Genomic DNA, 47,854 nt, shown 5'->3' on the forward strand with positions numbered 1-47,854 from the left:
GAGGCTGGTATCGGCCGCCGTTGCAGCCCCGGCCGGCCTTGCCGACCCGGCGCCCGGGGCGGGGCGGGTGCCCGGGGGGGTGGGGCTGGCGGCCGTGCTGTCGGCGGCGGGTGACGTGGGCGGCCCGCTGGCCTGCTCGATGAGGGTGCCCATGAGGCCACCACGGCGGCTGTCGATCCATTGCTGGACCTTGCCGATGGCCTCAGGGAACTCCCGTTGCAGCTGCTTCCCCTGCTCCAGCAACGTGGGGGCGGTCAGGGACAGCACGCCAAAGATGCCGCCCAGGGTGGTGAGGACAATGAGCGCTGACGCGATGCCCCGGCGAATGCGAAAGCGCTCGAGATAGTCCACCCCGCGCCCAACGGCCAGTCCGAACAGGGTGGCCAGAAAGACGAGAATGACGAGGGACCGAACGGACCAGAAGAGCTGCATGCCGAACCAGACGGCCAACGCGATGGTGGCAGCGCGCACCAGGTCGCCCGATCGCCATCCGCGGCGCTCGGGGGGCAGGGGAGAGGGCAGCAGGGATTCGTCGAGTGGCGGCATGTGACCAAGGTAGCGTCAGGCAGCGTGTTGCGGGTGCCCTCCGCCCTGCCCTCTGGTGTACCTTATGTCACACATGTCCGCAACCGCCCCACTTTATCTCGATACGCCCGAATCGGTGGACCGCTTTCTCAGCGGCCTGTCGGGTGTGTCGGCCATCGCGCTCGACACCGAAGGGGCCAGCTTCCATCGCTTCGTCGACCGCATCTATCTGCTGCAGCTCTCCACGACGCATCACGAAGCCGTCATCGATCCGCTGCCCATCGGCACGCCGGCGAGGCTCGGTGCGCTGATTGAAGACCCGAAGGTGGAGGTCGTGCTGCACGACGCGGATTACGACCTGCGTTTGTTGCATCAGGACTATGGCTGGCAGGTGCGCAATCTGTTCGACACACGGGTCGCGGCGCAGTTGCTGGGCATCAAGGCCTTTGGTTTGGCGGCGTTGCTCGAGCAGTTCTTTGGCGTGAAGCTGGACAAGAAGCATCAGCGTGCCGACTGGAGCATGCGTCCACTCACCGCCGACATGCTGGACTACGCGGCGCAGGACACGCGGCATCTGCTCGGCTTGCGCGATCGCTTGCATCGGGACCTGGTGAAGAAGGGACGCTGGCACTGGGCGCAGGAAGAATTCACGCGCGCCGAAGGCACACGCTGGGAAAGCGACGGGTCAGAGCAGGCCTTCCTCAAGCTCAAAGGCGCGCGCGATCTCACGCGCCGTGAACTCGCCCGTTTGCGTGAGCTCGTGCAGTGGCGTGACGGCATTGCCGCCGAACTCGATCGGGCCACGTTCCGTGTGGCGAGCAACGAGGTGCTGCTCGATCTCGCGCGCTCGGCGCCCGGCACCCGCGAGGCGCTGTTTGCCACCAAGGGATTTCCGCGCGGCATGAATGACGCGCGAGTGCAGGACGCGCTGGCAGCGGTGGCGCGCGGCAATGCGGTGCCCGATCAGGAGCTGCCGCGCTTCCCCAAGTCACCCCGCTGGGACAAGGACCCCGAGTTCGACGAGCGGGTGGCCCGACTCAAGACCGTGCGGGACCGGGTGGCGGCCGAACTGGAGCTCGACCCGGGTGTGCTGTGTTCGCGCGATCGCATGGAGGCGGTGGCCCGTCGTCGGCCGCGCGATGTGGAGGAGTTCGAGGCCATTCCCGAACTGCGCCGCTGGCAGGTGGAAGTGCTGGGCGCTGCGTTCGTGAAGACCCTCGGGACTGGGGGCGGATCGGTCGTCGTTCCAGCACCGGCTCCTGCCGCCGCCGCGCCGCCACGCTCGTCGGACGACGACTCACCGTACAAGCCGGAGTGAACCTGACGGGCGTTGGCGGGTAGTGCGGCGCCGACGCCACGGTGGTGTAGGGCTGGCGGGGCATCACGATTGTGTTCGGGCAAAGTGTCGTTCCTGCTAGCGGAACAATCTCAACTGTGGCATACAGGTAAATCATTGCGATACAGCTGCTTATAGCAGTTCGTCGGGCACAAAGCCGAGGTGACTTGGCGCACATGGCTCCGGCACGGTCGGTGCAATGGTACTGGGCAGCAGACCTGACTCTTCAGCCCCCGGTCCCATGTCCGCTCCCACCGCAGTCCCGACCCCATCGACGTTCTGGCGCGATCGCCTCGTGCACCGCTTTGCTGCGGTGGCCGGTCTGGCGATGCTGGCCGACCTCGGTACCAAAGCGCTGGCTGTTCGCCTGCTGGGTACGTCGGGCTACGTCGACCTTACCGAGCGACTGGCGTTCTTCCTGGTGTGGAACACGGGGGTGACGGGCGGCGTGTCGGTGGGGCCGTTCACGGCCTCGATCAACGTCCTGGTCACGGTCCTGGCGCTGTGGCTGGTGCTGACCGTGGTGCGACCCATGGCGCAGGTGGATGCGCGCGCCACGCTGGCGCTTGGCATGGTGACGGGTGGGGCGCTGGGCAATCTGGCCAGCATCGTGGCGGGGCCGCCGGGCGTGGCCGACTTCATTGCGGTGCGTCTGTCGGCTGATTCCACCATGGTGGCCAACGTGGCCGACCTGTTCCTGTGGGGTGGCGCGCTGATGCTGGCCCCGGTGGCACTCACGCTGCTGCGCCTGGTGCGCGAAGAGCGCGCGGCGCAGCTGCGTGTGTTGCGTGCCAACCCCTCTCAGAATCCCATGTAGGCGCGCACGCGCGGCTCGATACGCTCGGGCGTCCAGGGCGGCGACCACACGAGGTTCATGACCACGTCGCTGACGCCCGGCAAGCCGCGCAACTGCTCCTCGGCCTCGGACATGATTTCGGGGCCCGATGGACAGCCGGGCGAGGTGAGGCTCATGTCCACGCGTACGGTTGAGCCGTCCACCGTGACCTCGTAAATGAGTCCAAGGTCGACGATGTTGAGGTTGAGCTCGGGGTCTTTGACCCGCCGGAGTGCGATGCGCGCCTGATCGGCGGACACGGCGCCGGTGCTGCTTTCCGCCGTGCTGTCGGCGGCGCCGGTATCGGTTGCGCTATCTGCGGTGCTGTCGGCGCTGCTGTCCGCGCCGTTGTCGGCCTGAATGTCCATGCCGAATAATAGCAGGACCGGGCCACAGAGGTTCGCTGGGCGGTACCACGTGAACACCGAGACCTTGAACCGCTAGATCGGCCGGATGCAGATCAGCCGGTCCTGAGAAGCCTGAACAATCCTAAGTGGTTGATCTTCCTGTGTTTGTCGCGATGATTCCTCGGCCTGCTTGCAGAGAGTTCCAGTAGGTACCGACAAGGCCCGATTGAGCTGCTGTCCATGTTTCTACATTGTCGGCGTCAGGGAGGTGAAGCGGCGACCATGGGTCGCCCGAACTCGACTCCTCACTCTCCCGAGCTTAGCTATGCATCGCTTCACGATGGTCGCCGCCCTCGTTGGTTTCGCCTGCATCACCGTTCCCCCGCAGCGTGTCCGGGCGCAAGGGCCGAGCGCTGGCACCGATTCTCCTGTCTCGCCCTTCGAGGCCCTTCCGCGCAACCAACGGCCGAAGGTCGTCGTACAGCCCTTTGAGTTCAATGTGGTGCCCACACAGGAACAGCTCGAGGAGATGAACTCCTTCGCGGCGCTCGCGATGGCGTTGCGCGGCGGTGACCCGAACGCCACCATGCAGGCGACCGGCGCCAACCTTGGGCGCGCTGCCGCCGACCTCCTCACCGAACAGCTGATGAACACGCAGCGCTTCCGGGTGCTTGAGCGCCGCGTGCTTGATCAAGTCAAGGCAGAGCAGCAGGTAAGCGCGGACGGCCCCCAAGCGGGTAAACTGGCCGGCGCACAGTTCATCGTGACCGGTGCGATCACCAAGTTCGGCGTGTCGAAGCAGAAGAGCCGGTGGGGCGCCATTGCTGGAGGCGTGGTCAGCGGCGCTACCAAGGGCGTGGTGACTAGTGTCGGGAGCGGCAAGACTGTCTACGAAATCGGCATGACATTGCGAGTGGTGGATGCCGAAACTGGCGAAGTTCTTGCCTCAGTTGCGACCGAAGGCGCCGTCGAGGGTGACAAGAGCAGGAGTGTCGCCGGCGTCGGTCTCGCTGGTGGTGTCTTCGGTGGCTTGTTGTCGAAGTCGACTACGGGAGAACGCGAGAAGCGGATTGCCGAGGCGCTCGCCATTAGCGCGGCCAACCTCACCGTAAAGCTGGTGGACCAGCAGCAGAAGGGCGCGCTCGACCCATGAGTGGTCTTCTGGAGCAGACGACCAGGCGCGGGGCAGTCTCACGCTGCCCCGATTCGTCAGGAGCGACCCTGTCGGTACGTCTGCACAGCGTGCCGGAATTGCTCCCGAAACTTTGTTCGGGCGCGATCCATGATGCGGCCCATACCACTTTCCTTGAGGCCGTGCTCAGCGGCAAGTTCGCGAGCCGAGGTTCCGTGCATGTACATCGCCTGCAACAAAGCCCGGTCGCGCTCCGGCAAAGTGTCCAGCACACGGTGAACCAGCTCAGCGTTGAGTGTGCGGGTCGTTGTGTGATGGAGCGTCGGCGGCCCGACGGCGGCAGCCGCTTCATCGACGGTGCCGAACTCCACCGGCGACCGCTCGCTGCTGCGGACATGGTCGAGCATGGCATTGTGAGCCACCCGCGCCAGCCACGCCTCCGGATGATCGGGCTTGGGGTCCTGCAAGCTGAACTTCACAAGAGCGTGCTGGACCGCATCCGGGGCATAGGCGGAGTATTGCGGGAATCGTGCCTCAATCTGGCGCGTCAGGGCATCCGCGACCTGAAGAATCACCGAGGAATTCGGCATGGCATCGGAAGTCATGGGCATGGTGATTCGACGTCGTTGGACCTGGTGCTGAGACAGTCTCCACTCGACGACGACAGAGGCGGCCGCAACGGTGGGTTGCTTCGTAGTTGGTGACCCATGGCCCCCGTGAGGAGTCTCGACCGGTGATGCCCAAATCCGTACTCTTCAATGCGAACGTCGCGGTTAAGGCCAGCCAGACTGATCCGCTATTCCTCTCGCTGCAGCAGGCACTGGCGGGTCGGTACTCACTGGACCGAGAACTTGGGCGTGGGGGTAACGGCGTCGTCTATCTCGCCCGGGAGGTGCGACTTGACCGGCAGGTTGCCATCAAGGTGCTGCCCCCCGACTTAGCCGCCGACCCGCAGACCCGGGAACGCTTTCTGCGAGAGGCCCGTACCTCCGCGCGTCTCGCCCATCCGCACATCATCCCCATCTATGCCGTTGATGTGGTCGAGGACCATGTTTTTTACGCCATGGGCTTCGTGGACGGTGAGTCATTGGCGCAGCGGGTCGCGGTGCGAGGTCCTCTGGCGCCACGTGAAGGGGCCCGCCTGCTTCGAGAGGTCGCGTGGGCACTCGCCCACGCGCATGCACAGGGGGTCGTGCACCGTGACATCAAGCCGGACAACATCCTGATCGAAATCGACAGCGGCCGCGCCATCGTGGCTGACTTCGGTATCGCCGCCGCTGTGGGGGCACGGTCCGATGGGGTCATCGGTACCCCGGCATTCATGAGCCCCGAGCAGGTGTTGGGTGGTGAGCTCGACGCCCGCAGCGATCTGTATGCACTTGGTGCCACCGCGTACTTCGCCTTTACCGCCCGGCCGCCGTTCGAGGGAAGCGATCTTGAGGTCCTCTCGAGGCATATTGCCGAACCGGCGCCGTCCATGGCAGCGGTTGGACTGCCGATGCCCCGCTACCTCGTACAGGTGGTGGCGCAATGCCTTGCGAAGGCGCGTGTGGATCGACCGCGCGATGCGCACCAAGTGGCCGAACTGTTGGGGAAGGTGTTGGCCGAACGACGAGAACTTCCCGCCGTGCTGCGCGCCTTTGTCAAACGGGACTCTCGTACCAACGGCATGGGTACGGTAGGCGTTCTGCTGGCGGCTTGTGTTCCGATGTGGGCCACCGCCAGCGCGCTCGGTATCTGGTCGATTGCGGTAGGATATGTATTCATCGTCATGGCGGCGGTGGTGTTCGTAATCCGTAATGCCCTCCGATTGCTGGGTGACGGGTTCAAACACGTTGACGTGGTCAGCGCTTTTGAGGCGGAGCTCGTCATGCTTCGCGAGGAGCGACGACTACGCCCGCGCCCCGCACTTGCCCGCCTCCAGCGCGTCAGTGCGGCAAGCCTGCGCATCATCGCGGGTGCCTCGCTTACCACGGCACTCGCGATAGCAATAGGCCCCGAAGGGTTCGTTTCCGACGCCGTGTACGCACTAATGGGTGTGCTGTTTGTTCTCGCCCTGTTCGCGCAGCTGGGCTGGGTGGCAGCACGCCTTGGCCAGAGCGAGGATACTCAGTTCTGGCGGAGCCTGTGGTCCGGGCGCGTGGGCGCGTGGAGCTTTGACATAGCCCGTCGCCTGCGCGGGGCCGCGCCGGTTTCGCTTTCGATGACGCACCGCGCCACGGAGCTGTCGCTGAGCCTGGCATCGGAGTCGTTGTTTACATCGCTCCCGGCAGACGTGCGCCGCTCTCTCCGTGACGTACCGGAAGTCCTCCAAGGTCTCCAGGAAGGCGCATCGCGATTGCGCGACCGAGGGAAGCGGCTCGACGAGTTGCTCATGTCCAGCATGAGCGGAGACGACGTCGCGGACATCGTTGCGGAGCAAGAGCATGTGGCGAGGCAGCTTGAGGAAACGGTCGGCGCGCTCGAGCGCATGAGGCTCGACCTCCTGCGGCTCCATGCCAACGTCGCGACGATTGAGGGAGTGACCACGAGCCTCCGAGGCGCGACCGAATTGCATCGGCACATTCAGCGACACCTTGAGGCGACCCGTGAGGTGGAAGATGTGTTTGAGACCGCTCAGGCTGGCGAAGTAAACGCGCCGCTTGACGAAGGGTGCACTGAACGCCGGCGGGTGGACTGATGCAGAACAGGTGGTTCTCCCCCAGCACGTTGCCGCAGAGTTCCGGCGAATTGCATGCTCCGCTGACCACGACTTCAAAGTCGCGCACCCTCCTCTGGCTACGCGATCTCGCCATTGGGGCGGGTCTCATGCTTGCCATACCGGTCGTCGTTGTGGCCTTTGTACCCGCTGATGCCGTTGCCATACGGACTGATTCGCCAATGAAGCGCGAGCGTATCGCGCGCGAACGGCACTTCACGCTGCCACGTGACCCGTCGGTGACCCCTGAGTCAGCTGGAGCTGCGCTCACGCGCGTGCTTCCGGTTCGTCCGAAGGACGGACGGGTGGCGGCTGGCCACTCGCAAGCGATCGCCGCGATCGCCACACTCACATCACCCGATGTACGCCTTTTCGACGTTCTATCTCGTAGCAAAGGGATGCCCGATCACACGGAGCTCCTGAAGACTGCCACGGGCGGACTGAACGAAGCACAGCTCGCCTGGCTCGAGCATGTTGCCACGCGTCCGCTCTGGCAGGATGTCGACCTCGTCGCCCGCGCCAAGTCGGTCGACGTGCTCGGCGCACGGTTCGGGGCAGCGTCATGGTCCAACACATCAATTGGGGCCCTGCCGAACAACGATGACCACGCCGTGTATCGGCTGGCTGTCGCCGGTGTTGTGCGGTCGGCGTGGTATGTATCCCGTGACGACTACGCCGCGGCCGAGTCGGCACTTCGGACAATCGTGTCCCTTGGCTTTGTTTTCCTGGACAACCCGAGCAGTCCGAAGGACCAGTTCGACGCTCGTCTGATGATCAATATCGGGCGGAATCAGTTGAGTCAGCTCTTGCGTCTGCGAGGGGCGCTGCCACGAAGTTCGTCGCAGGTGGACGCGTCACGCAATGCAATCGGAGAAAAGGAGGGGGCATTCGAGTCGCCCGCAACGACCGTCACTCAGTTTAGCGACGCCCTGCTCGACTCTGGCATGCCTCGAGGTGTACGCGCCATGAATCTCAGGTATCAGCCGCTGGTCTCGTGTTTGTCCAATTCTCGCAAGTTGTTCGGGCCAACGGCGGAGGATCGTGCCATACTTGCGCATGTACGTAGTCAATTGGCGCTCAGCGCAACTGAACAGCGCCTGCTCTCGTCAAGCCTGGAAGCGCAGGACGCGGGCGAACCGTCGTTCTCGAATCCCGCTCGGGGTTTGGTCTACGGCATGGCCAAAGTCGCGTCTGTGATTACAGGCAATCCTCGCCTCGCAATTTGTGCCACGCGCGGCGATTGGAGATGGTCCTGGCTCAAAGTGCTGTAGTGTCTTTGAACTCGACTGGCAGGGGGCCGAGCTCACCTCACCATACATACTCGCTGGCAATTGTCCTCTGGCATGATCAGTTTCTCGTTCAGAATTGAACGTTCCCAGAGGCGCCCCAAGAGCGTGTAGGGACTACTTCGTACCGGTCTGCCTACCTGGTGGACGCCTTCTTGGCGACCGGCTTCTTGGCGGTCGATTTCTTGGTCGTGCTGGCCTTCTTGGCTGTGCTCGACTTGGCGCTGCTCGACTTGGCGCTGCTCGACTTGGCGCTGCTCGACTTGGCGCTGCTCGACTTGGCGCTCCCGGACGTCTTGCTTCCGGACTTGGCGCTCCCGCTGTTGGCTTTTGCTTTCCTCGCTGCCGCCGCCCGCGCCGCTGCCGCCCGACGGCGAGCCGCCGCCGACGACGCGCGCGTGCGCACCGGACGATTCCAGTCCTTGGCTACGTCGGCACGGAAACTCACCGGCATCGCGCGGACCCCGTCGGGGTCGTCCATCACCGCCAGCACCGCCGCGTCAGCCAGGTCATTGCGCACGTCGGCAATGACCTGACTCGGGCGGCGCGCCTTGGCGGCGTGCACCCGGTTGGTCAGCAGGATGACAAACATGTTGCGATCGGGGTCGATCCAGAGCGACGTGCCGGTGAACCCCGTGTGCCCATAGGCCCGCGTGGACATGTACTGGCCGCAGCCGGCGCCCCCGTCGCAGGTATCCCAGCCCAGCGCCCGGTGACCGGCCGTGCGCCGCGTAAAGCGGTCGACGGTGGCCTCACTGACGATGCGCACGCCGTTGTAGGTCCCGCCGTCGAGCATCATCTGCGCGAACACCGACAGGTCGGTGGCCGTGCTGAACAGCCCGGCGTGGCCCGCGACGCCGCCGAGGGCAAAGGCGTTCTCGTCGTGCACCTCACCGCGCAACGGATAGCCGCGCGGTGGAGCAATTTCCGTTGGCGCCGTGCGGCCCACGTCGGCGGCGCCCACCCGGAATCGGGTGTCGCTCATGCCGAGCCGGGTGAAGACCTGGCGCTCGAGGAAGGTGTCGAGTGGCTGGCCGCTGGCCGCTTCGGCGACAAAGCCCAGCAGGTCGGCGCCAAGATCGGAATACGCATAGCAGCGACCCGGCGCGCACTGGATTGGCGCGGCCAACACGGCGGCGCGGGCTTCGGCCGGCGTGTCGGCAATCCGCCACAGCTCACGCCCCGCGGGCAGTCCCGAGTGATGCGTCAACAGGTGCTCGACGGTGACCTTGTCTTTCAAGCCACCAGAAAAGTCGGGAAGATAGCGCGATACTGGCGCGCTGATGTCCACCTTGCCCTGGTCAACCAGGATCATGATGGCGGTGGTGGTGGCCACGACTTTGGTCAGGCTGGCCACGTCGTACACGCTTTCCTGGGCGCTGACGCGGGTCTTCTTCGTCCAGTCCAGCGTGCCGAAGCCCCGCGACCAGACACTGTAGCCTTTGCGACCCACCACCACGGCGGCGCCCGGATACCCGCCAGCCTCCACCCCACGCTGCACGACCCGATCGATGGTGCCGAGGCGCTCGGCCGACATGCCGACTGCCGCCGGCTCCCGCTCAGGGAGACCGCCGCCAAACCCCAGGCCAGGCCGTGCCACGTGCGTGACGTCGGCGGCCGCGAAGGTCAGGAGGGTGGTCAGCAGGAACACGATGCGATGCCGTCCGTAGGGCGAGAGGAGAACGGGCCGGAGGGCGGGGGACGACAGCGACCCCATCAGGTGCCCCTCGGCATCTAAGGCCAAAAGTGATACCCGTCAATACCCCGGACGGCTCATGCCCGTGACAGGCAACCATTTCGGGCGGCGCTGGTGACAGATTCGATGGAACCCATGGAGACCGACGCTGCTATCGTCCGAAGGGCGATCGACGGTGACGAACGCGCCATGCGGCTGCTGTGGAATCAGCACGCGCCGCATGTGGAGGCGGTCGTCCGTCGACTTGCCGGAGATCCCGACCTCGCGCAGGACATCGCGCAGGAGGTCTGGATCCAGATTTTTCGCGCGCTCCCGTCCTGGCGGGGCGACGCGAAGTTCAGCACCTGGATCCATCGGGTGGCCATCAACCGCACCTTGAACGCGCTGCGGCCCGTGAAGCGCACGGCCGCCGTGGAATCGGAAATCGAGGAGCACTCCGTGATCGTGGAGCAGGACGCCGAACGACGCATGTTGGCGCAAAACATCGAGGCTGCGGCCGCGCAGCTCTCGCCCGGCGCGCGCACGGTGTTCTACCTGCACGATGTGGAAGGGTTTACGCACGAAGAAATCGCCGAGCAGCTCGGCATTACGCCGGGCGGCAGCAAGTCGCAGCTGTTCAAGGCGCGCGCGAAGTTGCGTCGCCTGCTCGCTCCACTGGTGGACACGATGTCACCGCCTGCCGGACTGGATCGCAGCTATGCCGCACCCTGAGTTTTCGCATGAGTACCCGGATATGACCACGACGTCGTTTCATCTCGATGCCGAGCGCCTCGCGGCGTTTGATCACGAGCCGTTTACCGACGAGGAGTTGGCCCACCTGTCGGCCTGCGCCTCGTGTCGCGCCGAGCAGGAGGCCATCGCGCGCCTGGTCGATCTGGCGCACGGGGTGTTGGTGGCGGAGGCCGCCGCAGAGGACGCGGGGCATACGGCGCCGCGCCTGGTGTCATGGGAGCAGATTGCCACGGGGCTGGCTCGGGACGAGGGTGCGCGCGACGTGCAGACCACGGCTGCTACTGCTTCACCCGCCGCACTGCGCATGGCTTCCGCTGCAAGGCTTCCGGACGAGCGCTCCCGCACGGCAGGCTCCCGCAGTGTGCTGTTCCGCCGTTTGCAGTTCGCCGCGGCTGCCGCGTTGCTTCTTGCCACCGGCGCCACCTTCGGTCGCCTCACCGGTCCGTCGTCCAACGGTCTGTCGCTCGCTCGCGCGTCGCAGGAGGCCGTGGCCGAGTCGCTCGGTTTGTCGGCCGGCATGCTGCCCGTGGCCAACACCAACGGCTTCACCAGCGTAGAGGAGGCGTCCACGGTGCTCGAGCGTGCGCAGCGTGACTACGAGCGCGCGTCGCTGTGGCTGGCGGCCAACGACACGGTGCAGCACGACTCCGAAGTGTTCCGTGCGCGTCTCGCGGCGCTGGATCAGATGATGGCGGCGTCGCGCGCCGCGCTGCGCGATGCGCCGCAGGATCCGGTGCTCAACCAGTACTATCTCGCCGCCTACACGGCGCGCGAGGCCACGTTGCAGCAGCTCATGGGCACGTTGCCCGTGAACAAGACCATCGAGCGTTACTGACGAGCGTTGCTGATGATGTCCGGAGTGAACGTATCTCGCGTGGTGGCGGGCGCGGCGCTGACAGGCGCGGCGCTGTGGCTGACGGCGCTGTCGGCGTCTGTCGTGGAGGCACAAACGGTCACCGTGCGTTCGGCGCCTCGCATCGTATCGCGAACGACTGGCGCACCGTCGGCACCGAATGCCTGTGTAGAGCTGATGGCGCAGCCGTCGGCGCTGGTGGGGGCGCCGGAAGGTTTTGCCTTGCTGCGTCTCAAGCGCGAATTGGAGAGTGCCGCCTTCACGTTCGAGATGTCGGAGCCGATGGAGCGTGATCAGCTGCAGCGCATTGTGCAGATGCAGCGCGGCCTGGATTCGCTGGTGCGTGTGGTGATCGAGCGCAACGCGGACGGCAGTGAACAGCGCACCATGACGGTGCGGATGTTCGGACCCGATATCCCCAGCGTCATTCGCACGCTGCAGCCGCAGGTGGCGGCTCTGGCCAGTGAGGCCGAGGCCCGCGTCATGCGCAACCATGCCGGTGGCGATGGCTACTTCGGTGTGACGCTGAGCGGTGTGCAGTTGCGTGTCGTCACGCCCGAGGGCGTAATGACCAGTCACTGCGAGTACCCCATGGTGGAGACGGTGGACGTCGGGTCGCCGGCGGCGCGCGCCGGTCTTGCGGCCGGCGACACGCTCTTGTCGTACAACGGCCGCGACCTGACCAAGCTGGCCATCAACTATCCGGCCATGCTCGTGCCGGGCGAGTCCGTCCGTGTCCGGGTGCTCAAGAGCGGCAAGGCGCGCGATGTGAACGTGACCGTGGCGCCGCGCATGGTGGAAGAGCCGGTGCGTGGCATGATCTTCCTGCGTTCAGCGCAGGGCCCGGGCCCGGTGGGAGGCAGCTATGCCTTGCCGGCCGGCTCGATGGTGTTGGCCGGCGCGCAGTTCAGCAACATCGACGAAGAGTTCGCCCAGACCCTCGGGCTCGAGAAGGGCGTGCTGGTGATGCGGGTGCCGCCGGGATCACCTGCCGCCGAGGCCGGCCTGCGTGCCGGTGAAGTGTTGCGCAGTGTGAATGGCACGGCGGTGCGGGATGTGGCCTCTCTGCGTCGTCTCCTGCAGACTTCCGGTCCTCGTCCGCAGTTGCAGGTGCAGTCCGGTTCGGCCGGTACGCGTCTGGTGGTGTTGCCGTTGCGCTGACCCCGACTGCGACTACGACAACCCCGACTGCGGCAATCTCGCCCGCCGTTCCTTCCCGCAGTTCCACCTTACGCATTCACACCTTACAAAGTCCCACCTCTCTATTCTCACTTCTCAATTCTCACCGCTCAATTCCCACCTCTCAAACTCCCCGCCGGCAGCGAGTAAATGAGCCGAACAGTCTCTCGATCTCCTTCACTCAACTCCCGCACGCGAATGCGTGCAGACATGATATGCTCACTGCCTGCCGCATGATCGAGGCCGAGCAAGTGTCCGACTTCATGGAGCGCAATGGCCCGCATTTGCGGCGGTGTGAATCCGCTCCCGGCCGGGTCGGCCACCGCCAACTGAATCTCGCTCGATACCATCCAGTAATTGGCGTCGCGGCTCCACACCGTACGCCCGCTGATGCCAGTCGAGAATCCCGACACAAAGGTGACGCGCACGTCGGCGCTGGCGGAATCCACGACGAACGTGAACCGCACCGGAATTCCGACCTGCACCCAGGTGTCGAACGCATCACGGACGGCTGGGAGAAACTCCGGTGTCCAGCGCTCCAGGCCTTCCGCCTCCTGCACCCACACCCGAAGCGGTGCGGTACTGCGATCGGGCCAACGTGCCAGCGTGGAGTCCCGCGAGAGCAGCACGTCATTCACGTAGGTGCCGGCGGCACCCTGACTCACACGCTGCCGCATTTCCATGGCGGTGAGTCGCGGCATGTCGGCCGCGCGCAGCAACGGACTGGCTACGAGCAGTTCCTGCGCGTGCGGCGCGCCTCCGAGGGTCAGGGGCGCGTTGGGGATGCGGCTTTCGCTGCCACTGTCTGGGGGGAGAAACTTGCGTGCACCGGGAATGACGATGGCGCCACCGGCCTGCTCACTGATGGCGGTGCTGCGCCGCGAGGTCGCCCGGCTGGCGCCCACCGCCTGACCGCCAATGAAACACGCCAAACCCACGACACAGCAGGCAAGCAGCGTTTCGGCGGTCTTCATGGCGGCGATGCAGAGGGTCAGTCGGTGTCACGCTCCGCGAGGAAGGCATTCACCGTGGCAAAGAACTCGTCGGGTGCTTCCCAGAACGGGTTGTGGCCCGCCTCGGGAATGGCAACCAATCGTGCGCGTCCCAGCGTTTGGGCTGTGTGTTCGGCCTCGCTGAGCGGCAACGGGTCGGCCGCACCATGCACGACGAGTGTCGGAACGGGCAGGTCACGCAGGCGGTCGGTCCAGTCGTAGCCCTCTCGGCGCAGCCGGGCCACGACGTGCGAGCCCGTCTCGCTGCTCCCGAGCGGCGGGTTCACATTGCGCGCGAACTGCTGGTCCCAGAACCAGGCGGGGAAATAGGCGCGTGCGTAGGCGGCGTGGTGAGCAATGCCGGGCTGCTGCAGCGACTGTTCGTCCATTGAAGCAAGGCGCTGGTGATCTTCCGGATGCCCTTCGGCGCGCAATCGTGCGAGCCCCGCCGCGTGCAGAGGCGGCAGCCAGCGACTGGTCACTCCCACGGCGTTGGCCAGCACCAGACGGCGTACGGCCTGAGGGTTGTGTGCCACGTCCATGGCGGTGGCCAGCATGGCGATGCCACCACCCCACGAGTGGCCCAGTACATCCCACTGCGCAACGTCCAGGGCCTCACGCAGTGCCGACACGTCGCCCGCATCGAACTCAATGCGACTGGCGCCCATGCCGGGCGGTACCTGCGACCCGCCGCGGCCGCGCTGATCGTACAGTATGAGCTGACGATGCGCCGCCAGTGGCGCGAGCGCCGGCCAGAGCAGGCTGTGATCGAATATCAGGCCACCGTTGATGCAGAGCAGCGGAAGGGTGTCGCCAACTGCTGGCGTGCGGTAGACCGCGAAGTCGAGACCGCGCGCGCGTACGGTGAGCGCCTCGAGCGGCGGCCGCGGGGGGAGCGACCGCCGGAAGGCGAGGTAGCGGGAAAGGGCAGGGGAAGCCACGAAACAAGTCTAAGCAACCAGCGGAGCGACAACGAATGCCTCAGCGCCCGCTCTCCAACGTGATGGCCTCGATGTTATCACCCTCTTCCCAGTCGAGCAGGTTGTATGGATCCACGCCACAGCGGGCGGGCTTGCCGTTCACGACGACGGTGATGCGCTGCGTGCCGGCGCGAAGTCGATGACGGCCGAAGTACAAGCGTTTGCCGAGGACCTGACCGGGGGCTGCCTCAGCAAATACGGCGAGCTCCACCCACTCGCCGATCGGTACCTCGGTTTCCTTGCCGGACGTATCCACCCGCACCTTGCGCGCACTCACGTCGAGCGTGACTTCCCACTGTCTGTTTGCGAGGGGTCTGGCGTTGGCGGCCTTGGTGTCGAAGTGCCAGAACGTGGTGGTTTCGAACAGGTCGTGCAGCAGCGAGTGCAGGGAATCTGGCACCGCCGTTTGCAACTCGTGGTAAAGATCCCGTGTGGTGGCCACTGTGCGCCGGCTGCCGCCAGTCGCTGCTCCACGGTGCCGTGCGATCAGTCGCTGCAGCGCGGTGTTCACCGCCGTCTCCCCGGCATACTCACTGAGCGCATAGAACGCGAACGGCCCGCGCCGGTAGCCGGCATAGGGATCAATGGCGCGCAGCAGCGGCAGCCCCGTGCGCATGGGCGGCCAGGGTGACGGCTCACGCATGGTCAGCATGAACTGCCGCAGTGCCTCCTGCCCCTTCTCCTGCCTGATGACACGCATGGCGGAGTACCAGGCCAGACTCTCCGACAGCAGAATGGCCCCCTCCGCGAACGCGGGTGTGAGCATGCCTCCCCACCACTGATGCGCCACCTCGTGCGCCGCAATCTCGAAACTGCCGTCGATACCACCCACTGGCGCGTTGAAGAGTGTAGCGCCCTCAAGCACCGTCACCACGCCACTGCCATCGACCCCCATCCCCATTCCCGGCGCCGGCTGCTCGACAAACTGCAGGAAGCGGTACGGATAGGGGGCAAACTGCGTGGAAAAGTATTCGAGTGTCGCGCGCGCCGAGGCGGTCAGCCTGTCCACCTGCTGGGTGTGCGCCGGGTGATGGAAGACACTGATGTCCACGTCACGCCAGCGACTCGTGGCGGTTGCGTAGCGCGCAGAGAAAATCTGATGGAGGCCGCCGATGGGCTCTTCACTGACATAGTGAAACCAGCGCCGTCCCTTCTCGATCCACGTGCGCTGCAGAATACCCGGGGCCACCACCACCTGATCTGTGTCCGTGCTCACCATGGCTTCGAAGCGGCCCGCGTCACCAGCCAACATGCTGGGGTGCACATCGTCGGGAGTGGGGAGCGTGACCTTGCGCGGCAAGCCGGCGGCCCGGCGATCGTCCGGTGACATCAACTCACGCAGCGGTTGGTAGCCCAGCGAAGGCAGCAAAGCGCTGGTGATGTGTGTGCCGTTTGCTGCAATGGCGTTTACCGCGCCCGTATGACGGAATCCACTTGGCGTGGCACGCACTTGGAACGACAACGTCAGCGTATCGCCCGGCGCGAGCGGCGTGGCCAGCACATGCACCTCGTGGCCAAGCGCCGGCGCGGAATCAATGCGCTGGACGGTTCGGCTCAGCTGCAGCGTGGTGCGCACACCGAAGGCCCGTTCGATGTGCAGTTCCCGGATCGGCTCCGAGTGACGATTGCGCAACACATAGGTGCCACGCACGGTGGCTCGCCGGGCCGAGGGTTCGAGATCGGCCTCGAGTCGGGTCGACACAATGCTGGGTTGCGGCTCGTTGGCGTGCGCGCCGAAGCGCCGCTCGTACTCAGCCGCGAGTGCCGCCTGCGCATCGCTGTTGCGATAGACGTGCAGCACGTTGGTGTTGTAGAAAATGAACGCCCCGCTTCCCGCCACGCCGACGCCGCCCAGTGCCGTCAGGCCGAGCGTGCCTCGGCGAAAACGGACCCGAGCCTGCAGCAGGCGAGTCTTGATGGCGGTCTCCCGTCCACGTGGCCAGAGCAGGGTCGTGCCGACGAGCAGTAGCATGGCCCAGGCGGTCCAGTACACATGGAACCATGACCACGGGCCCAGTGATGCGCCGAAGCCGCGCAGGTCGGTGTAGCTCCAAGGTGGGCTGCTGGCATAGCGCAGCAGCGGATGCTCGACGCCAAAACGTGGAGCAAGCAGCAGGAACACATAACACACGACGGCCAGCAGGTGTCCGCCGTACTTCTGGTTCACCAACGTATGTACGGCAAAGGCAAGGGCGGCCAGCAGGAGATAGTCCAGAAACTGCAGACCGAACAGCACAAACGTGAACAGCCCGAGTTCGTGGCGTGCGTAGCCGAGTCGGACCTGGGTGAACAGACCGATAGCCATCGTCGTGGCGAGCACCAGCAGAATCACGAGCGCAAGCCCAGTGAACTTCCCCGCCAACGGAACCCATGGTGGCACAGCGACGGTGTCGTGTGCATCGGCGAGGCGCGCGTCCCGCTCACGCCACAGCAACTCGCCGGCGAAGTACAGAATGAGCAGCGGTACGAGCAGCCAGAAGTTCTCCGGCTTGAGCGTGGCGCCGGTGAGGTACTTGGACAGCAGGTAGCCGGTGCGTGGAAGAATGGGCACGTCGAGCACGCGGAGCTGGACGGTCACCACCAGCAGCAGGAATGCAGGGAACACGGTCAGCAGAAACAGGCCAGCCGGGCTGCGCATGAGGGACACCGCGGACATCGAGGCGATGCGGCGCAGCTGCAGCCAGCGTGTACTGACGCCGGAGCCGCGAGTTGCGATTGGCACCTGTTGGGTGTGGCTATCAGCGGATGCCGCACGCTGAACCGCGGGGATGTGTGCACGCGCGTCCGTGTACTGCGTTGTTTGCCGCGTGCGCGCGTTGAACCACCGGCTTTTCACCTGATATGGCGTGCGATACGCGAACCGGAAGCGTGTGTACACCAGGGCCCACACCATGGCGGCAATGCCAAGCCACACGAGACGATTGTACAGCGCCGCGCCCTCGAGAGTGAAAGCGCGGGTGTACTTCTCGGCGATGGTCCATTCGAGCAGCAGAGAGTTCCAGATGGCAATGAATCCCATCGGGTCGGTCAGCCTGCCGATGGTGGGCAGGCCAAGTGGCATGGCCACAAATCCGCTCACCGGTACCGCCAGAAAGAGCAGCACGAAGCTGGCAAACCAACTGGCCATGGGACGCCCACTCCAGAGTGCCACGGCAAACTGCATGGTGGTGCCAACCAGGGCGTTGGGCAGCGCGACATAGGCAAAGGCCGCGGCATAGGTTCCGAGGCGGAGCGGCGCGACAATTTCCGGCGCGACGCCGGGAATGAGTACCGCGGCCACCGCGCCGGCTTGCGTGCCGAGCAGCACGAAGGCGTTCAGGCACACCGCGGCCAGCCATCGTCCCGCCAGGTGCTCCGCCTTGCCGACCGGACTGGTGAACAGCAACTGATCCATGCGTGTCTGCACGTCACGCGCGGCCGCTTCACCTGCAATCGGTGCGGCCACCAGCAACCAGAGGAGGCTGGTGATAACGGTGGCGGCAGTGACCACGAACGGCGCATTGATACTGAAGTCCTTCACCAGCGTGACGGGCACAACGCCATCGCGCGAGAAGAGAAAGGTGAAGACGAACAGGGCTGCAAACCCAAGCCATGGCCAGGGGCGACGAAGCTGATACGCCAGCTCGAAGCGGAAGGTCTGCCAGGTCTTCATTCCGGCACCACTGACCGGGCGCCGATGTGTCCGGCCATCGTGCAGAAGTACACGTCCTCGAGATCGGGCTCGGTAGGCTCAAAGCCGGCACCCGGCTGCTCGTGACTGTGGACATGCACAACGAGACGGCCACCAAACAACTTGGTGGAGATGACATGGTGCATCTGTTCGATGGCGCTGAGCTCACTGCGTTGCACGACACGGCGCCAGATGCGCCCGCGCAGATGCTGCATGGCCGTGAGGGGTGCGTCCTCGAGCAGAATCTCGCCATGATCGATGATGGCCATTTGTGTGCACAGTTCGCTCACATCTTCGACGATATGCGTGGACAGCAGAATCACACTGCGCTCTCCCAGCTCGGCCAGCAAATTCAAGAATCGTACCCGCTCGGCCGGATCGAGTCCCGCCGTGGGTTCATCGACAATGAGCAGCTCCGGGTTGCCCAGCAGCGCCACAGCAACACCGAAGCGTTGGCGCATGCCGCCGGAGTAGCCACCGAGCTTCTGCTTGCGCACGTCCCAGAGATTGACGCGTCTGAGCAGCGCCTCGACCACGTCGCGTCGCTCGCCCCGTGCGCTCATGCCTTCAAGGACCGCGAAATGGTCGAGCAGCGCCTCGGCGCTCACCTGCGGATACACGCCGAATTCCTGCGGGAGGTAGCCGAGTCGCTGGCGAATGGCGTCCGGGTCACGTCGCAGATCGATGTCGCCCAGATGCACGCTGCCGGTATCCGGTAATTGCAGCGTGGCCAGAATGCGCATGAGCGTGGACTTGCCCGCGCCGTTGGGTCCGAGGAGGCCGAACATGCCCGGTTCGATCCGGAGGGACACGTCGCGGAGGGCGTGCACGCCGTTGGCGTAGGTCTTGGAGACGTGTTCGATGCGGAGGGTCATGGCTACGGTGCGAAGGGATGCCTAAAAGTACTTTGCAGCAAAAAGTACGAGTAGCCCTCAGCCAGGTTTCAACCTCCATTGGGACCGCATTCCGGCAGACTCAAAGAAAAGGTGCTATTGTCTAGGGGTCCCGACGCTGGGACAAACCGCAGAGCCCGCCGCTTAGACGTGTAGATAAGGGCCCAGACGGAACAGTCGTTCGTCTCAGAACGTTCGCCGCGCGTATCAGCCGCGCCGCACGACCTCAGCGTTCCTCCCGGCATCGGCCGGTGTTCCATATCCCACAATCCAGGAGACACGCTCATGCACCACTCGTGGCGCTCACTTGTGGCGCTCGCGGGGCTGTTGGCCATCGGCACCACGTCAGTCCCGGCCCAACAGACCACCACCGGCGCTCTGAACGTCCGCGTCAATGATGCGGCCAATCAGCGGCCGATCGAAGCGGCCCGGGTCTTTCTGGTTGGTACGAACTTCGGTGGACAGACCACGCCTGAAGGCCGATTGCTGCTCCGTGCCCTGGTGCCCGGCACTTATACGGTCCGTGTCCTGCGGGTGGGGTATACCGAACAGTCCCGCCCCGTCACGATCGTGGCCGGGCGAACAGAGGAGCTGACCGTCAGCCTGACGGCGGCGGCCGTGAACCTCGCCGCTGTCGTGACCACCGCCACGGGTGAGCAGCGGCGCATTGAAATTGGCAATGCCACCGCCAACATCGATGTCGCCAAGGTCACCGAAGCGGCGCCGGTGGGCAACATGAATGACTTGCTCAACTCCCGCGCACCCGGTGTGACTGTCACGAGTGGAACGCAGGCCGGCACCGGCGCCCGCATCCGTGTGCGCGGCATGAACTCGGTAAGTCTTAACAACGAGCCAATCTGGATCATCGACGGCATCCGGATGACCAGCAACAACGCGAGTTTCTCCACCCCCACGGGCAATGGCGCCGGCGGGAACACCGGCGGCAACAATCCGAGCCGTGTCGGTGATCTCAATCCGGAAGAGATTGAGAGCATCGAAATCGTGAAAGGCCCGTCGGCGGCCACGCTCTATGGAACCGATGCCGCCAACGGCGTGATTCTCGTGACCACCAAGAAGGGCCGGGCTGGCGCGGCGCGATGGAGCACGTACGCGGAGCAAGGCACGGTCTACGATCGCAACTGGTATCCGACGGCCTATTCGCTCTGGGGCAAGCGTCCCGGTGAAACGGTGTCGTCGCGCAGCTTCTGCAACCTGCAGCGTGTCGGACGCGGCGAATGTGCGCCCGACTCGACGAGCGCACTCAACATCTTCGAGGAACCGGACCTCACTCCGCTCGGTCGCGGCAATCGCCGGCAGATCGGCGTTCAGGTGTCCGGTGGAACCGAGAGCGTCCGCTACTTCGTCTCTGCGGAAGACGAGAACGAGGTGGGCGTGCTGCAACTGCCCGACTTCGAGCGGGCGCGCCTCCAGGCGGAGGGCACGCCCATTCGGCCGTGGACGGAACGCCCCAACAGCATGGGGCGCCGGTCGTTGCGATCCAACCTGAACGCCACGCTCTCGCCGAAGCTTGATCTCGGCATGGCCACAAACTTCATCAACATTGGCCAGCGGTATTCGCTCGAGTCGAACTCCACCGCCGGTCTCGGATCGCACGTGTTCGGTGGTCCCGGTACGCGCGACAACGGCAACGTGTCAGGCCTGGGCACTCCGCTCAATGGCTACCGCGGATGGACGCCTGGGTACATGTGGCAGGAGAAGACCGGTCAGGAAGTGAACCGCTTCATCTGGTCAGGTCAGGCCAACTTCCGTCCGACCAGCTGGTTGAGCACTCGCGCCACGGTGGGCAACGACTGGACCAACCGGAATGACGAGAATCTGCTGCTGCGCGGTGAGGGTCCGCCGCTGACGGCCACCACGCGCCTCGGATCGCGCGGCCTCGGGCGCGTGAACATCAACAACTTCACCGTGGATTTTGGCTCCACGGCGCAGTACAACGCCCTCGGTTTCTCCAACAAGACCACCGTGGGCGCGCAGTACATCGCGTTCAAGCTCACCAGCTCATCCACCGGCTCGGAACAGCTCGCGCCTGGTTCTCAGAGTGTCGGATCCGGCACGCAGCTGTCCGTGGGTGAAGGAACCACCGTCCAGAAGACCTTCGGGGCATTCATCGAGCAGGCGTTGGCCTGGCGTGATCGACTCTTCCTGACCGCGGCCGTACGCAGCGATCAGAACTCGGCTTTCGGATCGAACTTTCAGAGCATCGTCTACCCGAAGGCCTCGGCATCGTACCTGATTTCCGAGGAGAACTGGTGGAGGGCGCCCTCGTGGGTGAACACCATGCGTCTGCGCTATGCTTACGGCCAGTCGGGTGTCCAGCCGGGGCCCAATGACGCGTTACGGTTCTACTCCGCCAACATCACCAGCATCAACAATGCCGATCAGCCCACCATCATCCAGGCGGCCCTGGGCAACGAAGATCTCAAGCCCGAGCGTTCCGCCGAGCATGAAATGGGCTTCGAGAGTCAGCTGCTCGACTCCCGCCTCAGCCTCGATGTCACCTACTACAGCAAGATCACCACGGACGCACTCATCAGCGCCGTGCTTCCGCCCTCCTTCGGCTCGGTGACGTCGCAGCTGCGCAACCTCGGCTCGGTGAAGAACGCGGGACTCGAGGTTGCCGTCAACGCCCAGCTCGTACAGCGCAACGCATTCGGATGGGATGTGAACATTGCCACCTCGGCCAATGACAACAAGGTAGTCTCCCTTGGGGACACGCCACCGCAAATCGGAACCACCACGCGGACCATCGCCGGGTATCCCATCGGTGGCTACTGGGCGCGTCCCATCACCGGCTGGGAAGACAAGAACGGCGATGGACTGCTCACCTACTGGACGGACGCAGCGCGCAATGAAGTCTTCGTCGGTGACTCGGCCATCTTCCGCGGCTACGCGACGCCGCGCTACATGACCACGCTTATCAACGGTTTCGACTTCCTGAATCGCAAGCTGCGCGTGCAGACCATGTGGGACTGGCGCAGTGGCGGACGCTGGTACAACAACACGGAGCGCATCCGCTGCACGCGGCCGAACTGCAGCGGTCGCAACAACCTGAATGCCTCCTTCGAGGATCAGGCCATGAACATCGCGGCCAACGAGCACGAGGCGCGGACGCTGGATGGCTACCTGCAGACGGGTGCCTTCGTGCGTCTGCGCGAAGCGTCCGCGCAGTTCACTTTCACGGATGACTGGGCGCGGCGTCTGGTGCGTGGGCGATCGCTGTCACTGGTCCTGACGGCCCGCAACCTGCGCCTCTGGACCAATTATCGCGGGTCTGATCCGGAATCGGGCTTCAATACCACCAACGGGACGGACGCGCCCAGCGAGTTCCAGACCGTCGCACCGCCTAGCTATTTCATCATGCGCGTCAACATCGGCTTCTGAGGAGACCCGAGCCATGACATCGATTCGACTGCAGGGCCGGCGTCTCGGGAAGCGCGTCGCCGGCGCGTGCGCTGCACTCCTCCTCCCGCTGCTTGCCTGCTCCGACGCCAACGATCGGCTCCTTGGCGTGACCGATCCGGACATCATCAACCCGACCGACATCGTGAACGCCGACGGCGCCATTGCGCTGGGGAATGGCGCCATCGCCACCTTCCGCAGCATCACGGGTGGCGGCGAAAGCACCTGGTTGTTCGGCGGGCTGCTGGCCGACGAATGGTCCACCAGTTCGACGTTCATTCAGAACGACGAAACGGATCAGCGCTTCATTCAGGAGTTCAACTCCTCGGTCACTGGCATGCTCCGGGATTTGTACCGCGTGCGCACAAGGACTAACGAAGCGATCGCTTCGCTTCGGGAGTACAGTCCCAACTCGACGGCGCTGATCGGCGAGATGTATCTGGCGCGCGGATTTGCCGAGATGCAGCTCGCGCTGGACTTCTGCAACGGCATCCCCATCAACAATCTCGGCAGCCCCGAGCCCAGCAACGAAACACCGAAAACCAACCAGCAGGTCTTTCAGTACGCGGCCGCCTCGCTTGACAGCGCCATCGCTACCGCCACGGGCACTGACGCCACCTCGGTGCAGGTGAATCGGGCCGCACGCGTGGCTCGCGGCCGCGTGGCGCTGGCACTCGGTGCGTTCACGGAAGCGGCGGGCTTCGTGACGGGTATCCCCAGCAGCTTCGCGTACCAGCACACCTTCTCTCTCACCACCAGCAACAACACCATCTGGGGTCAGGGGCTGAGTGCCCGACGGTACAGCGTCGGCGACAGTGTGGAAGGCAACGCACGAAACATCCGGGTGACAAACGCGCTGCCCTTTGCCTCCGCTGGAGATCCGCGTTTGCCGGTGACTATCCGCACCTCGGGGGCGATTAACGGCCAGGATGGCCAGACGTATGCACGGACCACCACGATGTGGCAGCAGTTGACGCCGGTAGACGTGGCCAATGGCATCGACGCGCGCATGATCGAAGCCGAAGTCGCGCTGCGGGCGGGCAACGTGACGCAGTGGCTGGGCATCCACAACGCGCTGCGTGCCGCACCGCCCAAGCTGGGGGAAATTCAACCGGCCGCCATGCCAGCCCTCGTTGATCCGGGGAGCGAGGCGGCGCGAGTGTCGCTCCACTTCCGGGAGAAGGCGTTCTGGACCTTCAGTCGTGGCCAGAGACTCGGGGATATGCGACGACTGATTCGTCAATACGGCCGGACGGAAGCCACGGTCTTCCCGCAGGGCGTGCACTACAAGGGCGGCAACTACGGTACTGACGTCAACCTCCCGGTCGTGCAGGCGGAGCGAAACAACCCCAACTTCACAGGCTGCATCGACCGCAATCCGTAATCAGCTGCGCGGGTCCGCCGGCCGCCGCTGCATGAGTTGCTCCGCCCCCGTCGCTCCGGACCTTCCGGAGCGACGGGGGCGTGGCATTTTCCATTGATCGAGCGTCGGCGCTCGTGTCGCCGGACCGGGCCGGTGCTGCCGACGGGAACCCTGATGACGCAATGTGACCACCATGCACCGCTCGCCAGCGCCGGCTGTCGATTGACCGCCCGCTCGGCCGACTACCCGGTAACCGGCACGCACTCGGCGCGCCGGCTTCCTGCACCGGGAGCTTCCATGAATCTGCTTCGCCTGCGGCACTCACTCGCCGCCATTGCCGTGGTCTTCGTAACGGCCACATCGCTTGCCGCACAGTCGCCGCGTCCCATGTCCCCGCTGTCGGCACCTGGCAACGAACAACTCTACACCGTGCTGATCTACGAACGATCTGGCGATCTCGCCCAGCGCACGGACCCCCGGCAGGCCGATGCCTACTGGGGCAGTTACGATCGTTACGCGGCGCTGCTGGCCGAAAAGGGTGTACTGCGCGGCGGCTCGGCGCTCGACGAAACGGTGCAAAGCACCGTGCGTGGCAAAGGCTCGGCAGATCGCGCGGTCAGCGGCGCGCGACTCGGTGGCTACTTCGTGATTGCTGCGGCTTCGCTGGCGGAAGCCGAGCGGCTGGCACGTCTCGCACCGCCCGCCGCCGTGGCAGTTGAGCTGCGTCCGCACCGCGACAACCCGCATATGGCGACCGCACCCACCCGTTGACCGTCGGCTGCACTCGCTTCGTCCGCTGTCCATTGACGTCGGGTCAGGGCAGCCACACCCTCCATTACGGAATCTCATCCCATGCAATACGCCATCATCGTGTACGAAACCGCCGCTGACCTCGCGTCGCGTGAAGATCCGGCCCGTGCGCCGGCCTACTGGGCCGCGTACACGGCTTACTCGCAGGCGCTTGTTGAAGCGGGCGTTGCGCGGGTCGCCGCCGGTCTCGAAGTGCCCGCCGTTGCGACCACCGTACGCTTGCGGGGCGCACAGCGTATGGTGCAGGACGGGCCCTTTGTCGAGACCAAGGAAATGTTGGGCGGCTTCTTCCTCATTGAGGTGCCCGACCTGGATGCGGCGCTCGAGTGGGCGGCGCGTTGTCCATCGGCGGCAACGGGCTCTGTGGAAGTGCGCCCGCTGCTGCCACCACCGCCGCTGCCGGCGTGAGTCAGTACACCGACGGCGCCTCGCGCGCGGTAGAGTGGGCCGCGCGCAGCGCCTACGGTCGACTTGTCGCGACGCTCGTGTCGCGTACGCGGGATCTGCAGGCGGCAGAGGACGCGCTGGGTGATGCATTCGCTGCCGCCCTGCAGCAATGGCCGCAGTCCGGTGTGCCTGCACATCCGGACGCCTGGCTGTTGTCGGTGGCGCGTCGCCGGCTGCTGGATGGACGGCGGCATCAAGCCGTGCGCGAACGTGTGCAGCCCGATCTCGAGCATGCGGCGTCGCTGTTGCAGGATGTCTCCGACGTTGAGACGGCAACGTTGCCGGATCGCCGGGCTGCGCTGCTCTTTGCCTGCGCGCATCCCGCCATCGACGCGGCCATGCATGCGCCGATCATGCTGCAGGCCGTGCTCGGTCTCGAGGCCGAGCAGGTCGCGGCGGCGTTTCTGGTCAAGCCGGCCACCATGGCGCAGCGTCTGGTGCGTACCAAGCGAAAGCTGCGTGACGCCGGCATTCCGTTTGCACTCCCCGAACCGCAGGACCTCGCGTCGCGTGTTGCCTCGGTGCTGGACGCCATCTATGCGGCGTTTGGTACGGCGTGGGATGCGGTGGCTGGTGGCGACACCCACCACGCATCACTGGCCGACGAAGCGATCTGGCTCGCCCGTGTGGTGGTGGACGCGCTGCCGCAGCACGCCGAGTCGCTGGGCTTGCTGAGTCTGATGCGATTCAGCGCCGCACGGACCGGGGCGCGGGCTCCAGCCGACGGTCGGTATGTGCCGCTTGATGCACAGGATCCCACGGCGTGGGACCGGGCGGCCATTGCAGAAGCGGAGCAGTTGCTCGAACGCGCGGCTGCGCTGCGCGCGCCCGGGCGATACCAGACCGAAGCCGCCATTCAATCGTTGCACGTAGCACGGCGACGCGGACTTGAGGTCCCGCACGGCGCACTGCTCCAATTGTACGACGCGCTGTGGCACTATGCGCCGACGATCGGCGTGCTGGTGAACCGTGCGGTCGCAGTGGCCAACACGCTGGGCACGACGCAGGCCCTGACGATGCTTGATGAGGTGCCCGACGAGGTGCGAGCCAGCTACCAGCCCTGGTGGGCGCTGCGCGCGCATCTCCTCGCGGGGCTTGGGCAGCAGCATGAGGCGCAACGCGCCTACGATCGCGCCATTGGGCTCACGGTCAGTGCAGGCGCCCGCGAGTTCCTCTTGATGCGACGGCGTGACGTGAGCGCATCATCCACCCTGTGACTGAGGTTTGTGTGACCCGATCTGATATGCCCTGGCGCCAGTTGCTGTGGGTGGACTGCCTGGCTGGCGCAACTGCCGGCACACTAATGCTGACGCTGCATCGCGTCCTCGCGTCCTGGTACGGTGTGCCTGTCGGGCTGCTGCTTGGCATGGGCGCGGTCAACCTCGTCTACGCCAGGTGCTCCTGGTGGCTGGCACGTCGCTCGCCGCGCCCGCGTCGCCTGGTGGCGGCGATGGCGATTGCCAACATGGCCTGGGCCCCGGTATGCCTTGTGCTTGCGTGGAGCGTGCGTGAGACGGCGACGGCGCTGGGTTTCGGCAGCCTCGGTTTCGAGGCCTGCTTTGTTGGCGCGCTAGGCTGGCTCGAGTGGCGCTACCGGGAGCTGCTCAGCACGCCGACGTCGGACGCGCCCCCATCGGCAACTCAGGTGCCACCAAACCACTCGTAGCCCTTGTCGCTCCAGTATCCGCCGTTCGGCGACGGCATGAGGGTGATGCGTGTCAGGTACTTGGTGTTCTTGTAGCCCAACTTGATGGGTGAGTGCACGCGGGCCGGTGCGCCATACTCGGCTGACAGCGGTGCGCCGTCCTTGCCGAGTACGACCAGCGTCTGCGGATGCATGACGCTCTCCATGTCCCAGCTTTCGTGGTAGCCGCTGTCGAACGACGCGAAGTCCACGTAGGCCGCGTCGCGCGTAGGCTGCGCCATGCGCAGCAGACTCGCCAGCGGGACGCCCTGAAACTCCACGGCGGCGTTCCACCCCTCCACGCAATAGTGCTGCACGCGCTGCGCACGTGTGGAAAGACGCATCAGATCGGGCAGGGCAAGACGGAGCGGTCGACGCACGGCACCGTTCACCTCGAGCGTCCATTGGCCCATCGTACCGGCGTCCCAGCGCGGCATCTGCGGGGACACAAAGTACGACGGGAAGGCGCGACCGGCAGTGCGCAGTCCGACCGGCACACGATCCACTGCATCCGACTGTGCAAGCAACCACCGCTCGAAACGTTCGTTCTGTTTGCCTACGGCCTTGAGCAAACGGCGCATGCCGGGAGTGCCTTGGGCATCGCAGGCCGCAAGCATGGGCGCCACGGCGCCAACGCCCAGCAGATGCAGAAACCCGCGGCGACTGACGGCGCCGCGTTCTCGCAGCCGTTCGGACGTCTCGACAACCGCATCCTCGACATGACGCCGAAGGGCGCGCGCGGCCAATGCGTCTTGCGGAGTGGTCATGTCACCTTCCTCGGAAACCAACGGGAGAAGGGTCGGGCATTGCGAGCCTCCGGTGACCAACGCTCGGCATCGTACTTGCCCGTTGTCATCGCGCGGAGGGCGTAGGGGTCAACGGTCAGGACCATGACAACGTGCACTACGACGAGCGCGCCGAGCGCGAGCATGGCAGAGAAGTGCCACCACCTTGCCAGGGCATAGCCGCCGAGCAGTCGTGTGAGCCATCCGAGCGTGACCGGCTTCCAGATGGCCAATCCACTCAGCACCAAGACCGCACCACACAGCAGCATGCTGGTGTAGGCCACCTGCTGCAACGCGTTGTGCTTGCCCTGAATGGGATGATCGCGTCGGAGGTACAGGTAGTAGCGCGCCATCTCCAATGCATCACGCCACACGTTCACACGCGGCACGATGGTGCGCCACCGTCCCCGGTGATACAGGTGCACCAAGTAGACGAGCGCGTTCAGCACCAGCACCCACATCATGGCAAAGTGCCAGTGTCGCGCGCCGCCCAACCAGCCGCCCAAGGTGAGCCAGACTGGAGCCGGCGTGCCTTCCCAGGGCCACCAGGCAAAGGCCGGAAGGCCTTTGGGAGCGAAGGCTGGATATGCATTGAAAATGCGGAGCCCGGAGGCGGCCATGACCAGCACCGCCACGGCGCTGACCCAGTGGGTCAGGCGGGCAATCGGATGATGCCGGGCAGTGCCGGCAGACGGCGTCGACATGCCGCTACGTAGACGCAACCGCCAACGTGGGTTCCCGCAGCCTGCGGCGACGCCTGTGAGGAACTCCTCGGCCGGGTGCCGTCTAGTTCACGCGACCGGCAACCGGCCGGACATCCAGGCACTCACCTCTTGCGCGATCCGATCATGGCCTTGCCGTCTGTATCCGAACTGCTGGTCGCGCAGCCACTCGTCGCCTATCCGGTGGTGTTCGCCGGCGGCGTGCTCACCAGCCTCACGCCCTGCATCTATCCCATGATTCCCATCACCGTGGCGGTCGTGGGTGGACAGGGCGCGACAGGAGTCGGTGGTGATGGCACGGCCCGCAATCGTCGCCGAACCCTGGCGCTCACGGCGGCTTATGTACTCGGGCTGTCCATGGCGTATGCCGCCCTCGGGTTGTTGGCGGGCCTCACCGGATCACTGTTCGGGTCGGTGAGCACAAACAATTGGTTGTTGCTGGGCATGGCCAATCTGCTGTTGCTGTTCGCGTTCATGATGCTCGACGTCCTGCCCGTGCCGTTGCCGCAGAAGTTGCTGCAACGCGCAGCCGGCATGGATACAGGCGGACGGGTTGCTGGCGCGTTTGGCATGGGTGCCGCGTCAGGATTGGTGGCCGCACCCTGTGGTGCTCCGGTCATGGCAACGCTGCTGACCTGGGTAGCCGCCACCAACAGCGCATGGCGTGGCTTCAGCTACCTGTTCGTGTTCTCGCTCGGCATGTGCAGTCTGCTCGTAGTCATTGGGCTGACGGCCGGAACGCTGTCGCGCCTGCCACGCGCCGGCGCCTGGATGCTGCGTGTCAGGCAGTTCTTCGCCCTCATCATGGTTGGCATGGCGCAGTACTATCTGCTGCAGGCCGGTCAGGTGTGGTTCTGATGTTTCCCCCGTTCCGAGGTACCGGACCATGACTCGTCGTTACACGCTCCGTTCGTTCGTCGGCCTGGCTGCCCTGTCGCTGGTCAGTCTTTCTCCGCTCTCGAGTGCAACCGCCCAGGATGGTGGCATTGCGGTTGGCAGCATGGCGCCTGCAGTGACGCCGTTGGAACAGCTCGACGGCAAGACGTTTGATTTGTCGGCTGTGGTTGGCAAGCGGCCCGTGGTCATGGAATTCTGGGCCACGTGGTGCCCCTTGTGCCGAAAGCTCGAGCCGGCGTTGCAACGCGCACGGGAGCAGTATGGCGACCGCGTGACGTTCGTCGGCATCGGCGTGCCGGACAACCAGTCGCCCGAGCGTCAGCGGACATACGTGGATGAACGCAAGATGTCGGGTACGTTTGTATTTGATCGTGAGCGCGTGGCGATGAAGGCATATCAGGTGCCGCACACGTCGTACGTGGTTGTGCTCGATGCCAGTGGCAAGGTGGTCTACACCGGTGTCGGCGGCGATCAGGACATCGACGCGGCTATCCGCCGCGCCATCCCTGCGCGGTAAGCGATGCTGGAGACACGATCATGAGTGCGTCGCGTCTCGGTAAGGATGCGGAACGTGACGCCGCGTTTGAGCGGGAGGCGCTGGCGTGTCTGCCAGACGTCGCCCGCTTTGCGCGCTCGCTCACTCGTGATCAAACCCAGGCCGAAGATCTGGTGCAGGAGACCTTCCTGCGCGCCTATGCCGGGTACCACACATTCCAGTCAGGATCCAACATCCGCCGATGGCTGTTCAGCATCTGCCATCACGCCTTTCTCCGCGTGGCGCAGCGTGAGCAACGCCTCGTGCTGACCGAAAAGGGAGAGGATGCCGAGCTCGAAGTACTGGCGGCCGTACATGATCACGCGGCTGCCCACCGGGCCGGTGTGGACCGCCTCATTCGCCACATTGATATTGGCCCGGCCATTCGGGCCGCCATCGACGACTTGCTGCCGGTGTACCGCTGTACCGTGCTGCTGGTTGATGTCGATGGCATGACCTACGAGGAAGCCGCCGAGGTACTCGGCGTGCCAACGGGCACGGTGCGTTCGCGGCTGTTCCGCGCTCGGCGTCTGCTGCAGCAGCGGCTTCTGGCCCACGCCCGCGATGCCGGCGTGGTAAGCGCCCCCTCCTCACCTTCAGCCGAAACCCAGCCATGACCACGTCACCTGCCGGGAGTGCTGTCAACGAAATCGGCTGCCGGGCCACGGTCCTCCGACTGTGGGACTACCTGGATAACGCGCTGGCCGACTCGCAGCGCCTCGAGGTGGACCGGCATCTGCGTGACTGCTCAGCCTGCGCGGAGCATTTCGGTTTCGCGCGCGCCTTCCTCGATGCCTTGCCGGCCTCATGGCCCATGCCGACCGACACCGACCCCCTGCGCCGCCGGGTCGTGGAGCGTCTGCGCGAAGAGGGTTTCAGCCTCCCCTGACCGGAACCGCCAGAGCCTGACCGAAGTTGAGCTGGACAGCATGTTGGGTGCATGTCCCAGCTCCTGACCATCACCGATCGCGGTCTCTACTGCGAGGCGGGTGACTTCTTCATCGACCCGTGGCGGCCCGTTCCCCGCGCGGTGGTCACGCACGCACATGGTGATCACCTCACCTGGGGCTGCGAGCGCTATCTCGTGTCCCGTGAGGGCGAAGCCGTCACTCGCGAGCGCCTGGGCCAGTGGGCACGGGGGGCGGAGTCGCGACCCTATGGTCAATCCACGACCATCAACGGGGTGACCGTTTCGCTGCATCCGGCCGGACACATTCTGGGTTCGGCGCAGGTGCGCGTAGAGCATCGCGGAGAGGTGTGGGTCGTTTCGGGTGACTACAAGACCGACCCGGATCCGACCTGCACGCCGTGGGAGCCGGTGCGCTGTCACACGTTCATTACCGAAAGCACCTTCGGCCTGCCCATCTATCGCTGGTCATCGCAGGCGCAGGTGTTCGCGGACATCAATGCCTGGTGGGCGGCCAATGCGGCGGAGCACCGCGTGTCGCTGCTCTGTGGCTACGCCCTGGGCAAGGCGCAGCGTATGCTGGCCGGTCTCGATCCAACGATTGGCCCCATTCTGCTGCATGGCGCGGTCGATCGCATGACGACGCTGTACCGTGCCGCCGGCGTGGCCCTGCCAGCCACGCGGCATGCCACCGAGGCCACCGCCGATGCGGCAACGCGGGCGCTGGCCACACAGGGCGCGCTGCTCATTGCTCCGCCGAGTGTGATCGGCACCACCTGGCTTCGCCGATTCGGTGAGCTGCGAACGGCCTTTGCGAGTGGCTGGATGCGTGTGCGCGGCGCGCGGCGGCGACGGGGCGTGGATGCGGGGTTCACGCTGTCCGACCATGTCGACTGGCCGCAGCTGCTGGCGGCCATTGACGCCACGGGCGCGGAGCAGGTTTGGGTCACGCATGGCTTCACCGATCAGGTGGTGCGGTGGTTGCGCGAGCACGGGCGCGACGCACATGTGCTGCCGACGCACTGGGGCGATAGCGAGCAGGAAGAACGCGGCGATGCGGAATGAAGGCCTTCGCTGCCCTTTTTGATGCCATCGACGCCACCACCGCGACCAACGAGAAGGTGGCGGCACTTGTCGCCTACTTTCGGGTGGCAACGCCCGCCGATGCCGCCTGGGCTGCTGCGCTGCTGCTTGGACGTCGCCCCAAACGCCTCGTCAAAGCGGGTGATCTGCGGACGTGGGGCGCGGAGGCGGCGGCCGTCCCGTCGTGGCTGTTTGAGGAGTGTTACGCGCAGGCAGGCGATCTGGCGGAAACCATCGCCCTGCTGGTCACGGACGATCCTCTCACTACCGCCGATCATCGATCTCGGCATGCTGAGGCCACCGACTCGCTGGCCTGGTGGATTGAGTCACGGCTCCTTCCGTTGGCCGCCATGCCGGTGGACGCGCAGCGTGAAGTGCTGCACGAGGCGTGGCGCACTCTGAATGGCAGCGCGCGATTTGTATTCAACAAGCTGCTCACCGGCGGCTTTCGAGTTGGCGTTTCCGACGGCCTCGTCGTCCGCGCCCTCGCGCAGATCAGCGGACTTTCGCCCGACACGGTGCAGCACCGCCTGATGGGACAGTGGGAACCCTCTGCAGCATGGTACGCCGGACTTCTCCAGCCCGAGGATGCCGCTGAGCGATGGAGTCGGCCCTATCCGTTCTTCCTCGCGCATCCGCTGACTGGCGAGCCTGATGCCCTCGGCGCCGTGCAGGATTGGCAAGTCGAATGGAAGTGGGACGGCATTCGCTGCCAGCTGGTCAAGCGCCACGGCCGTGTGCTCCTGTGGAGTCGTGGCGAGGAACTGCTGGCGGGCCGATTCCCTGAAGTGGAGGCCAGTGCCACCTGGATACCGGATGGCACGGTGCTCGACGGTGAATTGCTGGCCTGGCGAGATGGCGTGCCCATGCCGTTCACGGCTCTGCAGCGCCGCATCAATCGCAAGACGGTTGGCCGTGCGCTGTTGCGTGACGTCCCCTGTCACTTGCTGGTGTACGACTGTCTCGAATCGGACGGCCAGGATGTACGCAACGCCGCATTGCACACCCGTCGTGACCTGGCTGAGGCAGTGGTGATGGCCCTGCCGTCCGGTGCCAGCATTGGATTGTCGCCTGCGGTCGCTGTGCACAGCTGGCAGGACGTGACGAGTGTCCGTGATGCGTCGCGGGCGCAGCAGGCCGAGGGCCTCATGCTCAAGCGCAGTGCGTCCGCGTACGGTGTGGGCCGCAAGGTGGGCGACTGGTGGAAGTGGAAAGTCGAGCCGTTTCGTGTTGACGCGGTACTCGTGTACGCGCAAGCTGGCCACGGCCGCCGCGCGGGGCTCTACACCGACTACACCTTCGCGATATGGGACGGTGGTACGCTGGTGCCCTTCGCCAAGGCCTACAGCGGTCTCAGCGACAGTGAAATCCGCGAAGTGGATCGCTTCATCCGCGCCAATACGCTGGAAAAGTTCGGACCGGTGCGCACGGTGCAGCCCGCGCTGGTGTTCGAGCTCGCGTTCGAGGGCATTCAACGCAGCCCCCGCCACAAGAGCGGCATCGCAGTGCGCTTTCCGCGCATCGCCCGGTGGCGGCGCGACAAGACCGCGGCCGATGCGGACCGTCTGGACACCGTGCGCGCACTGATCTCCGCATGATACACGGCGGACTGGTTGAGGAATGGTTTGCCCGTCGCGAGTGGACGCCCTTCGACTTCCAGCGTGAGGTGTGGGACGCCTACGGACGTGGCGAGTCCGGTCTCATTCACGCCGCGACGGGCACCGGCAAGACCTATGCAGCCTTCCTTGGCGCCGTTGCCGAAGCGCTCCGGGAATTCCGCGACGCACGTACAACCGCGCGCAAGCCGCGCCGCCGCGCGGAGGCGGCGCCCCTTCGTGTGCTGTGGCTCACGCCACTGCGCGCACTGGCCGCCGACACCGAGCAGGCCTTGCGGCTGCCGGTTGAGGAGCTCGGCATGCCGTGGACCGTGGAGTCCCGCACTGGCGATACATCCAGCGCGCTACGCGCGAGGCAACGCGAGCGACTCCCCACCGTGTTGGTCACCACGCCCGAGTCGTTGTCACTGCTGCTCTGCCGCGAGGACCACGCGACGCTGTTCGCCGACTTGCGCTGCGTGGTGGTGGATGAGTGGCACGAACTGCTCTCCACCAAGCGTGGCGTACAGGTGGAGCTTGGGTTGGCCCGGCTTCGTGCACTGTGTCCCGCACTTCGCACCTGGGGCGTCTCAGCCACGCTGGGCAATCTGGGCGACGCGGCGGACACGCTGCTCGGTACTGACCGCGACGGCGCGCCGCGTCCACGCCGCCTCGTGCGTGGCGTCGTGCCCAAGACCGTGGAAGTCGAGGCCCTGCTGCCCGAGACCATGGATCGCTTTCCGTGGGCCGGTCATTTGAACACCAAGCTGCTACCGGAGGTCATGCGACGGCTGGAGGCCGCATCAAGCGCCATTGTGTTCACCAATACCCGCTCGCAGTGCGAGATCTGGTTTCAAAGTCTCATCGCTGCCAACCCGGACTGGTTTGCCTTTGCGGCGCTGCATCACGGGTCACTGTCCCGGGCACAGCGTGAAGATGTCGAAGACGGCCTCCGCACCGGACGATACCGCGTGGTGGTGGCTACGAGTTCGCTGGATCTTGGAGTGGACTTCGCGCCGGTGGATCTGGTCATGCAGATTGGCAGTCCCAAGGGCGTGGCGCGACTGCTGCAACGCGCCGGTCGCTCGGGTCATGGACCCGGTCGGGTCTCACGCATCGTCTGTGTGCCAACCCACGCCTTCGAACTGGTGGAGGTGGCAGCGGCACGGGCCGCCATTGAGGCGGGGAGCATCGAAAGCCGCGATCCGCTTGACCGACCGCTCGACTTGCTGGCCCAGCATCTGGTGACACTCGCACTGGGCGGTGGCTTCACGCGCGACGCGGTGCTGGCCGAGCTGCGGAGCACACGGGCCTATCGACTGCTCACCGAAGAGGAGCTCGACTGGGTGCTCGAGTTCGTGACCCATGGTGGGACCGCGCTCCGGGCCTATCCGGAGTACGCCAAGGTGCAGTGTGTGGATGGTGTCTATCGCGTGACGGATCGGCGCGTGGCACAACGTCATCTGCTCAACATCGGTACCATTGTGAGTGACCACGCCATTGCCGTGCAGTACTTGTCGGGACGTCGCCTGGGCACGATCGAGGAGTCCTTTGTGGCGCGCCTGACACCCGGTGACAAGTTCTTCTTTGCCGGTACGGCCTTGGAGTTTGTGCGCATGCGCGATCTCACGGCCTGGGTGCGCAAGGCCAAGGGGCACGTGGGCGCGGTGCCGCGCTGGATGGGCGCCCGTATGCCGCTCAGCACCGAGCTGGCCGCCGCGGTGCGCGCGTCGCTGGAGCAGGCGCGCAACGGCGTGTTTGACACGCCAGAGATGGAGGCGGTGCGTCCGGTGCTGGAGATGCAAGCCCAGCGCAGTGCCATTCCGCGTCCGGACGAGTTGCTCATTGAACGCACGGAAACGCGCGATGGGCATCATCTATTTGTCTATCCCTTCGAGGGACGACTCGTGCATGAGGGCCTGGCTGCGCTTTGGGCCTACCGGCTGGCGCAGTTCACGCCCCTGTCATTCTCATTCAGTTGCAACGACTACGGCTTTGAGCTGCTCAGTCCCGACCCGGCGCCACTCGCGGAAGCCTTGGAGCACGGGCTGCTGTCCACCGCGCACTTGCTGCACGACGTGACCAATGCCCTCAACGCCGCGGAATTGGCGCGCCGACAGTTTCGCGAGGTGGCGCGCGTGGCGGGCTTGGTGTTCTCGGGATTTCCGGGCCAGAACAAGAGTGCCCGACACCTGCAGGCCTCGAGTTCACTGCTGTACGACGTGTTTGTGAACCACGATCCCGGCAACCTGCTTGTGGCACAGGCGCGACGTGAGGTACTGGAGCGCCAACTGGAGGCCAGCCGTCTTGGGCGGGTGCTCGCACGTCTGGCCGAGAGCGCGGTGCGTGTCGTTGACGTAGAGCGCCCTACGCCGCTGGCGTTTCCGCTCATGATTGACATGACCCGCGCGAAGCTGAGTACCGAAAAGCTGGCCGATCGGGTGCGGCGCATGACCGTGGCAGCGGAGAAGCCGACGCGCTCCGGTATGGCCAGTGTGTTCCGGCTTGGTGGGGAGCGGCCGTGACGGGTGTGCCACCTGGTGCACTGACGCGAGAAGTCGCCGGCGCGACTGTGGTCATGCTGCCGCAGCGGGCGTTATGGTTGCCTGCGCACGACACCGTGCTGGTGGCCGATTTGCATTGGGGCAAGGCTGCGGCATTTCGCGCGGCGCATGTACCGGTGCCCGTCGGCACCACGTCCAGCGATCTGTCGCGACTGTCTGTTGTGCTCGAGTCCACCGGTGCGCGGCGGCTCGTGGTGCTGGGCGATCTGCTGCATGCACGCAGCGGTCGCCATCACGACACACTGGCCGCCATTGCGCAGTGGCGCGCTCGCCATGCGGCGGTACATATGCTGCTCGTACGCGGCAACCACGATCTGCAGGCTGGCGACCCTCCGCCCGAACTCGATATCGTGTGCACGAGTACGCCGTGGCGTGCCGGTCCATTCGTTGGTGTGCACGAACCGGAGCCTCACGATGCCGGCTATGTGTTGGCCGGCCACCTGCACCCGAACGTCACATTGCGGGGGCGTGGGCGGACGAGCGCGCGGCTGCCGGCGTTCGCGTTCGGACCGAGCGTGGGGCTGCTTCCGGCCTTTTCCAGCTTTACGGGTGGCGGCATGTACGAGCCGCAGCCCAACGACCATCTGTTCGCCATAGCCGATAACGAGGTGCTGGCTCTCTAGCCGCCGCCGCTCACGGGGCGGGCGAACGGAACCGGGATGCGCAATGGCTGCGTTGCTCCGGCATGACACCTCGCGTTCGTGCCACCGCCCCTCTGGGCGGGTCGCTCCTGCCGCACCCCATCCGCCACCTTGTCCTGGTGCTCGGCGATCAGCTCGACGCCACCTCGTCCGCGTTCGACGGTTTTGATGCAGAGCGGGACGTGGTATGGATGGCCGAGGTGATGGAGGAGTCCACGCACGTGTGGTCCAGCAAGCCGCGCACGGCCGTGTTTCTGTCGGCCATGCGGCACTTCGCGGCGGCGCAGCGCGCCTTGGGACGCCATGTGCGGTACACGACCCTTGATGACCCGGACAGCACGCATTCGCTCGCTGGCGAGTTGGCGCGGTCGGTGGCAGCGCTTGCTCCAGCGCAGCTTGTCATGACTGAGCCAGGCGACTGGCGCGTGCAGCAGACCCTGGTGGACGCGGCGCAGTCATGCGGCATGAAGCTCGAACTGCGCCCCGACCGTCACTTCTACGCCAGCATCGACGACTTCCGTGCGCATGCTCAGGGTCGCAAGCAACTGCGGCTCGAGTACTGGTACCGTGAGTTGCGTCAACGCCATGGCGTGTTGCTCACCAATGATGGCAAGCCCGAAGGCGGTCAGTGGAACTTCGATGCACAGAATCGCGGGAGCTTTGGCAAACAGGGGCCTGCAGACCTCCCCGCGCCGCGTACCTTCCCGCCTGATGCCATTACGCGCGAGGTGCTCACCCTGGTCAACACGCGACTGGCCTCGCATCCCGGATCACTCGATGCCTTTGACTGGCCGGTCACGCCGGACGACGCGCAGTTGGCGCTGAAGGATTTTGTGGAGCACCGTTTGCCGCAGTTCGGCACCTATCAGGACGCCATGTGGACCAACGAGCCCTGGCTCTATCACTCGCGACTCAGCGCGGTCATGAATCTCAAGCTGCTGAGTCCCCGTGACGTGGTGCAGGCCACCGAACGTGCGTACCGCGATGGCCATGTGCCACTCGCCGCGGCGGAGGGCTTCATTCGGCAGATTCTCGGCTGGCGAGAATACGTCCGTGGAATCTACTGGTTGGAGATGCCCAGGTATCTCACGCGCAATGCGCTGGACGCGCGTGAGCCGCTTCCGGCCTTCTACTGGACGGGTGACACCGAGATGCGCTGCCTGCAGCAGTCCATCGGACAGACCCTCGAACTCGGCTATGCCCACCACATCCAGCGTCTGATGGTCACGGGGTTGTATGCGTTGCTGCTCGGTGTAAACCCGGTGGCCGTGCACGAATGGTATCTGGCTGTGTATGTGGACGCGGTGGAGTGGGTGGAGCTGCCCAATACCCTCGGCATGTCGCAGTATGCCGACGGCGGCATCATGGCCTCGAAGCCCTATGCCGCCACAGGCAAGTACATCCAGCGGATGAGCAACTACTGCACGAGCTGCCGCTTCGACCCGGCGAAAGCCAGTGGTGATGACGCCTGCCCCTTCACGACGTTGTACTGGGACTTTCTCCAGCGGCATGAGCCGCTGCTGGCGCGCAATCAGCGCATGGCGTTACAGGTGAAGAACCTCGCCCGGCTCGACACCGCGGCGCGTACGGCAATTGCCGACCGGGCTGCGCACATTCGCCGGGAAGGCGGAGCGCCGCCGCGCGCGCTGCAACTGCTCTGACGTCACACGGGAATCGAACATGCCGCGCATGCGCAAGAAGTCTGAGTTGCCGTCCAAGACCTGCCTCACCTGTGGCCGCCCGTTCGTCTGGCGCAAGAAGTGGGAGCGCGATTGGGAGCAGGTGAAGTACTGCTCCGATGCGTGTCGGTCGAAAGCGCCCAGGTCATCACGCGCTGGCGACACTCCCTGACGCAGCGTGTGACAGCGCGGAAGGGTCCGAAGTAGGTTCCGGTATGCTCACCGTCGAACCGCTGGCCCGCCACCGTGACGCGTTGCCAATCCTCGCCGAATGGATGTTGGCGGAATGGGCCCCATGGTACGGGCCAGATGGCCCTGGCGATGCCATGGCGGACTTGGAGCGATACGCCTCCAGCGAAACGGATCTGCCGGTGGGGCTGGTGGCCTATCGCGACGGCGAACTGGTTGGCCTGTGCGCGCTCAAGGATGACGTGCTGCCTCCGGTGCCGCACCTCGGCCCATGGGCGGGCGCTGGCCTCGTCGGACCGAACCATCGTGGCCAGGGAGTTGGTGCGTCGCTGCTGCGTGCGACTACCGAATTGGCACGGTCCCTCGGATTTGGCCACATCTACTGCGCAACAGCCACGTCACACACGCTGATGGAGCGCGAGGGCTGGCAGCCGATGCAATCCGCAACGCTTCATGGGACCGCTGTCGTGATATATGCCAGGTCGCTGTCACTGGGTTCGTCCGGCGAATGCACGGGATGAGTATCCGTTGGCAGCCAGATCGTGAACCGCGTGCCTCGCCCCAGCTCGGAGTCGAGGAACAGCGCACCATGCATTTCGTGCACAGCCGAGACGACCGTGGCGAGCCCGAGTCCCGTTCCCCGCTCGCCTTTCGTTGAGACGAAGGCCTCAAACACATCGGGCTGCATGGACGCGGGAATGCCCGTGCCATTGTCTTCGATGACCACAGTCACGTACGGGCCCGGCGTCAGGTGTCCGCGGGTTGCCGGCTGGGTGTCGGTTACATCCGCCTGATCAATGCGCAGGCTGATCGTCCCGCCATCGGGCATGGCATCGCGGGCATTGAGGACCAGGTTGCTGAGCAGCTGGTCATAACGGCCGACATCGCCCAGTACTGTCGCACTGCCCAAGAAGGTCGTGGACAGACTCACCGATGGTGGCAGAGCGCCACGCAGCCCGCAGAGCAGTTGCTCGGTCATCGCTGCCACATCGAAGGGCTCCACGCGCAACGGGCGCATCTGGGCGATGGCCTGCAGGCGCGTGGTGAGGCGCGTGCCTCGACGCACGGCGTCTTCCGCCTCACCCAACTCGCGCGTGAGGTGGGCGTGCTCAGGCCCCAGCGCACCGCGGGCGCGCCACAACGCGTCGGTGATGGCGGAGAATCGGCGGTGCAGATCGTGAGCAAGATCACCGGCCAGACGACCGAGACTTTGCAGGCGTTCCCGCTCAGTAGACCGATCGAGAGAGACGTGAATGCGCACGACGGCACGGCGCGTGTGTTCGCGCTCCAGTTCGAGGGCCGCCACCAGGAATCCGATGCCCAGCGAGAACGGGCCCAGAAACGCACTGAAGACGGCGGCGGCCGGAAGCCACGGATCCGGCGAGTGAAACGCGATGCCGTAACGTACCGCGCCATCGACAACAAGAAAGCACAGGGCCACCGTGGTGCCGGTGCCAAGAGGCTGCAGCCTGCGCCGCGCGTGCGGCGTTTCGCGCCACGTGACGAAGATGACCCGCAGTCCCCAAAGCGTGGAGAGGACCAACAGGCTGCGGAGCCACAAGTAGCGCACCACGGTCGAATCCGGTTCGACTACGTCGTACCAGTAGTGCGCCACGCCGCCGATGGCCGCACCCAGTGCAGCGACCGCCCACGAGCGACGCATTCGCCAGGGAGCGCGCATGTTGGTCATGCCAATCTCAATGTCTGCCATGCTGCGTGCCGTGGCGCCGATCTGCTGGCCCATGACGAGGATGGCCGCGCACATCAGCATGACCAGTCCATGCCGAGTCAGGCGCGCCGAGTCGGGCAATCCCAGCCCCACGAGCCAGCAGGCATCCAGAACGGTCAGGGCCATCCACACCGCCGACGCGGAGCGAAGCGGGGCATGGCGCAGCTTGATTGTGAGCCCCAACATGGCGCAGCAGAACGCCACGGTGGCCAGCAGCTGCAACGCAAGGCTGGCGACGATGAACGGCGCAAACGGATTGGCCGTCACGGCAGCGCGCCCGAACGCTGCAACGCCGACTCGAACGCAAAGGCGCGGTCCGGCGGTCCGTCCGTTTGTTCCGACACCAGACGCCGAATACCCTGCGGCTTCATCTCATCTTGGAGCGCCGAGAGCGCCGAGAGCGCCGGCAGAAAAATCTCCACGCTGGTGCCCTGGCCCTCGCGCGAGTGCACGTCAACCGCGCCACCAGCGGACAGCGCAAACTGCCCCACCGTGTACAGGCCAAGGCCCGTACGCTGCGGTCCCTTGGTGGAGTAGAACGGATCGAACAGTCGCGTGCGCACCGACTGCGCAATGCCGGGTCCTTCGTCTTCGACGCGGAGGCACACGTACTCACGTGGCAGCAGCCACCCGAGGCTGCAGGGACGCGCGGCGTTCGGACGCACATCGCGCAGCGAGACTTGCACGGGACGTGTGCGCTGCGACGCGGCGTCATGGGCTTCGCCGGCATTGGTGACCAGATTGAGCACGGCCTGCTCGAACAGGACGGCATCAAACCGAACGGGTGTGCGGCTGCGAACGGCAAGCCGCAACGGATTGCCAGTCGGCAGCACCCGTTGCAGCATGGGGGCGAGGCTTTCGAGCAGCACACCCGGCGCCACATCGTCGGTATGCCCGGGACGACTCTTGGCAAATCGCAGCAGACGCGCTGACCATGCGCCGGCATCGCCGGTTTCCGACAGCACATCGCGCAGATCCTGCTGCAGGTCGTGCGCATCGGCTGGCACTTCACTGCGCACCAGCTCCGCCATGGTGCGGATGATCGTGAGCATGTTGTTTACATCGTGCGCCACGCCTGCCGCCATGTTGCCAAGGCTCTCGAGGCGTGCGGATTCCGCCGCCGCCGATGCGATCTGCTGGGTGTCCGATGCGGTGGCGAGCAGATGCTCCCGCTCGAGTTCAAGCGCGGTCCACAAGGTGCCGACGCCATAGACAATCATGGCCGCAGTGAGCAGCGTGGCCGACCAGAGTTCGCGGCCCAGGTCACCGAGCGCGCCGGGAGACTGCACCCGCAAGGCGCCGTCCATGATGACACAGAGCGCGGCCCCCGCACTGCCGAGGGCAAGCGGCAGCAGTCGTGCCGTCAGCCAGCGGCGATGGCGCAGAATGGCCACGCAGAGCAGCGAGGTGGCCAGAAAACCAGCGAGTTGCAAGGCACGTGTCAGCACCAGGGCACTATTCATGGCCTCCGCGATCACGCGCGGCGCCCACCACTGGGCCGTAAACCCAATTGTGCCGCCCAGGGCCAGGGCGCTCAGCCAGTCCCGAGGCAGTATGCGCACCGGATCGTCCGCTGCCACCTGAACGGCACGGAGCGAGAGCATGGCCATGAGCATGACCACACCGCCCGCCAGCGTCGCCAGGGCAATCTGCCTCACGCCCCCCGCAACCGGCTGCTGCCAGCCAATCACCCCCAGCAGGGCCAGCATGGCCCACACGAACCAGGCCCAGGCCATTGCCCGGTGGAACGCATGGCGCAGATACGAGGACAACGCCGCCAGCACGCCCGCGAACACGAGCGCAATGGCGAGGCGGGTGGCCAGGGCCAGTGCCGCGATGAAGGTGAGGTCGATGCTCTCAGACACGGGCGACATGCTGCGTGGAAGTATCGGACGCAGCGTCGCGGTTCCGTATGACTACCGGTCGGTCCGAGAAAAAGGGAGCCTCAGCCGGGCGAGGACTCCCTCGCCCGGCTGTCGGTCCCACTGCCCCAATCGGAAGGGACAATGCGACCAGTCCATTCATACCACTCATTCCTACCTGCGCGCAGCGAGCGCCCGTGTCACTGACACGCAAGGTGTGGCACAGCTTTCCAGTCCCATTCCTGCTCAACGGAGCCCTACATCCAGATCGTGACGTCGAACCCGGTGCCACATTGTCCGCCGCCGTCAGCCGGCTCGGCGGAGAGGATGTTGCCTGCCGAGTCGAGCTGGACGCACATCAGCACGCCGTTGCGTTTGGGGCTGGCGGCGGGCTCGAACTCCGGGCCGGCAATGGCGGCCGAGCGTTCGCAGGCAGCAAGCGGGAGCACCAGGGCAATTGCAGCGAGGGTACGACGCATTGGGGACAGCGTGGTCAGCAGGCGAGCAAAAGGCATGGGGTACTCCGCAGGAGGGTTGACCCATGATGCGCGCGCGTGGGACTCAGCTGTTATGCACAAATCGGCCCGGACTTTTCATAATCGGCCCAAATTGGGGCCGATAAAGTAAAGTGGTGGGACGAAACGGATGGATGTCTCAATGGAACGCGCGATAAACTGCGGTTCACTCACGCAATGACAGTCCTTCCGCCCCCCTCGTCATGACACAATTCACAATCCCCAACAGTCCGGCTCCTACAGCGCCCCCCGTGGTCAATCGCGAGGAGCTGCGGGGAGCTGTGCTGCTGGCATGTGGTGAATTGACGGGTTCGGAAGGTCTGCCTGTGGTGCCGGACTGTGTTCAGGCGGTCATACAACCCGTGATCGACCAGTTGCAGGCGCCGGCAGCTTCAGTGCCGCCTGAGCATCCCGTGTATCAGTGGCTGGCCGTGGCAGCCGCGGCGGAATCGCAGGGCTTGTTTGACGAGTCCTGGGATCTGCTCGACGCACTCGAGGACCGCGTGGGCGAGGCATCGCTGCACGACGAGCCTCTGCGTCTTCGCGTGGCGTCGCTGCTCAGCGCGCGCCGTGGACGGGTGGCGCGTGTGGCTGGTCGTCACGAAGACGCCGAAGCGTGGTATGCACAGGCCATTCAACTTGCGCGCCGAGGCCCGGCCCACGATCGATGGGCGGACGGCATGCCGCACGCCATGTTGGGCCTTGCCGCACTGGCCAGCAATCGTGGCAACTACCCTGAAGCTCGCCGTCTCGTACAGCGGGTGCTGGCACGCGCCAAGGAGGTGCACGACTGCTACCTCGTACCGGCACACCTCATCATGCAAGTGATCTGCCGAAAGCTTGGACTGATGGACGAGGCCCTGCGTTCGGTGTGGCAGGCGCACGACTTGCTCACGCCTCTGGACGCGCGACTGCCGGAGGTCCTGAATGCGCTGGGCGAGGTGGCCACCGAAATGCACGCCCCCGTTCCTGCCGTGCGCGCACGACTGGCCGTCCTCGCTTCGGCAGCCACGCCGCGTCTCGCGGTTGGCGCGCTGGCCGGTGTGCTCAGCTCACTTGTACGCTTGCCGGCCGATTTGCGCGGCCGCTGTGAAGCGGAAATCGCGCGCAGTCCGTGGGGACGGCACGTGCTGTCGTCGCGCTCCGAACCAACGGTACCCGCGCGCCTGCTCGGCGCCGCGCGTCCCTGGTTGGACGAAGCCGACGCGCGCGGCCTCACGCCTTTCGACGTGGTGCTGCTCGGTCTTGGCCTCGCGCGCATGGCCCTGCTGCTCGGCAACCACAGCTACGCGGAGCAGGTCAATGCGCTCGTGCTGCACACCGCGACGCAGCATGGCTATCACGAGCGCGTATTCGAGAGTGACGCGCTGGCCGCGCAGATTGCGCGGGCCACACCCATGCCGGAGCCGATACATACGCCCGAGCTCACCGAGTCGGCACGTAGTGTGTCTGTTCGCCGCCTGTTGACGCAGGAACACCCGCACGCCTTCGACGCCCGCGCTGTATTTGCATGACCGATCGATCGCGCTCCCGCCGGCTTCTCGCCTACGGCCTGCCTGCCATTTATCAGGCGGCGCTGCGCACCTCGCTCGAGGGCGCGGTGCCGGTGGAGTTTACCGCGTCCTGGCGTCGGGTGCAGGAACGGCTGCTGGCCGAACTGCAGATGGTGTTGCTGGTGGTGGTGCCGCGGGTTGACCCCACCCTGGGTAGCGGGCGACATCGCGACGGGTCTGACGCATCGGCCGGCGCGCTCGAGCAGCTGTTGGGCATGCGTGAGCGATTCCCGCATGTACCCATGGTGGGTGTGTTCATCGAGGGCGAGTCGGATTTCACGGGCACCGCACGTCTTGGTGCGGCTGGCGTGGCCGACATCATTCCGTCCTCGCGCCTTGCCTCACCGCGTGGCATGCAGGAGCTGGTGCAACGTTACGAGGCCGAGGGCGTGGCGCTGCGTGTGTGGAAGCAGGCCGGGCTTACGGCCAACACCGAGAGCGTGACCATGCTGCGGCATGCGCTCATGCTGTCGCATCGGCCGGTGACGCTGCCGCAACTGGCGCGCGCGCTGCGCATGCACGAACGCACCCTGCGCAAGCATTGCGAGGCGCATGGCATCCCGTCACCGCAGCATGTGATCGGCTGGGCACGCTGTCTGATGGTGGCCTGGTATCTCGAGGAACCGGGGCGCAGCATGCAGAGCATCGCCGATGTGCTGGGCTTCTCGTCGCCAGCCATGATGGCCAACCATGTGCGTCGCTACACGCGTCGCACACCAAGTGACCTGCGGGCGCACGGGGCCGTGCGTGCGGTCACGCGTCTGCTCGAGGCGCAACTGGCTGAGACTACGGTGCCCGATGTCCTGCCGGTGGAAACCGCCCGCGCCTCGGGCGACGACCTCACGCGGCCGCGGCTGCGATTGCTCTGACGGTGGGAAAAAGAAACTGGGCTCTTCCGGAGGCGATCGACTCCTCTGCGTTCTCTGCCGTTCTCTTGCAGTTCTCTGCGTGAGCTGTTGACGATCCGGCTTCTGCACCGAAACCTGTTGCTAAAGCGAGATCGCTAACAGCTCACGCGAAGAACTGCCAGAGAGCCGCGGAGAACGCAGAGGAACGGATCGTTCTTGATGGAACCGCATGGTGGATCTTCATTTTTGATCCGTGTGGTTTCCGCCCAATCCGCGTCATCCGCGACAAAGCCGTTGAACCCAGACGGCTGTTCTCTGCGGTCTCTGCGGTCTCTGCGTCCTCAAACTCTGAAGAGCCACTACGGTGTCTTCACTTTCTCCTTGGTGAGATACTGCCGCCCCAGCCATCCAGCCAGCGCCAGCCAGGCCAGGGACAGCGGCACCATGGAGAACGCCAGGCCGGACAGTCCGAGTCCGAACACGCCCATCCAGGTATAGGACCAGGCGCCCACCTGATCGCCGAGTCGATACACGAAGGTGTCGCTGAAGTTCTTGGCCTTGTACTTGTCGGAGCGCCCGAGCACGGTGAAGAGGGCTTCGCGGGCTGGACGTTGAATGGCAAAGTTGCCGGCACGACGGGCCACCTGGAACACGATCAGCACCGCCAGCGTGGGCGCAAAACCCATCACGCCAAAGCCGATGAGCGTGACCAGCGGCAGGAAGGCCAGTGCAGCGCCGACTCCCAGCCACTTGATGAAGCGGCCGGTCACGAACAACTGCGCCAGCAGCGTGAGCGCGTTGACGGCAATGTCCATGGCGCCAAACACCTGCGTGCGCGCTGCGCGATCTTCGCCAAACGTGCGAGCCACCACGTCCACCTGCTGGAAGTACAGGAAGGTGCTGGAGATGGTGTAGAACAGAATGAGCGAGGCGATACCGAGGAGGTACGGCGACGACAGGATGTGCTTGATGCCGTCCAGCATGCCGCCACCGATGACGGCCTCTGACGAGGCGGGGGCGGGTGCACCGGCCGTGGTGGTCGACGGCGCACCGACCTCGGACGCGGGGTCTGTCCCGTCATCGCTGAGCCGCATGGCTGCTTCGGCCTTGTCGAGCACATGCGAGGCGCGCACCGCTAGCTCGAGAATGAGCGCCGAAACCAGCATGAGATTGAGCGGACCCATGAGGCCCACCAACCCGGTGGTGATGCTGGCGCCCAGCATGGCGCCCACCGTACCGCCCACCGCCACCACGCCAAAGAGTCGCTTGCCCTGACCCGGGCGGAACACGTCGGTGAGCAGCGACCAGAACACCGATACAACGAACAGGTTGAAGATGCTGGTCCAGATGAAGAACACGCGGCCCACCCACACGGCCTGCGATGCGTCGACGGCGCGGAAGATCAGGTAGAACACCACCAGATTCAGAATGAAGAACCGGTAGGTCCACCCAATGAACTGCCGCCGCCTCAGCTTCGATACGAGCGACGTGTAGAGCGGGTGCACGAGCAGCATGCCCACCATGGTGCCAGTGAACAGCCAGGCCAGATTCTCGGCGCCACTGGCCGCGCCCATGTCGTCGCGAATGGGGCGGATGACGTAGTAGGCGCAGAGCACGAGGAAGTAATACGTCGTGGCCCACACCAGCACCGCGCCTTCTCCCGGGCGTGCGCCGACGCTGGCGCGCAGCCGCGCCAGCAGTCCTGTTTCAGCGTTCATGAATGGTCAGGTCGGGGACGCAGTCGTGAATCAGCGCCGCGCAGGCGGCAGGGCATCCACGAACTTGATGATCTGTTCACGCTGGGCCGCTGTGGGCAACTTGCCGATGCCGCCGCCGATGTTGTCGATCATGTTCGTCGCCTTGCTGGTCGCCGGCGTGATGGCGGTGACCGCCGGATGCGCGAGGATGAACTTGAGGAAGAACTGCGCATAGGTGGCCGCGCCAAACTCCTTGGCGAACTCGGGCACGGGCGTGTTGGCGGCGCGACTGAACAGGCTGGTGCGACCGAACGGCGCGTACACGAGCACGCCAATCTTCCGTTCCTGTGCGAGCGGCAGAATCTTGTCCTCCACACCGCGGTTGTCGGCCGCGTAGTCGATGCCGATGAAATCCAGCGGCTCATTGCGCATCACGCTTTCCAGCAGACCATACTGACTGTCACTGGTGGTGGTGATGCCCACATAGCGCACCTTGCCGGCCTTCTTGTACTCCTGCAGCACACCAAGCTGCGTTGGCGGATCGGCCATGTTGTGCACCTGGATGAGGTCGATCTTCGCCCGCTTGAAGCGCGCGAACGACTGCTCGACCTGCGCCTTGGCCGCCGCCACATCGGCTGTTCCCCCACCGCGGCCGGCCACATTGAGCTTGGTGGCCCAGAACATCTTGTTGGCAATGCCCATCTCGTTGACCAGCTTGCCGGCCACCTCTTCGGAGGCGCCATACGATGGCGCCGTGTCAAACACACTGGCCCCGCGATCGGTCATGGCCTTGAACACTTCACGTAGTGCGGTCACATCCTCGCTGCGCGCCACGGAAGAGAATGTGGCGGAACTCCCGAGGCCGATCACGGGGATCTTCTCGCCCGTCGAGGGAATGGCGCGCTGGATGAGCTGCCCCTGCGCCAGCGCGTCGAGCAATCGGGGGGTGAGGCTCAGCGTGGCACCGACACCGGCTGTCGTGGCCAGGAAGTCGCGGCGGGAGATCATGGTCATCCTCGGGCGAATCAGGAGGGAAGGGGAGCGGCGGGAACAACGAGGTCCACGGCGCCGGCATGTGGCACCAATGGCATGGATAGAGTACGCCCGTGTGAGGGGCTTTGCTGAAGGTGTGACGTGCCTGATGCCGGGATGTTAGGGAAGCTCTGATCAGGTAG

General features: G+C 65.3%; 42 protein-coding genes. 27 read left to right on the forward strand and 15 right to left on the reverse strand.

What is annotated here, in order from left to right; translation table 11 throughout:
- Window positions 1-546: AI-2E family transporter (locus B2747_RS08935; protein WP_291159335.1), on the reverse strand; the 546-nt coding region annotated here is incomplete at its 3' end.
- A gap of 73 nt (window positions 547-619) precedes the next feature.
- Here B2747_RS08935 and B2747_RS08940 point away from each other — a divergent pair.
- Together B2747_RS08940 and B2747_RS08945 are read left to right on the forward strand one after the other, a co-directional pair.
- On the forward strand, window positions 620-1,843 hold the full coding sequence (locus B2747_RS08940) for a ribonuclease D (RefSeq protein ID WP_291159339.1): 1,224 nt from the start codon (window positions 620-622) through the stop codon (window positions 1,841-1,843).
- Window positions 1,844-2,102: 259 nt separating this feature from the next.
- Window positions 2,103-2,678 (forward strand): signal peptidase II, encoded by a 576-nt coding sequence (locus B2747_RS08945; protein ID WP_291159342.1) that lies wholly within the window; start codon window positions 2,103-2,105, stop codon window positions 2,676-2,678.
- Here B2747_RS08945 and B2747_RS08950 read toward each other — a convergent pair.
- Window positions 2,663-3,064 (reverse strand): metal-sulfur cluster assembly factor, encoded by a 402-nt coding sequence (locus tag B2747_RS08950; RefSeq protein WP_291159345.1) that lies wholly within the window; start codon window positions 3,062-3,064, stop codon window positions 2,663-2,665. The two genes, B2747_RS08945 and B2747_RS08950, sit on opposite strands and share 16 nt — an antisense overlap.
- A 304-nt stretch (window positions 3,065-3,368) precedes the next feature.
- Between B2747_RS08950 and B2747_RS08955 the strand changes: the two genes are divergently transcribed.
- Window positions 3,369-4,196 (forward strand): CsgG/HfaB family protein, encoded by an 828-nt coding sequence (locus tag B2747_RS08955; protein ID WP_291159348.1) that lies wholly within the window; start codon window positions 3,369-3,371, stop codon window positions 4,194-4,196.
- A gap of 56 nt (window positions 4,197-4,252) precedes the next feature.
- Here the strand turns inward: B2747_RS08955 and B2747_RS08960 are convergent, their stop codons facing one another.
- Window positions 4,253-4,780, reverse strand: coding sequence for a sigma-70 family RNA polymerase sigma factor (locus tag B2747_RS08960; RefSeq protein WP_291159351.1), 528 nt, complete (start codon window positions 4,778-4,780; stop codon window positions 4,253-4,255).
- Between the two features lie 131 nt (window positions 4,781-4,911).
- On the opposite strand from B2747_RS08960, the gene B2747_RS08965 reads away from it, so the two are divergent.
- Both B2747_RS08965 and B2747_RS08970 read left to right on the forward strand, forming a co-directional pair.
- Window positions 4,912-6,855, forward strand: coding sequence for a serine/threonine-protein kinase (locus B2747_RS08965; RefSeq protein WP_291159445.1), 1,944 nt, complete (start codon window positions 4,912-4,914; stop codon window positions 6,853-6,855).
- Window positions 6,856-6,884: 29 nt separating this feature from the next.
- Complete coding sequence (locus tag B2747_RS08970) at window positions 6,885-8,144, forward strand: hypothetical protein (protein ID WP_291159354.1); 1,260 nt, start codon at window positions 6,885-6,887, stop codon at window positions 8,142-8,144.
- A 151-nt stretch (window positions 8,145-8,295) separates the two neighbouring features.
- Here B2747_RS08970 and B2747_RS08975 read toward each other — a convergent pair whose 3' ends face one another.
- Window positions 8,296-9,876, reverse strand: coding sequence for a serine hydrolase domain-containing protein (locus B2747_RS08975; protein ID WP_291159357.1), 1,581 nt, complete (start codon window positions 9,874-9,876; stop codon window positions 8,296-8,298).
- A 114-nt stretch (window positions 9,877-9,990) separates the two neighbouring features.
- Here B2747_RS08975 and B2747_RS08980 point away from each other — a divergent pair, with 114 nt between their 5' ends.
- The 3 genes from B2747_RS08980 to B2747_RS08990 are packed head-to-tail and all read left to right on the forward strand — an operon-like array spanning window position 9,991 to window position 12,601.
- Window positions 9,991-10,566: an RNA polymerase sigma factor gene (locus B2747_RS08980; protein ID WP_291159360.1), complete on the forward strand. Its 576-nt coding sequence runs from the start codon at window positions 9,991-9,993 to the stop codon at window positions 10,564-10,566.
- Window positions 10,567-10,588: 22 nt separating this feature from the next.
- Window positions 10,589-11,422 (forward strand): hypothetical protein, encoded by an 834-nt coding sequence (locus B2747_RS08985; protein ID WP_291159363.1) that lies wholly within the window; start codon window positions 10,589-10,591, stop codon window positions 11,420-11,422.
- Window positions 11,423-11,446: 24 nt separating this feature from the next.
- Entirely contained in the window at window positions 11,447-12,601 is a 1,155-nt protein-coding gene (locus B2747_RS08990) for a PDZ domain-containing protein (RefSeq protein WP_291159366.1), read from the forward strand.
- A gap of 128 nt (window positions 12,602-12,729) precedes the next feature.
- Here B2747_RS08990 and B2747_RS08995 read toward each other — a convergent pair whose 3' ends face one another.
- From B2747_RS08995 to B2747_RS09010, 4 genes are read right to left on the reverse strand one after another with little or no spacing between them, the layout of a single operon-like run.
- Entirely contained in the window at window positions 12,730-13,593 is an 864-nt protein-coding gene (locus B2747_RS08995) for a matrixin family metalloprotease (RefSeq protein WP_291159369.1), read from the reverse strand.
- A 17-nt stretch (window positions 13,594-13,610) separates the two neighbouring features.
- Window positions 13,611-14,552, reverse strand: a complete 942-nt coding sequence (locus tag B2747_RS09000; RefSeq protein WP_291159372.1) for an alpha/beta fold hydrolase — start codon at window positions 14,550-14,552, stop codon at window positions 13,611-13,613.
- Window positions 14,553-14,592: 40 nt separating this feature from the next.
- Window positions 14,593-18,243: an ABC transporter permease/M1 family aminopeptidase gene (locus tag B2747_RS09005; protein WP_291159374.1), complete on the reverse strand. Its 3,651-nt coding sequence runs from the start codon at window positions 18,241-18,243 to the stop codon at window positions 14,593-14,595.
- The gene (locus tag B2747_RS09010) at window positions 18,240-19,136 is read right to left on the reverse strand and encodes an ABC transporter ATP-binding protein (protein ID WP_291159377.1); all 897 of its coding nucleotides are present in this window, start codon (window positions 19,134-19,136) and stop codon (window positions 18,240-18,242) included. Before B2747_RS09010 ends, B2747_RS09005 begins: the two co-directional genes overlap by 4 nt.
- 303 nt (window positions 19,137-19,439) lie before the next feature.
- On the opposite strand from B2747_RS09010, the gene B2747_RS09015 reads away from it, so the two are divergent.
- The 6 genes from B2747_RS09015 to B2747_RS09040 all read left to right on the forward strand — a co-directional run bounded on the left by B2747_RS09015 (window position 19,440) and on the right by B2747_RS09040 (window position 26,860).
- Complete coding sequence (locus tag B2747_RS09015) at window positions 19,440-22,556, forward strand: SusC/RagA family TonB-linked outer membrane protein (protein WP_291159379.1); 3,117 nt, start codon at window positions 19,440-19,442, stop codon at window positions 22,554-22,556.
- 13 nt (window positions 22,557-22,569) lie between these two features.
- Window positions 22,570-23,958 carry a hypothetical protein gene (locus B2747_RS09020; RefSeq protein ID WP_291159381.1) on the forward strand — a complete coding sequence of 463 codons (1,389 nt, stop codon included), beginning with the start codon at window positions 22,570-22,572 and terminating at the stop codon, window positions 23,956-23,958.
- Between the two features lie 276 nt (window positions 23,959-24,234).
- On the forward strand, window positions 24,235-24,708 hold the full coding sequence (locus B2747_RS09025) for a YciI family protein (protein ID WP_291159382.1): 474 nt from the start codon (window positions 24,235-24,237) through the stop codon (window positions 24,706-24,708).
- 81 nt (window positions 24,709-24,789) lie between these two features.
- Window positions 24,790-25,155: a YciI family protein gene (locus B2747_RS09030; protein ID WP_291159385.1), complete on the forward strand. Its 366-nt coding sequence runs from the start codon at window positions 24,790-24,792 to the stop codon at window positions 25,153-25,155.
- Complete coding sequence (locus B2747_RS09035) at window positions 25,152-26,411, forward strand: RNA polymerase sigma factor (RefSeq protein ID WP_291159388.1); 1,260 nt, start codon at window positions 25,152-25,154, stop codon at window positions 26,409-26,411. The genes B2747_RS09030 and B2747_RS09035 overlap by 4 nt, the downstream gene beginning before the upstream one ends.
- Before the next feature lie 11 nt (window positions 26,412-26,422).
- On the forward strand, window positions 26,423-26,860 hold the full coding sequence (locus B2747_RS09040; protein ID WP_291159390.1) for a hypothetical protein: 438 nt from the start codon (window positions 26,423-26,425) through the stop codon (window positions 26,858-26,860).
- Here B2747_RS09040 and B2747_RS09045 read toward each other — a convergent pair.
- Window positions 26,836-27,645 (reverse strand): molybdopterin-dependent oxidoreductase, encoded by an 810-nt coding sequence (locus B2747_RS09045; RefSeq protein WP_291159391.1) that lies wholly within the window; start codon window positions 27,643-27,645, stop codon window positions 26,836-26,838. The two genes, B2747_RS09040 and B2747_RS09045, sit on opposite strands and share 25 nt — an antisense overlap.
- Window positions 27,642-28,367, reverse strand: coding sequence for a cytochrome b/b6 domain-containing protein (locus B2747_RS09050; protein ID WP_291159394.1), 726 nt, complete (start codon window positions 28,365-28,367; stop codon window positions 27,642-27,644). Before B2747_RS09050 ends, B2747_RS09045 begins: the two co-directional genes overlap by 4 nt.
- A gap of 144 nt (window positions 28,368-28,511) precedes the next feature.
- Here B2747_RS09050 and B2747_RS09055 point away from each other — a divergent pair, with 144 nt between their 5' ends.
- The 11 genes from B2747_RS09055 to B2747_RS09100 all read left to right on the forward strand — a co-directional run bounded on the left by B2747_RS09055 (window position 28,512) and on the right by B2747_RS09100 (window position 38,996).
- Window positions 28,512-29,243: a cytochrome c biogenesis protein CcdA gene (locus tag B2747_RS09055; RefSeq protein WP_291159397.1), complete on the forward strand. Its 732-nt coding sequence runs from the start codon at window positions 28,512-28,514 to the stop codon at window positions 29,241-29,243.
- Between the two features lie 28 nt (window positions 29,244-29,271).
- Window positions 29,272-29,799, forward strand: coding sequence for a TlpA family protein disulfide reductase (locus B2747_RS09060; protein ID WP_291159399.1), 528 nt, complete (start codon window positions 29,272-29,274; stop codon window positions 29,797-29,799).
- A gap of 20 nt (window positions 29,800-29,819) precedes the next feature.
- Window positions 29,820-30,434 (forward strand): sigma-70 family RNA polymerase sigma factor, encoded by a 615-nt coding sequence (locus tag B2747_RS09065; RefSeq protein WP_291159402.1) that lies wholly within the window; start codon window positions 29,820-29,822, stop codon window positions 30,432-30,434.
- Complete coding sequence (locus B2747_RS09070; protein WP_291159404.1) at window positions 30,431-30,706, forward strand: zf-HC2 domain-containing protein; 276 nt, start codon at window positions 30,431-30,433, stop codon at window positions 30,704-30,706. The genes B2747_RS09065 and B2747_RS09070 overlap by 4 nt, the downstream gene beginning before the upstream one ends.
- Before the next feature lie 51 nt (window positions 30,707-30,757).
- The gene (locus tag B2747_RS09075) at window positions 30,758-31,789 is read left to right on the forward strand and encodes a ligase-associated DNA damage response exonuclease (protein WP_291159407.1); all 1,032 of its coding nucleotides are present in this window, start codon (window positions 30,758-30,760) and stop codon (window positions 31,787-31,789) included.
- The gene (locus tag B2747_RS09080; protein ID WP_291159410.1) at window positions 31,786-33,405 is read left to right on the forward strand and encodes an ATP-dependent DNA ligase; all 1,620 of its coding nucleotides are present in this window, start codon (window positions 31,786-31,788) and stop codon (window positions 33,403-33,405) included. Before B2747_RS09075 ends, B2747_RS09080 begins: the two co-directional genes overlap by 4 nt.
- The gene (locus B2747_RS09085) at window positions 33,402-35,927 is read left to right on the forward strand and encodes a ligase-associated DNA damage response DEXH box helicase (protein WP_291159412.1); all 2,526 of its coding nucleotides are present in this window, start codon (window positions 33,402-33,404) and stop codon (window positions 35,925-35,927) included. The genes B2747_RS09080 and B2747_RS09085 overlap by 4 nt, the downstream gene beginning before the upstream one ends.
- Window positions 35,924-36,589: a ligase-associated DNA damage response endonuclease PdeM gene (gene pdeM, locus B2747_RS09090; protein ID WP_291159415.1), complete on the forward strand. Its 666-nt coding sequence runs from the start codon at window positions 35,924-35,926 to the stop codon at window positions 36,587-36,589. The genes B2747_RS09085 and pdeM overlap by 4 nt, the downstream gene beginning before the upstream one ends.
- Before the next feature lie 62 nt (window positions 36,590-36,651).
- A complete protein-coding gene (locus B2747_RS09095; RefSeq protein ID WP_291159418.1) occupies window positions 36,652-38,268 on the forward strand; it encodes a cryptochrome/photolyase family protein in 1,617 nt (538 codons plus the stop codon).
- Between the two features lie 19 nt (window positions 38,269-38,287).
- Entirely contained in the window at window positions 38,288-38,458 is a 171-nt protein-coding gene (locus tag B2747_RS20150) for a DUF2256 domain-containing protein (RefSeq protein ID WP_343125887.1), read from the forward strand.
- Window positions 38,459-38,501: 43 nt separating this feature from the next.
- On the forward strand, window positions 38,502-38,996 hold the full coding sequence (locus B2747_RS09100; protein ID WP_291159421.1) for a GNAT family N-acetyltransferase: 495 nt from the start codon (window positions 38,502-38,504) through the stop codon (window positions 38,994-38,996).
- Here B2747_RS09100 and B2747_RS09105 read toward each other — a convergent pair.
- From B2747_RS09105 to B2747_RS09115, 3 genes are all read right to left on the reverse strand, one after another.
- Window positions 38,927-40,471, reverse strand: coding sequence for an ATP-binding protein (locus tag B2747_RS09105; protein WP_291159424.1), 1,545 nt, complete (start codon window positions 40,469-40,471; stop codon window positions 38,927-38,929). The two genes, B2747_RS09100 and B2747_RS09105, sit on opposite strands and share 70 nt — an antisense overlap.
- On the reverse strand, window positions 40,468-42,078 hold the full coding sequence (locus tag B2747_RS09110; RefSeq protein WP_291159427.1) for a sensor histidine kinase: 1,611 nt from the start codon (window positions 42,076-42,078) through the stop codon (window positions 40,468-40,470). Before B2747_RS09110 ends, B2747_RS09105 begins: the two co-directional genes overlap by 4 nt.
- A 245-nt stretch (window positions 42,079-42,323) precedes the next feature.
- Window positions 42,324-42,581 carry a hypothetical protein gene (locus B2747_RS09115; RefSeq protein ID WP_291159430.1) on the reverse strand — a complete coding sequence of 86 codons (258 nt, stop codon included), beginning with the start codon at window positions 42,579-42,581 and terminating at the stop codon, window positions 42,324-42,326.
- A 203-nt stretch (window positions 42,582-42,784) separates the two neighbouring features.
- Here B2747_RS09115 and B2747_RS09120 point away from each other — a divergent pair, with 203 nt between their 5' ends.
- The gene (locus B2747_RS09120; RefSeq protein ID WP_291159433.1) at window positions 42,785-44,095 is read left to right on the forward strand and encodes a tetratricopeptide repeat protein; all 1,311 of its coding nucleotides are present in this window, start codon (window positions 42,785-42,787) and stop codon (window positions 44,093-44,095) included.
- A complete protein-coding gene (locus B2747_RS09125; protein WP_291159436.1) occupies window positions 44,092-45,003 on the forward strand; it encodes a helix-turn-helix transcriptional regulator in 912 nt (303 codons plus the stop codon). Before B2747_RS09120 ends, B2747_RS09125 begins: the two co-directional genes overlap by 4 nt.
- A 338-nt stretch (window positions 45,004-45,341) precedes the next feature.
- On the opposite strand, the gene B2747_RS09130 is transcribed toward B2747_RS09125, so the two are convergent.
- On the reverse strand, window positions 45,342-46,700 hold the full coding sequence (locus B2747_RS09130) for an NTP/NDP exchange transporter (protein WP_291159439.1): 1,359 nt from the start codon (window positions 46,698-46,700) through the stop codon (window positions 45,342-45,344).
- Window positions 46,701-46,730: 30 nt separating this feature from the next.
- Window positions 46,731-47,687, reverse strand: coding sequence for an aldo/keto reductase (locus B2747_RS09135; protein WP_291159442.1), 957 nt, complete (start codon window positions 47,685-47,687; stop codon window positions 46,731-46,733).
- Window positions 47,688-47,854 lie beyond the last annotated feature (167 nt).

Origin of the sequence: Gemmatimonas sp. UBA7669 (assembly GCF_002483225.1) — a bacterium.
Classification (GTDB): Bacteria; Gemmatimonadota; Gemmatimonadetes; order Gemmatimonadales; family Gemmatimonadaceae; genus Gemmatimonas.

Bases quoted from the DNA above. Each gene is read 5' to 3' on its own strand.
- B2747_RS08940 (WP_291159339.1), top strand. From the start codon at position 620: ATGTCCGCAACCGCCCCACTTTATCTCGATACGCCCGAATCGGTGGAC.
- B2747_RS08945 (WP_291159342.1), top strand. From the start codon at position 2,103: ATGTCCGCTCCCACCGCAGTCCCGACCCCATCGACGTTCTGGCGCGAT.
- B2747_RS08950 (WP_291159345.1), bottom strand. From the start codon at position 3,064: ATGGACATTCAGGCCGACAACGGCGCGGACAGCAGCGCCGACAGCACC.
- B2747_RS08955 (WP_291159348.1), top strand. From the start codon at position 3,369: ATGCATCGCTTCACGATGGTCGCCGCCCTCGTTGGTTTCGCCTGCATC.
- B2747_RS08960 (WP_291159351.1), bottom strand. From the start codon at position 4,780: ATGACTTCCGATGCCATGCCGAATTCCTCGGTGATTCTTCAGGTCGCG.
- B2747_RS08965 (WP_291159445.1), top strand. From the start codon at position 4,912: ATGCCCAAATCCGTACTCTTCAATGCGAACGTCGCGGTTAAGGCCAGC.
- B2747_RS08975 (WP_291159357.1), bottom strand. From the start codon at position 9,876: ATGGGGTCGCTGTCGTCCCCCGCCCTCCGGCCCGTTCTCCTCTCGCCC.
- B2747_RS08980 (WP_291159360.1), top strand. From the start codon at position 9,991: ATGGAGACCGACGCTGCTATCGTCCGAAGGGCGATCGACGGTGACGAA.
- B2747_RS08985 (WP_291159363.1), top strand. From the start codon at position 10,589: ATGACCACGACGTCGTTTCATCTCGATGCCGAGCGCCTCGCGGCGTTT.
- B2747_RS08995 (WP_291159369.1), bottom strand. From the start codon at position 13,593: ATGAAGACCGCCGAAACGCTGCTTGCCTGCTGTGTCGTGGGTTTGGCG.
- B2747_RS09005 (WP_291159374.1), bottom strand. From the start codon at position 18,243: ATGAAGACCTGGCAGACCTTCCGCTTCGAGCTGGCGTATCAGCTTCGT.
- B2747_RS09010 (WP_291159377.1), bottom strand. From the start codon at position 19,136: ATGACCCTCCGCATCGAACACGTCTCCAAGACCTACGCCAACGGCGTG.
- B2747_RS09015 (WP_291159379.1), top strand. From the start codon at position 19,440: ATGCACCACTCGTGGCGCTCACTTGTGGCGCTCGCGGGGCTGTTGGCC.
- B2747_RS09020 (WP_291159381.1), top strand. From the start codon at position 22,570: ATGACATCGATTCGACTGCAGGGCCGGCGTCTCGGGAAGCGCGTCGCC.
- B2747_RS09025 (WP_291159382.1), top strand. From the start codon at position 24,235: ATGAATCTGCTTCGCCTGCGGCACTCACTCGCCGCCATTGCCGTGGTC.
- B2747_RS09030 (WP_291159385.1), top strand. From the start codon at position 24,790: ATGCAATACGCCATCATCGTGTACGAAACCGCCGCTGACCTCGCGTCG.
- B2747_RS09045 (WP_291159391.1), bottom strand. From the start codon at position 27,645: ATGACCACTCCGCAAGACGCATTGGCCGCGCGCGCCCTTCGGCGTCAT.
- B2747_RS09050 (WP_291159394.1), bottom strand. From the start codon at position 28,367: ATGTCGACGCCGTCTGCCGGCACTGCCCGGCATCATCCGATTGCCCGC.
- B2747_RS09055 (WP_291159397.1), top strand. From the start codon at position 28,512: ATGGCCTTGCCGTCTGTATCCGAACTGCTGGTCGCGCAGCCACTCGTC.
- B2747_RS09060 (WP_291159399.1), top strand. From the start codon at position 29,272: ATGACTCGTCGTTACACGCTCCGTTCGTTCGTCGGCCTGGCTGCCCTG.
- B2747_RS09065 (WP_291159402.1), top strand. From the start codon at position 29,820: ATGAGTGCGTCGCGTCTCGGTAAGGATGCGGAACGTGACGCCGCGTTT.
- B2747_RS09070 (WP_291159404.1), top strand. From the start codon at position 30,431: ATGACCACGTCACCTGCCGGGAGTGCTGTCAACGAAATCGGCTGCCGG.
- B2747_RS09075 (WP_291159407.1), top strand. From the start codon at position 30,758: ATGTCCCAGCTCCTGACCATCACCGATCGCGGTCTCTACTGCGAGGCG.
- B2747_RS09080 (WP_291159410.1), top strand. From the start codon at position 31,786: ATGAAGGCCTTCGCTGCCCTTTTTGATGCCATCGACGCCACCACCGCG.
- B2747_RS09085 (WP_291159412.1), top strand. From the start codon at position 33,402: ATGATACACGGCGGACTGGTTGAGGAATGGTTTGCCCGTCGCGAGTGG.
- B2747_RS09095 (WP_291159418.1), top strand. From the start codon at position 36,652: ATGACACCTCGCGTTCGTGCCACCGCCCCTCTGGGCGGGTCGCTCCTG.
- B2747_RS20150 (WP_343125887.1), top strand. From the start codon at position 38,288: ATGCCGCGCATGCGCAAGAAGTCTGAGTTGCCGTCCAAGACCTGCCTC.
- B2747_RS09100 (WP_291159421.1), top strand. From the start codon at position 38,502: ATGCTCACCGTCGAACCGCTGGCCCGCCACCGTGACGCGTTGCCAATC.
- B2747_RS09110 (WP_291159427.1), bottom strand. From the start codon at position 42,078: ATGTCGCCCGTGTCTGAGAGCATCGACCTCACCTTCATCGCGGCACTG.
- B2747_RS09115 (WP_291159430.1), bottom strand. From the start codon at position 42,581: ATGCCTTTTGCTCGCCTGCTGACCACGCTGTCCCCAATGCGTCGTACC.
- B2747_RS09120 (WP_291159433.1), top strand. From the start codon at position 42,785: ATGACACAATTCACAATCCCCAACAGTCCGGCTCCTACAGCGCCCCCC.
- B2747_RS09125 (WP_291159436.1), top strand. From the start codon at position 44,092: ATGACCGATCGATCGCGCTCCCGCCGGCTTCTCGCCTACGGCCTGCCT.
- B2747_RS09130 (WP_291159439.1), bottom strand. From the start codon at position 46,700: ATGAACGCTGAAACAGGACTGCTGGCGCGGCTGCGCGCCAGCGTCGGC.
- B2747_RS09135 (WP_291159442.1), bottom strand. From the start codon at position 47,687: ATGATCTCCCGCCGCGACTTCCTGGCCACGACAGCCGGTGTCGGTGCC.